Annotated in this window: 46 protein-coding genes (1 of these 46 running past the window's edge); 22 read left to right on the plus strand and 24 right to left on the minus strand. The window is 67.4% G+C overall.

Going from position 1 to position 57,671, the window contains the following annotated elements:
* Window positions 1–309 precede the first annotated feature (309 nt).
* Together ABIB26_RS12120 and ABIB26_RS12125 are read right to left on the minus strand one after the other, a co-directional pair.
* Complete coding sequence (locus ABIB26_RS12120; RefSeq protein WP_354243135.1) at window positions 310–639, minus strand: transposase; 330 nt, start codon at window positions 637–639, stop codon at window positions 310–312.
* 74 nt (window positions 640–713) lie between these two features.
* Window positions 714–1,097, minus strand: a complete 384-nt coding sequence (locus ABIB26_RS12125) for a VOC family protein (protein WP_354243138.1) — start codon at window positions 1,095–1,097, stop codon at window positions 714–716.
* Between the two features lie 154 nt (window positions 1,098–1,251).
* On the opposite strand from ABIB26_RS12125, the gene ABIB26_RS12130 reads away from it, so the two are divergent.
* Entirely contained in the window at window positions 1,252–1,770 is a 519-nt protein-coding gene (locus ABIB26_RS12130; protein WP_354243141.1) for a DinB family protein, read from the plus strand.
* A gap of 30 nt (window positions 1,771–1,800) precedes the next feature.
* On the opposite strand, the gene ABIB26_RS12135 is transcribed toward ABIB26_RS12130, so the two are convergent.
* The 4 genes from ABIB26_RS12135 to ABIB26_RS12150 are packed head-to-tail and all read right to left on the minus strand — an operon-like array spanning window position 1,801 to window position 9,121.
* The gene (locus ABIB26_RS12135) at window positions 1,801–2,814 is read right to left on the minus strand and encodes a GNAT family N-acetyltransferase (protein WP_354243144.1); all 1,014 of its coding nucleotides are present in this window, start codon (window positions 2,812–2,814) and stop codon (window positions 1,801–1,803) included.
* 49 nt (window positions 2,815–2,863) lie between these two features.
* Window positions 2,864–6,418 carry a thiol reductant ABC exporter subunit CydD gene (gene cydD / locus ABIB26_RS12140; protein ID WP_354243147.1) on the minus strand — a complete coding sequence of 1,185 codons (3,555 nt, stop codon included), beginning with the start codon at window positions 6,416–6,418 and terminating at the stop codon, window positions 2,864–2,866.
* Between the two features lie 6 nt (window positions 6,419–6,424).
* A complete protein-coding gene (gene cydB / locus ABIB26_RS12145) occupies window positions 6,425–7,474 on the minus strand; it encodes a cytochrome d ubiquinol oxidase subunit II (protein WP_354243150.1) in 1,050 nt (349 codons plus the stop codon).
* 36 nt (window positions 7,475–7,510) lie between these two features.
* Window positions 7,511–9,121: a cytochrome ubiquinol oxidase subunit I gene (locus ABIB26_RS12150; protein WP_354243153.1), complete on the minus strand. Its 1,611-nt coding sequence runs from the start codon at window positions 9,119–9,121 to the stop codon at window positions 7,511–7,513.
* Between the two features lie 291 nt (window positions 9,122–9,412).
* Between ABIB26_RS12150 and ABIB26_RS12155 the strand changes: the two genes are divergently transcribed.
* Together ABIB26_RS12155 and ABIB26_RS12160 are read left to right on the plus strand one after the other, a co-directional pair.
* Window positions 9,413–9,799: a BlaI/MecI/CopY family transcriptional regulator gene (locus tag ABIB26_RS12155; RefSeq protein WP_354243156.1), complete on the plus strand. Its 387-nt coding sequence runs from the start codon at window positions 9,413–9,415 to the stop codon at window positions 9,797–9,799.
* 6 nt (window positions 9,800–9,805) lie between these two features.
* Window positions 9,806–10,795, plus strand: coding sequence for a M56 family metallopeptidase (locus tag ABIB26_RS12160; RefSeq protein WP_354243159.1), 990 nt, complete (start codon window positions 9,806–9,808; stop codon window positions 10,793–10,795).
* A gap of 19 nt (window positions 10,796–10,814) precedes the next feature.
* Here ABIB26_RS12160 and ABIB26_RS12165 read toward each other — a convergent pair whose 3' ends face one another.
* The 3 genes from ABIB26_RS12165 to ABIB26_RS12175 form a co-directional block, all read right to left on the minus strand.
* Window positions 10,815–11,402 carry a M28 family peptidase gene (locus ABIB26_RS12165; RefSeq protein WP_354243160.1) on the minus strand — a complete coding sequence of 196 codons (588 nt, stop codon included), beginning with the start codon at window positions 11,400–11,402 and terminating at the stop codon, window positions 10,815–10,817.
* A complete protein-coding gene (locus ABIB26_RS12170) occupies window positions 11,399–12,193 on the minus strand; it encodes a PA domain-containing protein (RefSeq protein ID WP_354243163.1) in 795 nt (264 codons plus the stop codon). The genes ABIB26_RS12165 and ABIB26_RS12170 overlap by 4 nt, the downstream gene beginning before the upstream one ends.
* Window positions 12,194–12,359: 166 nt before the next feature.
* A complete protein-coding gene (locus ABIB26_RS12175) occupies window positions 12,360–14,468 on the minus strand; it encodes a DNA gyrase/topoisomerase IV subunit B (protein ID WP_354243165.1) in 2,109 nt (702 codons plus the stop codon).
* A gap of 227 nt (window positions 14,469–14,695) precedes the next feature.
* Here ABIB26_RS12175 and ABIB26_RS12180 point away from each other — a divergent pair, with 227 nt between their 5' ends.
* Complete coding sequence (locus tag ABIB26_RS12180; RefSeq protein ID WP_354243168.1) at window positions 14,696–14,917, plus strand: DUF7455 domain-containing protein; 222 nt, start codon at window positions 14,696–14,698, stop codon at window positions 14,915–14,917.
* A gap of 230 nt (window positions 14,918–15,147) precedes the next feature.
* Here the strand turns inward: ABIB26_RS12180 and ABIB26_RS12185 are convergent, their stop codons facing one another.
* The 4 genes from ABIB26_RS12185 to ABIB26_RS12200 all read right to left on the minus strand — a co-directional run bounded on the left by ABIB26_RS12185 (window position 15,148) and on the right by ABIB26_RS12200 (window position 20,497).
* Window positions 15,148–16,467: an RNA polymerase sigma factor gene (locus ABIB26_RS12185; protein WP_354243170.1), complete on the minus strand. Its 1,320-nt coding sequence runs from the start codon at window positions 16,465–16,467 to the stop codon at window positions 15,148–15,150.
* 279 nt (window positions 16,468–16,746) lie between these two features.
* A complete protein-coding gene (locus ABIB26_RS12190; RefSeq protein ID WP_354243172.1) occupies window positions 16,747–18,102 on the minus strand; it encodes a DUF4192 family protein in 1,356 nt (451 codons plus the stop codon).
* A 90-nt stretch (window positions 18,103–18,192) separates the two neighbouring features.
* Window positions 18,193–19,524 (minus strand): MFS transporter, encoded by a 1,332-nt coding sequence (locus tag ABIB26_RS12195; RefSeq protein ID WP_354243174.1) that lies wholly within the window; start codon window positions 19,522–19,524, stop codon window positions 18,193–18,195.
* 34 nt (window positions 19,525–19,558) lie between these two features.
* The gene (locus ABIB26_RS12200) at window positions 19,559–20,497 is read right to left on the minus strand and encodes a proteasome assembly chaperone family protein (RefSeq protein WP_354243175.1); all 939 of its coding nucleotides are present in this window, start codon (window positions 20,495–20,497) and stop codon (window positions 19,559–19,561) included.
* A 329-nt stretch (window positions 20,498–20,826) separates the two neighbouring features.
* Between ABIB26_RS12200 and ABIB26_RS12205 the strand changes: the two genes are divergently transcribed.
* From ABIB26_RS12205 to ABIB26_RS12225, 5 genes are all read left to right on the plus strand, one after another.
* Window positions 20,827–22,353: a leucyl aminopeptidase gene (locus tag ABIB26_RS12205; RefSeq protein WP_354243178.1), complete on the plus strand. Its 1,527-nt coding sequence runs from the start codon at window positions 20,827–20,829 to the stop codon at window positions 22,351–22,353.
* Window positions 22,354–22,632: 279 nt separating this feature from the next.
* Entirely contained in the window at window positions 22,633–24,018 is a 1,386-nt protein-coding gene (gene lpdA / locus ABIB26_RS12210) for a dihydrolipoyl dehydrogenase (protein WP_354243181.1), read from the plus strand.
* Window positions 24,019–24,145: 127 nt separating this feature from the next.
* Window positions 24,146–25,948, plus strand: coding sequence for a 2-oxoglutarate dehydrogenase, E2 component, dihydrolipoamide succinyltransferase (sucB, locus tag ABIB26_RS12215; RefSeq protein WP_354243183.1), 1,803 nt, complete (start codon window positions 24,146–24,148; stop codon window positions 25,946–25,948).
* A gap of 111 nt (window positions 25,949–26,059) precedes the next feature.
* Window positions 26,060–26,428 (plus strand): hypothetical protein, encoded by a 369-nt coding sequence (locus ABIB26_RS12220; protein WP_354243185.1) that lies wholly within the window; start codon window positions 26,060–26,062, stop codon window positions 26,426–26,428.
* 270 nt (window positions 26,429–26,698) lie between these two features.
* Complete coding sequence (locus tag ABIB26_RS12225; protein WP_354243188.1) at window positions 26,699–27,127, plus strand: OsmC family protein; 429 nt, start codon at window positions 26,699–26,701, stop codon at window positions 27,125–27,127.
* A 109-nt stretch (window positions 27,128–27,236) separates the two neighbouring features.
* Here the strand turns inward: ABIB26_RS12225 and ABIB26_RS12230 are convergent, their stop codons facing one another.
* The gene (locus ABIB26_RS12230) at window positions 27,237–30,803 is read right to left on the minus strand and encodes a S41 family peptidase (RefSeq protein WP_354243191.1); all 3,567 of its coding nucleotides are present in this window, start codon (window positions 30,801–30,803) and stop codon (window positions 27,237–27,239) included.
* A gap of 74 nt (window positions 30,804–30,877) precedes the next feature.
* Here ABIB26_RS12230 and ABIB26_RS12235 point away from each other — a divergent pair, with 74 nt between their 5' ends.
* Window positions 30,878–31,780 carry a TIGR01777 family oxidoreductase gene (locus ABIB26_RS12235; RefSeq protein WP_354243194.1) on the plus strand — a complete coding sequence of 301 codons (903 nt, stop codon included), beginning with the start codon at window positions 30,878–30,880 and terminating at the stop codon, window positions 31,778–31,780.
* A 657-nt stretch (window positions 31,781–32,437) separates the two neighbouring features.
* Here the strand turns inward: ABIB26_RS12235 and ABIB26_RS12240 are convergent.
* Window positions 32,438–34,213: a serine/threonine-protein kinase gene (locus tag ABIB26_RS12240; protein ID WP_354243198.1), complete on the minus strand. Its 1,776-nt coding sequence runs from the start codon at window positions 34,211–34,213 to the stop codon at window positions 32,438–32,440.
* Between the two features lie 98 nt (window positions 34,214–34,311).
* Between ABIB26_RS12240 and lipB the strand changes: the two genes are divergently transcribed.
* The 4 genes from lipB to ABIB26_RS12260 all read left to right on the plus strand — a co-directional run bounded on the left by lipB (window position 34,312) and on the right by ABIB26_RS12260 (window position 37,404).
* Entirely contained in the window at window positions 34,312–34,989 is a 678-nt protein-coding gene (gene lipB, locus ABIB26_RS12245) for a lipoyl(octanoyl) transferase LipB (RefSeq protein WP_354243311.1), read from the plus strand.
* Entirely contained in the window at window positions 34,986–35,993 is a 1,008-nt protein-coding gene (gene lipA, locus ABIB26_RS12250) for a lipoyl synthase (protein WP_354243200.1), read from the plus strand. The genes lipB and lipA overlap by 4 nt, the downstream gene beginning before the upstream one ends.
* Before the next feature lie 90 nt (window positions 35,994–36,083).
* Complete coding sequence (locus ABIB26_RS12255) at window positions 36,084–36,845, plus strand: DUF4191 domain-containing protein (RefSeq protein WP_354243203.1); 762 nt, start codon at window positions 36,084–36,086, stop codon at window positions 36,843–36,845.
* A 103-nt stretch (window positions 36,846–36,948) separates the two neighbouring features.
* The gene (locus ABIB26_RS12260; protein ID WP_354243206.1) at window positions 36,949–37,404 is read left to right on the plus strand and encodes a DUF3817 domain-containing protein; all 456 of its coding nucleotides are present in this window, start codon (window positions 36,949–36,951) and stop codon (window positions 37,402–37,404) included.
* Between the two features lie 182 nt (window positions 37,405–37,586).
* Here the strand turns inward: ABIB26_RS12260 and ABIB26_RS12265 are convergent, their stop codons facing one another.
* Window positions 37,587–38,024, minus strand: a complete 438-nt coding sequence (locus ABIB26_RS12265; RefSeq protein ID WP_354243208.1) for an RDD family protein — start codon at window positions 38,022–38,024, stop codon at window positions 37,587–37,589.
* 334 nt (window positions 38,025–38,358) lie between these two features.
* On the opposite strand from ABIB26_RS12265, the gene glnA reads away from it, so the two are divergent.
* On the plus strand, window positions 38,359–39,783 hold the full coding sequence (gene glnA / locus ABIB26_RS12270) for a type I glutamate--ammonia ligase (protein ID WP_354243211.1): 1,425 nt from the start codon (window positions 38,359–38,361) through the stop codon (window positions 39,781–39,783).
* 163 nt (window positions 39,784–39,946) lie between these two features.
* Here the strand turns inward: glnA and ABIB26_RS12275 are convergent, their stop codons facing one another.
* Window positions 39,947–40,780 carry an oxidoreductase dimerization domain-containing protein gene (locus tag ABIB26_RS12275; protein ID WP_354243314.1) on the minus strand — a complete coding sequence of 278 codons (834 nt, stop codon included), beginning with the start codon at window positions 40,778–40,780 and terminating at the stop codon, window positions 39,947–39,949.
* Here ABIB26_RS12275 and ABIB26_RS12280 point away from each other — a divergent pair.
* Window positions 40,670–41,188, plus strand: coding sequence for an acetylxylan esterase (locus ABIB26_RS12280; RefSeq protein ID WP_354243214.1), 519 nt, complete (start codon window positions 40,670–40,672; stop codon window positions 41,186–41,188). The two genes, ABIB26_RS12275 and ABIB26_RS12280, sit on opposite strands and share 111 nt — an antisense overlap.
* Here ABIB26_RS12280 and gdhA read toward each other — a convergent pair.
* The 3 genes from gdhA to ABIB26_RS12295 all read right to left on the minus strand — a co-directional run bounded on the left by gdhA (window position 41,181) and on the right by ABIB26_RS12295 (window position 45,196).
* Window positions 41,181–42,518: an NADP-specific glutamate dehydrogenase gene (gdhA, locus tag ABIB26_RS12285; protein ID WP_354243216.1), complete on the minus strand. Its 1,338-nt coding sequence runs from the start codon at window positions 42,516–42,518 to the stop codon at window positions 41,181–41,183. The two genes, ABIB26_RS12280 and gdhA, sit on opposite strands and share 8 nt — an antisense overlap.
* Window positions 42,519–42,672: 154 nt before the next feature.
* On the minus strand, window positions 42,673–43,662 hold the full coding sequence (locus ABIB26_RS12290; protein ID WP_354243219.1) for a polysaccharide deacetylase family protein: 990 nt from the start codon (window positions 43,660–43,662) through the stop codon (window positions 42,673–42,675).
* 16 nt (window positions 43,663–43,678) lie between these two features.
* Window positions 43,679–45,196, minus strand: a complete 1,518-nt coding sequence (locus tag ABIB26_RS12295) for a purine-cytosine permease family protein (RefSeq protein ID WP_354243221.1) — start codon at window positions 45,194–45,196, stop codon at window positions 43,679–43,681.
* A gap of 124 nt (window positions 45,197–45,320) precedes the next feature.
* Between ABIB26_RS12295 and ABIB26_RS12300 the strand changes: the two genes are divergently transcribed.
* A complete protein-coding gene (locus ABIB26_RS12300) occupies window positions 45,321–46,868 on the plus strand; it encodes a PucR family transcriptional regulator (protein ID WP_354243224.1) in 1,548 nt (515 codons plus the stop codon).
* Between the two features lie 3 nt (window positions 46,869–46,871).
* Here ABIB26_RS12300 and ABIB26_RS12305 read toward each other — a convergent pair whose 3' ends face one another.
* From ABIB26_RS12305 to ABIB26_RS12320, 4 genes are all read right to left on the minus strand, one after another.
* On the minus strand, window positions 46,872–47,696 hold the full coding sequence (locus tag ABIB26_RS12305; protein ID WP_354243227.1) for an IclR family transcriptional regulator: 825 nt from the start codon (window positions 47,694–47,696) through the stop codon (window positions 46,872–46,874).
* An 82-nt stretch (window positions 47,697–47,778) separates the two neighbouring features.
* Window positions 47,779–49,035, minus strand: a complete 1,257-nt coding sequence (locus ABIB26_RS12310) for an aminopeptidase P family protein (RefSeq protein ID WP_354243231.1) — start codon at window positions 49,033–49,035, stop codon at window positions 47,779–47,781.
* Window positions 49,036–49,092: 57 nt separating this feature from the next.
* Window positions 49,093–50,448, minus strand: coding sequence for an MFS transporter (locus ABIB26_RS12315; RefSeq protein WP_354243233.1), 1,356 nt, complete (start codon window positions 50,446–50,448; stop codon window positions 49,093–49,095).
* Between the two features lie 386 nt (window positions 50,449–50,834).
* Complete coding sequence (locus ABIB26_RS12320; RefSeq protein WP_354243235.1) at window positions 50,835–51,524, minus strand: GntR family transcriptional regulator; 690 nt, start codon at window positions 51,522–51,524, stop codon at window positions 50,835–50,837.
* 157 nt (window positions 51,525–51,681) lie between these two features.
* Here ABIB26_RS12320 and glyA point away from each other — a divergent pair, with 157 nt between their 5' ends.
* The 5 genes in view from glyA to ABIB26_RS12345 are tightly spaced (at most 14 nt apart) and all read left to right on the plus strand, a layout consistent with a single transcriptional unit that may run on beyond the window.
* On the plus strand, window positions 51,682–52,992 hold the full coding sequence (gene glyA / locus ABIB26_RS12325; RefSeq protein WP_354243317.1) for a serine hydroxymethyltransferase: 1,311 nt from the start codon (window positions 51,682–51,684) through the stop codon (window positions 52,990–52,992).
* On the plus strand, window positions 52,989–54,209 hold the full coding sequence (locus ABIB26_RS12330; protein WP_354243237.1) for a sarcosine oxidase subunit beta family protein: 1,221 nt from the start codon (window positions 52,989–52,991) through the stop codon (window positions 54,207–54,209). The genes glyA and ABIB26_RS12330 overlap by 4 nt, the downstream gene beginning before the upstream one ends.
* Before the next feature lie 14 nt (window positions 54,210–54,223).
* Window positions 54,224–54,550, plus strand: coding sequence for a sarcosine oxidase subunit delta (locus ABIB26_RS12335; RefSeq protein WP_354243239.1), 327 nt, complete (start codon window positions 54,224–54,226; stop codon window positions 54,548–54,550).
* A complete protein-coding gene (locus ABIB26_RS12340) occupies window positions 54,550–57,522 on the plus strand; it encodes a 2Fe-2S iron-sulfur cluster-binding protein (protein ID WP_354243241.1) in 2,973 nt (990 codons plus the stop codon). The genes ABIB26_RS12335 and ABIB26_RS12340 overlap by 1 nt, the downstream gene beginning before the upstream one ends.
* On the plus strand, window positions 57,515–57,671 hold the start of the coding sequence (locus ABIB26_RS12345) for a sarcosine oxidase subunit gamma (RefSeq protein ID WP_354243244.1). 479 nt of this gene lie beyond the right edge of the window; only the first 157 of its 636 coding nucleotides appear in the window; the start codon lies at window positions 57,515–57,517; its stop codon lies off the right edge, out of view. Before ABIB26_RS12340 ends, ABIB26_RS12345 begins: the two co-directional genes overlap by 8 nt.

A 57,671-nucleotide genomic window follows, 5' to 3' on the forward strand; every position in this document is an offset into this window, starting at 1 on the left:
GAACCCGTCCATCATCACCGAGCGGGACTTGTGCGCGTGCCTGGCCTCGGGATCCACCCCCACGTACGAGTAATCATAGGAGGTCGCGTGGACCGCCATGAGCGTGGCCCCGTGCTCCATGGCCTTGCCGAAACGGCGGATCACGGCAATCAACTGGGTGATGGTGTCCTGCCGGGCCACCGCATCGGCGAACACGGTCCAATCCACCGCCCGGCGGTGTTTACCGGTGAGGACCCCGGCCGCGGTGAAGACCTGGGCTACGGCTTCGGTGATGCGGTGCGGGTTGCTGCTGCCGCGCAGGCGGTTGCGCTAATGCACCAGCGCCGTGGGATGGAACGCGGTCTCGGTCAGCCCGTACCCGCGGGCGGCCTTCCACCGCAGGTCAAAGGTCAAGGCTTCGGCCGTGGCCCGGTCCGACAAACCCTCCAGGGCCTGCAGGACCAGGACGGTGCCGATGACGCCGGCCGGGATCGAGGGCCTGCCCCGCTTGGAGGGAAACAGGTCCTCCATCATCGAGTCCGGGAAAAGCTCCGAGCGGTGCCCGGCCAGAAGCGCGTAGGCACTGCCCGGGGCCAACAGCTCCCCGGCCAGTGCCTTCACATCCAAATACCCGCGCTGGGCCTCTTCAATTCCTTGCATGTATCCAGCATTAAGGACCACGGCCCGAAGTCCAGCAGGCACGCCTTAAACCACCCAAATTGTTCAGCGCAGTCCTAGGACATGTGGTTAAGGCTCAAAATGTTGCCCTCGGTGTCCAGGAACCACGCAGCCGAGCTCCCGTCCGGCTCGGTGAAAATGCCGTCTTCGGTTTTCAGGCCCGGGAAATCGTACTCCTCAAAGGTGATTCCCTTGGCCCGGAGCTCGGCCATGGCAGCGGGAAGGTCGTCCACCATCCAGCCGATCTGCGTATTCTTCGCAGTCCCGGCATTGGGCGTCTGGTAAAGGAGGAACCCGGTTCCGGAGCCGCATTTGTACTGCAAGTTGTCCTTGGCATCCGGGTTCTCGGGTTCGAGCCCGAGCTTGTCACGGTAGAAATCACGCGCACGGGCGATGTCCGCGGCCGGCAGCACAGCGCCGACTTGCTTATCCTTGAGCATGGCTATTCTCTTTCCAGGCCCGCCCCCCGGAAAGAATTTTACTCCTTTGGGAAGGGAACGTACCCGCCAAACCGTGCCCGGTTTTCCCGGGCGTTGCCGGCGGCGGATCAACGCCCTTCAGCGGGCCAGGCAGAAAGGCACATAGACTGCCGGGATGCCTATCATCCCCGATCACAAGGACTGGACCTGGGTGCTGCAGCGGCCCTGCCCGGAGTGCGGTTTCGACGCCGCCACGGCCACCCCCGCGGCGGCGCCGGGAATCGTGACCAGCATGCTGCCACGGTGGCGGGCCGCCCTGCGGCGTCCGGACGTCGCGGACCGCCCCGGTGAAGACACCTGGTCCGTGCTCGAGTACGCCTGCCATGTCCGCGATGTCTTCACCTTGTTCGACCACCGGCTGTCCCTCATGCTGGCCGGGGACGGCGCCCGCTTCGACGACTGGGACCAGGACCTCACGGCGGTGGAGAAGGACTACGCCAACGCCGATCCGGCCGGGGTCAGCGCCGAACTGACCGCCGGGGGCGAGCAGATCGCCGCGTCCTTCGCCGGGGTACCGGAGGAGCACTGGGGCCGCAAAGGCACCCGCAGCAACGGTTCGGAATTCACCGTGCTGACCTTGGCGCAATACTTCCTGCACGACGTCGTCCATCACCTCCACGATGTGGATGGGTAGCGCGTGGATGGGTAGCGCATGGACGGGTAGCTACAGTTCCTTGTCCCAGGCCATGCTGCTGTTGACGGCGACGTAGCCCATCTTCGCATAGAGCGCCAGGGCTCCGGTGGGGTTCTCCGAGTCGACGTCGAGCGAGGCCTTGTCCAGGCCGGCAGCGGCGAAACGGCGCATCGCATCGGCGAGCAGCGCCTGCGCAATCCCCCGGCCGCGGAACTCCCGGCGCACGCCGAGCAAGTCGGTGTAGCCCTCGCTGAAGCCGCGGGTCGCTGCGCCCCCGGCGTCGTGGCTGGCGAGCTGGTAGCCGGCCACTGTGCCGCTGGACCGCTCCAGGACCACAGCGCTCAGGTCCGGCCGGGCCTGCGGATCATTCACCACGAAGCCCCAGGCTTCCTCGTCGCGCGGCTCGCTGCCCCAGTGGTCCCGGAAGGCGTCATTATGGGCCAGCCGGACCGCCTCGTGCAGTTCCGGGCCGAAAGCCACCAGCTCCAGCCCCGCCTCCAACTCGGCCTCGGGGAGCCCGATGGCTAACGGCCGGTGCATCTGGTTGTAGTAGCGGACTGTCCGGTAGCCCGCGCCCTTAAAGAGCGCCGCCTGGTGCCTGTGCTGCTGCTCCATGTGGAGTCGCAGCCTGGGAACGGGGCCCGACTCCGGCTGCCCGGACGCGGCATCCCCGGCAAACCGTTCGCGGGTCCGCTGTTCCATCCAGCCCAGCAGCCCGGTACCGATCCCGGTGCCCTGCCACCCGGGATCGACGCAGCCGAAGCCGAGCGCTTTGTCACCGTCCCGGTTCTTGGTGATCCGGCCGTAGGCCCGGGACACGCCGCGCCCGTCGCGGCCAAGGATGGTGTTCGCGGCGCCGGGGTTGGTCTTCGATTCGAGGATCTGCGCCAGGTCGGCGCGCCGCTCGAACCAGGCAGGCTGTTCGACGGCGGCGGTCCGGGCGATCAGGGCTGCCCAGCCGTCCAGGTCCGCAGTCCCTGCGGACCGCCACGTAAGCCTGGGGTCGAGGCAGCCGCCCGCGTCGGTGCCCCCATGTCCAATCATGCATGTCCAATCATGCTTGTCCAATCATGGGGACAGGCTAGCCTCCGGCTCAGCGCCGCGCCAGCACCGCGCCGGCCGTCGCTGCAGCCGTGCCGGGGGCGGTGGCAGCCGCGTTGTCCAGGTCCAGGCGGCTGTCGCCGGCGTCGATATCCTCCGGGTTGTGCGTCACGAGGACCACGGTGCGGTCCTTGAGGCCTTTCCGGAGCTCGGCCAGCAGGGCCCGGCCGGACTCCGCGTCCAGGTGGGCCGTGGGCTCATCGAGCAGGATCACGTCCGCGCCGGTCAGCAGCGTGCGCGCGACAGCCAGGCGCTGCCGCTCGCCGCCGCTGAGGTAGGCGCCGCCCGGACCGATCCTGGTGTCCAGGCCGCTGCCCAGACCACCGTCCAGCCCGCTGCCGAGCCGGGCAACCAGGGGCCCGAGGCCCACCGCGGCGAGAGCCTCCTGCAAGTGCTGCTCCAGCTGCCCGTCCAGCCGGGTGTCCGGAAGTCCGAGCATGAGATTGCCGCGGATCGTGGAGTCGAACAGGTGCGCTTCCTGCGGGCACCAGGCGGCACGGCCGCTGACGAAGATCTGGCCGCTCCGCGGCGGTAGGAAGCCCAGGAGCACGGCCAGCAGGGTGGATTTTCCCGAGCCGGAGGCCCCGGTCACTGCGAGCCAGCGTCCGGGTTCCGCGGTGGCACTGAGCCCGGTGAAGACGGCACCTCCGCCGGGCCAGGCAGCGGAGAGCCCCTGGAGTTCCACCCCCGGCGTGGCGTCAGGCCGCGCCGGGACCGGCACGAGCCCGCCGGCCCCTTCGGCAGCGCCGCCGGGCCGGTCCAGGACTCCAGCCCCGCTGATCCGCCGCAGCACGGTGCGCAGCGCCGGGTACTGGCGGACCGCCGTCGTGATGGCACCGTACGGCTCCACGAGCGCGAGCTGCAACAGCACGACGACGGCGACCGTCGCGGGCTCCACCGCGCCGCTGAGGGCTAGCGGCGCGGCCAGCACGGCGCTGGCCAGGGCGGCGGCCCCGCAGGCCAACACCGTCAGCCCCTGGCCGAGGCCTTCGGCCCAGGCGGACCGCTGGGAGGCTGCGGTCGCGGAGCGGTCCGCCGCTGTGATTGCGGCGAGCACCGGGGCGGAGACGCCGTTGGCGTGGAGTTCGGCGCGGGCGTCGAGTGCGGCAGCGACCCTGCGCAGCACGCCGGACCGGAGCCGCTGTTCGGTGCGGGCGGACATCCGGTCCGCCGCCAGTGCAAGGGCCGGGGCGGCCACGAGGCTGAGCACCGCCGCGGCAATCATGGCCGGGAGGGCCGCCGGCAGCAGCAGGCCGATCCCGGTGACGGCGGCGGCCGCGACGGCAACGGCGGTCACCGGCGGCAGGACCACCCGCGGCAGCAGCTCCCGGACCGTGTCGATGTCGTCCACCACAGCGCCCAGGACGCTTCCGCCCTGCAGGAGCCGGCGCAGGGACAGGGCACGGCGGCTCAGTGATTCCCAGAGCCGGCCGCGGAGCCGGGTCAGGGCGGCGAACACGGCGTCGTGCAGCAGGAGGCGTTCGAGGTAGCGCAGGGCGGCCCGGCCGACGCCGAAGAAGCGCACGCCCACGATCGCGGTGAGCAGGTAGAGGATGGGCGGCTGCTCGCTGGCACGGATGATCAGCCAGCCGGACAGCCCGGCGAGGGCGACGGCGAAGAGTGCGGCCAGCGTGCCGACGGCTCCGGCCGCGGCGAATTTTGCTGCCACGGGGGCAAGGAGGCGGCGCAGCTGGACTGCTGTAGAGGCCGTTGAGCCGGTGCCGGTGGCGACCTTGTCCTGTGGCTCCCCTGGTTCCCCGGACGCGGTTTTCGCCCAGCCCACGTCGTGGGCGGCGGCCCCCCCGGCAGTCAGGGCCGCCGTCAGGGCCTCCGGCAGTGGTTCCAACCCGGGCGCCGCGGCCGGTGCGGCGTGGGTCGCCGTCCCGGTGCCGGGCGCCACGGCCACGAGCTCATCCGCCAGCTCGCGGGTCTGCCGGTCGTGCGCCACGAGCAGCACGGTGACTTTCCCGCGCAGCGCGGCGATGGCATGGCTGACCATGGTGGCTGATTCGCGGTCCAGGTGGGCGGTGGGTTCGTCAAGGAGCAGCACGGTGGCTCCGGCCTCGATCCGGGCCAGGCCGCGGGCCAGCGCCACGCGGCGCAGCTCCCCCGGGCTGAGCTCGGCGGGGTGCTTCGCGGCGAGGTGCCCCGCGGCGCAGGCTGCCAGGCAGCGGCGGGCCGCGGCGTCCTTCGCGTCCCTTCCCAAGGTCGGGGCGCCGTCGGTCTCCCCTGCGGGCTGGTCCCCGGGCCGGTACAGGTACAGCCGGATCTCGTCGAGTACCGTAGGGGCCACCATCACGGGATGCTGCGGGACCCAGGCGACGTCCGCTGTCGTGAATCCCTCGAGGCATCCGGTGACGCTGGTTTGGTGATCAGTCCCGCCGCCTGCCCCGACTGTGCCGGCCAGCACCCCGAGCACGGTGCTCTTTCCGGACCCGCTGGGCCCGTCGAGGGCCGTGATCCTGCCGGGGGCCGCCGTGAAGCTGAGCGGTCCGACGGCGGCGTCCGGCCTGCCGCTGTAGTGGACCGTCAGTCCGCGGACGGTGACGGCGGGAGGCAGGGCTGTTTCGCCAGCCGCGGCGGGCTGGCCCGAGGCGGGGCTCAGGGGTGTGGCTTCGGGCGCGTCGAGCACGGCGTTGGTTTCGGCGAGCGCGGCGCGGCCGTCGTCGCTCGCGTGGTGGGCCGTGCCCAGCTCCCGGAGCGGGAGGTAGCAGTCCGGGGCGAGGATCAGGGCCAGCAGCCCCGCTTCGAGGCCCATGTCCCCGTTCACCAGCCGGACGCCGATGAAGACGGCGACCACGGCGACGGAGATCGTCGCGATCAGTTCCAGGGCGAGGGCCGAGAGGAACGCGGTGCGCAGGGTCCCCATGGTGCGGGAGCGGTATTCCTCGGAGATGTCCTCCAGCGCCTTCCGCTGGGCGGTGGCACGGCCCAGCCCCACCAGCACGGGGAGGCCCTTGGCGAGCTCCAGCATGTGGCCGGACAGGCGGGCGAGTGCCGACTGGGCCTCACGGACCCGGTCCTCGGTATAGCGCCCGATCAGGACCATGAACAGCGGTACGAGAGGTACCGTCAGCACAATCACCACGGCGCTGATCCAGTCCGCGAACAGGATCCGGGCCCCGAGCAGCAACGGGACTGCGGCGCAGTTCACAAGGGCCGGCAGGAACTGGGTGTAGTAGCTGTCCAGGGCGTCCAGTCCGCGCGTGGCCAGGATGGCGAGGCCGCCGTCGGAGGGTCCCGCGGTCCGGGTGCCGTTGCGCAGTGCGCGCTCGAGCAGCTGCGAGCGCAGCTCCTCCTTGACGCCCAGCGCGGCCCGGCGCGACGCGACGGCCTGGGCCCAGACGGTCAGGGATCGCAGGACAACCCCGGCGAGTCCCCAGACCAGCTGCTCGGCCCAGGCCGGATTGTGTGCCATCAGCCCCGCGAGCATGGACGCGATCGCCTGCGCCATCAGGACGTGGGACAGCGCTTTCAGGGCCGCGAGGAGGCCCAGCAGGTAGAGGGCGGAGCGGTTGGCGGGGCCGGACGGGAACTGCGGTCTCATCGGATGTTAGTCCTTGGGTGCCAGCGCTTTGGCGGCGATTGCGGGAAGGAAGCTGTGGGCCTCCGGGATGTGGGCGTCGCTCACGCGGCGCCGGAACACCCAGTACGTCCACGCCTGGTACGCGATGACCAGCGGCAGCCCGATACAGGCGACGATGCTCATCAGCCCCAGGGTGTAGTCCGAGGAGGAGGCGTTGGAGATGGTCAGGTTGAAGTCCGGGTTCAGGGTGGACGGCAGCACGACAGGGAAGGCGGCGCCGAAGATCGAGGCGCTGCCGAGCAGCAGGAAGGCGCCGAGGGACATGAAAGCGCGGCCCTCTGCACCCGTGCGGGCGAAGTTCCAGGCCAGGACGGCGGCCACGACGGCGGCGACGACGTCCACCACGGTCCAGGCCTCGCCGCTGAGCAGCTGCAGGCTCACGGCCCACCCGGCGATTGGCAGCAGCAGCACCGGCAGGAGCCGGACGAACCACCGGCGTGCGCGGTGCCGGACATCGCCGTCGGTCTTCAGGGCCAGGAAGGCGAGGCCGTGCAGCAGCGAGAATCCGACGACGGCGAGGCCGCCGAGAACGGCATAGGCGCTGAACCAGGCGAACGGGCCGCCCTCCCGGTCGCCGTTGGCGTTCAACGGCAGTCCCGTGGTGGTCAGGGCCAGCGCAGCGCCGATCCCGAACGCGGCGACGAACGAGCCGGCCGAAATGGCCCAGTCCCAGCGGGCACGCCACTGCGGCGTGTCCACCTTGCCGCGGTATTCGAAGGCCACGGCGCGGAAGATGAGGGCCACGAGGACCAGCAGCAGCGGCAGGTAGAGCGCGGAGAACAGGGAGGCGTACCAGAGCGGGAAGGCCGCGAACGTGGCCCCGCCGGCGGTCAGGAGCCACACCTCGTTGCCGTCCCAGACCGGGCCAATCGTGTTGAGCAGCACGCGGCGTTCGGTGTTGTTCCGGGCGAACAGCTTCATCAGCATGCCGACGCCGAGGTCAAAGCCCTCCAGAAAGAGGTAGCCCGTCCACAGCACCGCGATGGCGATGAACCAGATGGTGGGAAGCAGTTCCATGCTGAGAATCCTCTGCGTTTCGTTGGTGGCGGGGGCTTAGTAGGCGAACGCCAGGACGTCGTCTTCCGGTTTGCCGGGACCGCTCGGGCCTTCACCGGGGGGCTTGGGCGTTCCATCTTCATTCTCGTCAACGGGGACGTGCACGAGCTCCGGCATGGCCGAGACGACGCCACCCCGGATGTACTTGACCAGCAGTTTGACCTCGACCACCAGCAGCACTGCATACACGCCGGTCAGCACCACGAGGGAGGTCAGCAGTTCCCCGGCAGAGACGCCCGGGGAGACGGCCGCGGCGGTGAACATGAAGACCTGGTCGATCCCGCTGGGATCCGGGTTCGGGGCGACGACGAACGGCTGCCGTCCCATTTCGGTGAAGATCCAGCCGGCGGCGTTGGCCCCGAACGGTGCAAGGATCCCGAACACGGCCAGCCGCATAAGCCCGCGGGAGGCCGGGACCGTTCCCTTGCGGGTCAGCCAGAGAGCCGCCAGCGCGGCCGCCGCCGCCAGTCCGCCGAACCCGATCATCATCCGGAAGCCCCAGTAGGTGACCTCCATGACCGGGACGTACTGGATCTCCTGCCCGGACCGTTCCCCGTAGATGGGGTTGTCCGGCAGGTGGGTGCCGTAGTCGGCCTTGTACTGGTCCAGCAGGCTGTTGACGCCCCGGACCTCGGTGGTGAAATCGCCCTTGGCGAGGAAGGACAAGATCCCGGGTACCTCGATGACGGCGACAACGTCATCGCAGTTCTTGGAACCGACGTTGCCGATGCTCAGGACGGAAAATCCGGTGCCGTCGTGGCAGGCGGCCTCGGCGGCTGCCATTTTCATGGGCTGCTGTTCGAACATGAGCTTGCCTTGCAGATCGCCGGTGATGGCCGTGCCGGCGAAGGAAATCATGGCGACGACGGCGCCGATCCGCAGCGAGCGGATCCAGACGGCGTGGTCGACGCGGTCCCGGCCGGGGATGGCGGCCTCGCCGGGGATGACCTTCCCGTCGGCGCCGACAGTGTCGATCCCGTCGTGGCGGCGGCGCCACAGGTGGTACCAGGCGATGCCGAGCAGGAAGGACCCGGCGACGGCGAGGGCACCGAAGAGTGTGTGCGGGACGGCGACGAGGGCGGTGTTGTTGGTGAAGACCGCCCAGGCGTCGGTCATCACAGGACGGCCGTTGATCATCTCAACACCTACCGGGTGCTGCATCCAGCTGTTCGCCACGATGATGAAGTAGGCGGAGAAGACCGAACCGATCACCGCGATCCAGAGGCAGGCCAGGTGGACGGCGGGCTTGAGCTGCTTCCAGCCGAAGATCCAGAGACCCAGGAAGGTCGACTCCACGAAGAACGCCAGCAGCGCTTCCATCGCCAGCGGCGCCCCGAAGACGTCGCCGACGAAGCGGCTGTACTCGCTCCAGGCCATGCCGAACTGGAACTCCTGCACGATTCCGGTGGCGACGCCCATGATGAAGTTGATCAGGAAGAGCTTGCCCCAGAACTTGGTCATCCGGAGGTATTCCGGTTTGCCGGTGCGGTGCCACATTGTCTGGATCACGGCGACGACGAGGCCAAGGCCGATCGTGAGCGGCACCATCATGAAGTGGTAGACGGTGGTGATTCCGAATTGCCAGCGTGCGATTTCCAAGGCGTCCAAGGCAGTCCCTAACTTTTGGCCGGGCAACTTCTACGTGACGTAGAAATGTTTCTTCTACAGAGTGTAGAACACATCGGCACCTCCCTGCATCCCCAGACTCCCACGGCGGGCCACGGCCCGCAACGGAGCGGCCGGCTGCTCACGTCAGCGCCCGCGACTCGCCGAAGCGGATAGTTCTACTTCATGTAGAAAGAAAGTGCAAAACGCGGTAACTTTAATGCTGAAGCGTAAACACGCCGCCCGGCAGGCCAGCGAGCCACACCCGGGCGGCCGGCACGAAGGATGTACTGAATGGCAAGTCTCGGTGAACTGGAACGTGCAGTGATGGATCTGCTCTGGGCAGGCCAGGAGGCGGCAACGGCCAACACGCTGCGGGATCTGCTTGCGCGGAGCACCCGCGCGGCGGGCGGTACCGCGGGACACGTGGGCAAGGATCTGGCCGTCACCACGGTGCTGACCGTGCTGTCCCGCCTCGAGCGCAAGGGCCTGGTTGAGCGCGAACGCGGCACCCGGCCGCACCGCTACCAGGCCGTATCAAGCAGGGCTGACCACACCGCCGAGCTCATGCATGAGGTTCTGGGGTCCGCACCGGACCGCGAGGCCGTGCTGGCGCGCTTCATTGGTTCCGTCACCGATACTGAAGCGGAAACGCTGCGCAAACTGCTGGGCCTCAGCTAGGGCCCGATGTTCTGGACCTCATGGTTTCTGGCGGTCCTCGCGGTAGTCCTGGCATGGCCGGTACCCATCCTGCTCTCCCGCGCCCGGTGGCCGGCCCGGTCCCCTTTCACCGCCATGCTGCTCTGGCAGGCGATCGCCCTTGCCGGTGGCCTGTCGATGATCGGCGCCATGCTCGTCTACGGGCTGGAGCCCGCCGGGGACAACCTGCTGGCCGGGCTCAAGTCGCTGACCGGCATGGTCTTGTACAACGCACCCACCACGGTGCTGGGTTTCTGGCACATCTTTGCGCTCTCCGCGGCGGCCCTGCTGACGGCGCACCTCGTGTTCACCCTGCTGCTGACGTACTACAAGATCCAGCGGCAGCGGCAGCGGCACCGGGAACTGCTGGCCCTGCTCGCCTCGCCGTCCGCTGACGGCCCGAAGACCCTGGTGCTCAGCCTCGACTCCCCCGTGGCCTACTGCCTGCCGGGTGGCGCACGCTCCGTCACGGTGCTCTCCGACGGGCTCATGGCGGCGCTGGAACCCGCCGAGCTCCGGGCGGTCCTGATCCATGAGAACGCCCATCTCAGCCAGCGCCACCATCTCCTGCTCTGGGCCTTCGCCGCCTGGCGCCAGGCCCTGCCGTGGCTGCCCACCACCCGGCTGGCGCAGGACGCGGTCAACTCGCTCATCGAGATGCTCGCCGACGACGTCGCGCTGAAGACGGAAAGCAAGGCGACGCTGATCAAAGCGATCGCAATCGTGGCCAGCGGCTCCCCCGGCGCGCCGGGGGCCCGGATGGCATTGGGTGCGGCGGAGCTGCCCGACGTCGATCCCGGCCAGCCCGGCGCCACCGGCGGGGCCGGTTCGGCGAGCACCACGGCCTCCCGGGTCAGCCGCCTGCTCTCCCCGCAGCCTCCGCTGCCGGAACCGCTGCGGCTTGCCGTACAGGTGGCGTGCCTGCTGCTGCTCGCGGTGCCGACCGCCCTGCTGATCGTGCCGGGCCTCCTCGGCTGAACGGACGCGGGCGCGGGCGCTACTTCAGCCTGCTGTGCCCCTTGAATTCCAGGTCCGCGAAGCCCTTGCCCGCGGCCGTGCCGTTGATCGCCGATTTGGTCTTGGCGAACGTGAGCGTCGCATGCGCGACTGCGTCGGCCATCTGCTCGAGCACCGTGGTGTTGACGTTGCCGATGCTGTCGCAGGCCGCGTGGTAGCAGGCGTCCTGCGGGGCGCCCGCCGTCCCGCCGAAGACCGCCGCTTCCTCCGGGGTCTTCAGGGCCTCCGCGCCGGTGAACAGGCCGCCGGCCGGAATACCGTTCGCGATGAAGCCGGAGTAGTCCGACCGCCCGTCGAAGGCCGTGGCCGCGGCGGGCAGGTTTTGGGACGCGAAGTAGTCCAGGAAAACCTTCTCAACGAAGCCGGATCCGTCGGGGCCTGCTGCGCCGTAGGACGAGCCGTCGCCGTCGTAGACGTACCGGACATAGTTCGGCGAGCCGACCATATCGAAGTTGAGGTTGAGGGCCTGGTCCTTGAGCTCGCGGGCCGAGAGCTGGGACACGTAGTAGTCCGAGCCGATCAGCCCGTCCTCCTCGCCGCCCCAGAAGGCGAACCGCACCTTGTTCACCAGTTTTTCGCGAGTTTCCTGAGCTGGATCGCCGTTTCCAGGATCGTGCCCAGCCCCGTGCCGTTGTCGTTGATTCCGGGGCCCTCGCCGACGGAGTCCAGGTGCGCGCCGACCACTACCTTCCGGTCGGAACGCCCTCCGGTATCGGCCAGGATGTTGAAGGACTTGATCCGGGTCACCGTCGCATCAACGGCCAGACGCAGTGTCGCGGCGCCGAGCCCGGCAAGTTCGGCGCCGTTGTCAAACGTGGTGCTGACGACCGGGACCTTGGCCTGGGGCGCCTCCAGGGTTCCGCCGAACAGGCCCACACGGTCATCCCCCGGAACCACATCGCCCTGGTTGTAAACGACGACGCCGGCCGCCCCCGCAGCGACGGCGTTGTCCACCTTGTCACGGAAACCGCAGGTGCCACGCTGGATGAGGGCGATGTGGCCGGTCGGGAAGCCCTTAGAGTCTGCTTTTTCGCACGCGCTCGTCGAGCCGCGGCCGCCGGCGAGGTTGATGTCGACCGCGCTTACCTGGGCGGTCACATCACCGGCGCCCGAGTAGTACATGTCCAGGAATCCGTCCGCGGCACCGTAACCGTAAGTCCTTGGGCTCGGGGAGACGCGCTGCGCGGACGCCGCCACGAAGTGGTACCGCTCGTACGTGAACCGCTGGCGGACCGGTTTGTAGCCGGCGGCCTTGAGTTCGTCCTCGATGTAGCGGGCCGATTTCTCGTATCCCCGGGTTCCGGCCGCCAGCCCCACAACGGCCGCGACGGCCGCGGCGCGGATGTTCCGGTGCCTCATGGGAACTCCTGGATCTTCCGGAATCCGGGTCCGGGCGTCCGTGTCCGGATCGGTGACAAAACACTACCCGAAGTGGAAACGCAGGGTAAAGGGCGGAGGTCTTGGCGGCGCAGCGGTGGCGCAGCGGTATAGGAGGATCCCCTGAGCCGCCCGGGCACTCCCGGCCTCAGGCGTCGATCCGCTCCCGGTCCAGGCCTGCAGCGCCGGCAATGATGAAGTCCTTGCGGGGTGCGACGTCGGAGCCCATCAGCAGGTCGAAAGTTTCCTCGGCCTGTTTCGCATTTTCGATCCCGACCTTGCGCAGCGTACGGTGCCGCGGGTCCATCGTGGTCTCGGCCAGCTGCTCCGCATCCATCTCACCCAGGCCCTTGTACCGCTGGATCGGCTCCTTGTACCGCTTGCCCTCCTGGGCTAGGCGGGCCAGCAGCACGTGCAGCTCCGCCTCCGAGTACGTGTAGATCATCTCGTTGGCCTTCTGTCCGGCGTTGATGACCTCCACCCGGTGCAGCGGCGGGACAGCGGCGAAGACCCGGCCGTTATCGATCATCGGGCGCATGTAGCGAAAGAACAGCGTGAGCAGGAGGGTCCGGATGTGGGCGCCGTCGACGTCGGCGTCCGTCATGAGGATGACCTTGCCGTAGCGGGCGGCGCCGATGTCGAAGCTCCGGCCGGAGCCGGCACCCACCACCTGGATCAGCGCGGCACATTCGGCGTTGGAGAGCATGTCCCCCACCGAGGCCTTCTGCACGTTGAGGATCTTGCCGCGGATCGGCAGCAGCGCCTGGAAATCGGAGGAACGCGCCAGCTTTGCGGTGCCCAGGGCCGAGTCGCCTTCCACGATGAACAGTTCCGAGCGGGCGACGTCGTCCGTGCGGCAGTCCGCGAGTTTGGTGGGCATGGACGAGGTTTCCAACGCGTTCTTGCGGCGCTGGGTTTCCTTGTGAACGCGGGCCGAGATGCGTGACTTCATCTCGCTGACGATCTTCTCGAGCAGCAGCGCGGAATGGGCCTTGTCATTGCGGTTGGCCGAGTTCAGCTTGGCGGTGATCTCCTGCTCCACGACCTTGGTCACGATGGCCCTGACGGCGGAAGTGCCCAGAATCTCCTTCGTCTGGCCTTCGAACTGCGGTTCAGCCAGGCGGACGGTCAGGACCGCGGTGAGCCCGGCGAAGATATCGTCTTTTTCGATCTTGTCGTTGCCGGCCTTCAGCTTGCGGGCGTTGCTTTCCACGGCCTTGCGGAAGGTCTTGAGCAGGGCCTGCTCGAAGCCGGCCTGGTGCGTGCCGCCCTTCGGCGTGGAGATGATGTTGACGAAGCTGCGCACGGTGCTGTCGTAGCCGATGCCCCAGCGCAGGGCGACGTCGACTTCGCAGTCCCGCTCGACCTCCGCCAGCTGGCTGTGGCCCTTCTCGTCGATGACCGGGACGGTTTCCTTGAATTTCCCGGCCCCGTGGAGGCGCCAGATGTCCGTCACGGCCGGGTCCGCGGCGAGGAACTCGACGAACTCGGAAAGGCCGCCGTCGTGGTGGAAGACTTCCTCGTGCGGGCCGGACTCCCCCGGCGTCCCGGCGGCCCTGCGTTCGTCCCGGACCGTCAGCTTCAGGCCGGGGACCAGGAAGGAGGTCTGGCGGGCGCGGGCGGCGAGCTCGTCGTAGGAGAACTTGGCGTCCGGGGTGAAGATCTGGCGGTCCGCCCAGTAGCGGATCCGGGTGCCGGTGACGCCGCGTTTGGCCTTGCCGACAATGTCGAGAACCGAGCCGTCGACGAACGGTCCGAAGACGGCCGCCGGGTCCGGTTTGGTTCCCGGGTCCTTGAAGCGGCCCGGCTCGCCCCGGCGGAAGGACATCTTGTAGGTCTTGCCGCCGCGGTCCACTTCCACGTCCAGCCGGGAGGACAGCGCGTTGACGACGGACGCGCCGACACCGTGCAGGCCGCCGGAAGCGGTGTAGGAGCCGCCGCCGAACTTGCCGCCGGCATGCAGCTTGGTGAAGACGACCTCGACACCGGAGAGCCCCGTTTTCGGTTCGATGTCCACCGGGACGCCGCGGCCGTCGTCGTGGATCTCCACCGAGTTGTCGGCGTGCAGGATGATCTTGATGTCGTGGCCGAAGCCGGCGAGGGCCTCATCGACGGAGTTGTCGATGATCTCCCAGAGACAGTGCATGAGCCCGCGGGAGTCGGTGGAGCCGATGTACATGCCCGGGCGCTTGCGGACGGCCTCGAGGCCTTCCAGCACGGAGAGATGCCGGGCGGTGTAATCAGAACTGGGTGCCACGGGGCGGAAACTCCTTCAGGGACGGAACGGTCGAAGCATGCTTGACGCTCTTCCAAGGGTAGTCGGAGTGCGGCCGTCCCCCGGGTTGCCACTCCCGCATCCGGCCCGGCGCCGGCGGACCCGTTACCGAGACGTGATACGCGTACAGCGAAAGTGGACCATCCTTGCGATGGATTGGCTGCGAATGCTGGTTATATAGGTATACCGAACTACCAAGGAGGCCGAACATGACAACAGCAGTTGCGGACCGCACACTGACCACCGTTGACCGGTGCGATCGTTGCGGAGCACAGGCATATGTCCGGGTTGTTCTCGGCGCCTCCGGCGGTGAGCTTCTCTTCTGCGGCCACCACGCACGCGCCGTAGAACCGACGCTCAGGCCGCTCAGCTCTGACTGGCACGACGAGACCGGACGCCTGAACGAGAAAGCGCCGCTTCCCGTCGACTAGTCCCTTTGCTCTTAGCAACGCGGCCCCTCCGTTCCGGAGGGGCCGCGTCTTTTTAACGAGCGGTTCGCTGCCCTGCCGTTCGCTGCCCCGCCGTTCTCTGCCCTGCGGTGCCCGAACGCGCAGCTCTCGTACGCGCAGCGTGATTAACTAGCAACGCGGGGTCACATTGCGCCCATTCCTCCGGGGAGGATCGGCGCGAAGTGACCCCGCGTTGTGCTGTGGCCCGGGCTTTAGTCCAGGTAGTCCCGCAGGACCTGGGACCGTGACGGGTGCCGCAGCTTGGACATCGTCTTCGATTCGATCTGGCGGATCCGCTCGCGCGTGACCCCGTAGACCTTGCCGATTTCGTCTAACGTCTTCGGCTGTCCATCGGTCAGCCCGAAGCGCATTGCCACCACGCCGGCCTCGCGCTCGGAGAGCGTGTCCAGCACGGAGTGCAGCTGCTCCTGCAGCAGAGTGAAGCTCACGGCATCGGCCGGGACCACGGCCTCGGAGTCCTCGATGAGGTCACCGAACTCGGAGTCACCGTCCTCGCCCAGCGGGGTGTGCAGGGAGATGGGCTCGCGGCCGTACTTCTGGACCTCAACGACCTTTTCCGGAGTCATGTCCAGCTCGAGGGCCAGCTCCTCCGGGGTGGGTTCGCGGCCGAGGTCCTGCAGCATCTGGCGCTGCACACGGGCCAGCTTGTTGATGACTTCCACCATGTGCACGGGGATGCGGATGGTGCGGGCCTGGTCGGCCATGGCGCGGGTGATCGCCTGGCGGATCCACCAGGTGGCGTACGTGGAGAACTTGAAGCCCTTGGTGTAGTCGAACTTCTCGACCGCACGGATCAGGCCCAGGTTGCCTTCCTGGATCAGGTCCAGGAACAACATGCCGCGGCCGGTGTACCGCTTGGCCAGCGACACCACCAGACGGAGGTTGGCCTCCAGCAGGTGGTTCTTGGCGCGCTTGCCGTCGTGGATGACGAATTCGAGTTCACGCTTGAGCTTCGGATCCATGGACCCGTCGTCGGCGTTGATCTTTTCTTCGGCAAAGAGGCCTGCCTCGATGCGCAGGGCCAGGTCCACTTCCTGCTCGGCATTCAGCAGGGCGACCTTGCCGATCTGCTTCAGGTAGTCCTTGACGGGGTCGGCGGTGGCGCCTGCCGACATGACCTGCTGCACGGGGGCATCGTCATCGTCGGCATCGGAGTAGACAAAACCGGAGCCGGTGGGGGCTGCGGCAGTCTTGGCAGGGATCTCTTCGCCGTCTTCGCCGATCTCGACGCCGGCCACCTCGTCGAGGTCGACCTCGTCTTCATCGTCGTCGCGGGCGGCTTTACCGGCGGCCTGCGCCGCGGCTTTAGCGCCGGGCTTGGGCCCGCGCTTTTTGGGTTCAGGCTTGGCGACTGCCGATGCGGTGTCGTCACCTTCGGCCGAGGTTGCGTCTTTGACAGCCTTGTTGGCTGCACGCGTGGCGGCGCGCTTGGCGTTCGTCGCCGCCTGCTTATCCTCGGGAGACAATACGGCCTGGTCGGCGGGTTCCTTCTTCGCGGAAGACGGGGTCACAGAAAACCTTTCTAGCGGCGGTCTGTGGAATCACCATACGGGCAACACCACTATGACCCTGTCAAGTCCGTGTTTCACATCAGGAGCCGCCACGGCCAGCAGAGCCACTAAGTAGAACTGCTGAGGCGGCCGTAATGTTCCCTGTTTCCAAGGTTCGCTACGAGCTCTTGATACACGGACCCAACCGGGTCGCGGCAACCATTGTCTCACGATTTTCAGAATCGGTGCCGTCCCGGGGCCGGGTCCGCAACATGGTGGCGCACCACATTCCGTTCACCGTCACGCGGCGCCGGGTTCAAACTTCTGCCACGCGGCGTCCCTCCTTCCTGCCCATCCACATAAGGTGCCACGGCTCACAAGCTCAGCCAGCAGTTCGGCGAGCCGGTAGCCCGGGTGCTCCGCCGCTGCCCGGCTGAACAACGCGTCGGCAAAGGACCCCTTGCCGCGGCACCATTCAATCCAGCCGCGTCCGGTCAGAGCGGCAGCCCCGGCCTCCCCGCCGGCCTCGCCCAACTGCAGGAGGATCCGCTCCAGGCTGGCCATCCGTGGCCAGTCCGGCACCGGCGGCGCCAGGCCGAGCAGCACCTCCCCGTAGCCCGGGGCGGCAGACGCCCCGGTACCGGTCCGGCTGCCGGCCCCGGTTCCGGCGCTTTCCACCCGCGCCGGAAGGAGCGGAGGCAAGCCCTCCAGCGGCGGCAGCGGAACCGGGAGCGGCCGAGCCAGCACGGCGGCGACGGGCTGCGTCCCGGGCAGTGCCTGCGTGGCCGCCGGGGTGCCGGGCAACGCGGCGGGCGGGGCCGAAGTGTCGAACGTTGGGCTGTCGAAGGATGGGCTGTCGAAGATGCCGAAGTCTGCGGCGCCCTGCTCTGCGGCCTCCGGCCCGGCAGCCGCCATCACCAGCACGGCATCGCGCCAGGCCGGGACGCAGAGCGCGGCCCGCAGGTACCCGGCGAGCCCCACGGGAAGCCGGGGACCGGCCGGCGACCGAAGCACCAGGGCCCAGACATCCATCACTTGGCCGAACTGCACCCGGTCCCGGGCGTGTCCGGCGAACAGCTGTGCCCAGTGCCGCTCGGACTCGAGCACCGCCGGGTCCTCGGGCAGCGGGGAGGGCAACCGTGCGGCGGCGCCGGGGCCGGGTCCGACGGTGCTGCCGCGGAAGACCATCTCCGCATTTAGCCGGCTGTTCCTGATCTCATCGATCGGCCGGCCGGTAGTGGGGCAGCAGGCAGGGTCGGTGCAATACACGTTGCGCCAGTGCTCGGCGCCGATGAGCCAGGCGTCCCGGACGGGCATGCCGCCTTCAGCCAGAGCGTGCTCCAACTCTTCGAGCAGTTCGGCCCAGGCGGCGCCGTCCCGGCCCGTTACAGACCCGTCACTACCGGTGAAGAAAGCCAGCAGGACGCCGTCCGCCTCGTCGTCGGCCTCCAGGTAGCCGGCCACGGTGCGGGCGAAGCCGGCGAAACTGCCGGGGCTGCCGTCGCCGGGGAGGTCGACCCGGAGGGTGGCTCCGAGCCGCTTGCCCTGCATCGTCATGGCGACGAGGCTGTGCGACGGCCAGTAGCCCAGGGAATGCGGGATGAACCCGAGGATGTCTTCGGGGCCGGTGATTTTCAGGTGATCGGGAGCGGTCATAACGCCAGCTTCGTCGCCGCGCCTCCCGCCGTCAGCCAGGGATCTGTCCTATGTGGAGAACCGGACTCCGTGGAGAACCGGACTCCCGGATCAGGGACGGCGGCGGCGTTCCGCGCTGAGCCTGCGTTGCCGGGAGAGGGCTACGCGCAGCGGGGGCACGACGATGCCCTGGGCTGCCATCTGCCGGCGGACCTTGCGCCGGGTGATCAGGATGGCGAGGGTTCCCCCGGCCAGCAGGAGGAACTGGACACTCAGGGCGATCCTGAACGGGTCAAGACCGTAGAGCTCCCCCTGCGAGAAGCCGGTGGTGTTCAGCACGTCGAGGACGAGGCCGATCACGAAGATGGCCACGAGCGCGGCGATGAAGCCGCCGACATTGACGATCCCGGTGGCCGTTCCGATCCGGTGGGCCGGGTTGAAGGTCCGGGCGAAGTCGAAGCCGATCATGGAGCCGGGACCGCCGATGGCCAGCACCACCACCAGTCCGGCCAGCAGCCACAGCGGGGACCGGCCGGGGAAGAGCAGGACCGCCGCCCAGGCCGCAGCGGTGCCGGCCGAGATCAGCAGCACCATGGTGGACCGGCGCAGCGGGTGCCGGGCGACGAAGCTGCCCATCAGCGGCCCCGCTGCGATCGCGGCCGCCACGTACAGGGTCATGAGGGCCGAGACCGTGCCCGGGGCCAGGCCCTGGGCGGAGATCAGGAAGGGATAGCCCCAGGTCATGGCGAACACGGTGCCGCTGAACTGGACCGTGAAGTGGCTCCACAGCCCGAGCCTGGTTCCGGGCTGCCGCCAGGCGTGGGACAGCGAGACTCCGGTGGCGCGCAGCCCCTGGGACGGTCCGGGCGCCGGATGTCCCGGCGGCTGGTCCTGCAGCAGGACCAGCACCAGCACGACGGCGAGGGCGGACATGGCGGCCAGGGTGAGGAAGGCGGGGGTCCAGCCGGCCGAGTGCAGGATGATGGCGAACGGCACCACGCTGATGAGCTGGCCCAGCTGCCCAGACATGCCTGTCAGCTGCGTGAGGAGCGGCACGCGCGCGGGGGCGAACCAGAGCGGGATCAGCCGAATGACGGCAATGAAGGTCATGGCGTCCCCCGCACCCACGAGCACGCGGCCCAGGACGCCGCCGGGAATGCTGTCCGCGAAGGCCAGTTCGAGTTGTCCGAGCCCCATCAGCAGCGCACCTGCGGCGATCATGACACGGGAGCCGAAGCGGTCCACCAGCACGCCCACCGGGATCTGAAGGCCGGCGTAGACGAGGAGCTGGAGCACGGTGAAGAAGGAAATTTCGGCGGCGCTGGCATGGAAGCGCTCGGTGGCCTCCAGCCCAACCACGCCGAAGGACGTCCGTTGGCTGACCGCCACCAGATAGGCGAAGATCCCGACGATCCAGATTAGCCAGGCGCGGGGTGAGGTCACTACCCCATTATGCCCCGCACCGAACAAATACTATTTATATGCCGGGTTCTTTACGGGCCAGGTAGGCTTCAACGGCCGCACCCAGGGCGTCGGCGTTCGGAAGCTGATCGTTCTCGTCGGCCAGCAGCGACCGCCGCACGGTCCCTTCGGCCTTCTCGTCGTAGCGCATTTCCAGCCGGGAGACCACCTGCTGGACCTCCTCCGAGGCATCGATCTGCTCGGCGATCTGGCGGCCTACTTCGCGGCCTGCCTCGCGCAGGCGGTCGCTGGGAAGCATGAGCGAGGTGGCTGCACCGAGGTACTCCAGCCCGGCCACGGCGGCCGTCGGGTATTCGGCTTCCGCGAGGTAGTGCGGTACGTGGATCACGTAGCCGGCCACATTGCGGCCTGCCGCGACGAGCCGCATCTCAAGGACATGCCCCACCGCAGCGGGAACCTCGACCGTCGGCTTCCACACCGAGATTCCCTCGATAAGGTCCGGGCGGTTGCCGTGAACGGTCACGCCCACGGGCCGCGTGTGCGGGACCGGCATAGGGATGGAGTGGATCCAGGTGGCCAGGTTGACGTCCAGCTCCTCCACGATTCCGACGACGGCGCGGGCAAACCGCTCCCATTGCAGGTCCGGCTCGAACCCGGCCAGGAGGAGGAAAGGGCTTCCGAGCCCGTCAAAGAGCCGGTACAGCGCCAGGCTCGGCGCCTGGTAGTCCTGGAGATGGTCTTCGACGAAGCTCACCTGCGGACGCCTGGTCCGGTAATCGATCAGCTGGTCGGCGTCGAACTCGGCGATCATCTCCGCGTCGAGGGTGTCCAGCATTTCAGCGGTGATCTGCCTGACGACGTGGCCGGCGTCGGCGAAGCCCGTGAAACCCATGACAAGGTTCAGTCCGCGCAGCTCCGGGCTGTGGAACAGCGCGTCGTCACGCAGATAGAGCGTTTCGGGGTCCAGCAAAGAGCCGGAAATCCGTTCAATCACGGCATGTTCCTTTCGCAGTAGCGGCGGCGGGAGGGACGGGACGCGGCCCTGCGCGGCGGATTTTCCGGAGGCAACGGCCGGGCGGGGCGGTGGCGCCGATACCTCTTTCAACGCCCCGGAGTCCGGGCTAATTCCTGCCCCCGGTGTGCTCCAGCTCTCATCCAATTGAATTCCCGCAGGGCGGAGAGACTACGATCGGAACTGGCCTTATGGACGGCCTTGAAGACACTTAGGTTGCGTCTCAAGCCGGCTGTGGCTCCGGTTCCCAGGGCAGGGCGCCGAACATGCAGTTCCTGCCGAAAAATCACAGAGAATTGAGGACTGTCCTCGTGGTCAAGAATACCGAAGTCAAACTTAGTGCAATTGCTGGGGGTCTGTTGAAGTCCCCCAGCGACGCCCTCGTCATCGGCGTGGGACAGGGGCCGGACGGTCCCGTCCTGCTGGGCAACCCGCTGTCGGCCAAGGCCGCCGGGGCGCTGGCGGAATCACTGAGCGTTCTTGGCGTCACCGGGGCAGCCGACCAGGCCCACCGGCTTCCGGGCCTGCCGGAATCCGGAGCGGCGGTGCTGGTGCTCGCCGGCGTCGGCAAGCTTGCCGCGAACCAGCCGCTCACCGAGGAGGCACTGCGCCGTGCAGCCGGCTCCGCCGTCCGCCAGCTCGCCGGCGTCGCCACCGTCACCCTGGCCCTCCCGACGGCGTCCCTGGCCGACGTCGCGGCCGTCGCCGAGGGCGCCGCGATGGGCGCCTACTCGTTCACCGAGCACCGCTCCTCCAGGGACGGCCTGAAGGACCCGGTGAAGAACGTCGTGATCGTCACCGGGCTCGCCGCGGACAAGGGGCTGCAGCCGGTACTGAACCGCGCGGCCCTGATCGGCAAGGCCGTGAACGCCACCCGCTCGCTGGTCAACCAGCCGCCGAGCCACCTCTTCCCGGAGTCCTTTGCGGACGCCGCCAAGGAACTCTCCAAGGGCCTGCCCGTCAAGGTCACGGTCTGGGACGAGAAGCGCCTGGAAAAGGAAGGCTTCGGCGGCATCCTCGGCGTCGGCAAGGGCTCCACCCGCCAGCCGCGCCTGGTCAAGGTCGAATACGCCCCGGCCAAGGCCACGGCCAAGATCGCGCTCGTGGGCAAGGGCATCACCTTCGACACCGGCGGCATCTCGCTCAAACCGCACCTGGGCATGGGCGACATGAAGTCGGACATGGCGGGCGCCGCCGTCGTCCTCAACACCGTGCTGGCCCTCGCCGGCCTGGGCCTGCCCGTCAAGGCAACCGCCTGGCTGTGCATCGCGGAGAACATGCCCTCCGGTGCCGCCCAACGCCCGGCCGATGTCCTCACCATCTTCGGCGGCAAGACCGTGGAGGTCCTCAACACCGACGCCGAAGGCCGCCTCGTCATGGCCGACGGCATCGTCGCGGCGAGCCAGGAATACCCGGACGCCATCATCGACGTCGCCACGCTGACCGGTGCGCAGCTGATCGCCCTGGGCGACCGCACCGCCGGCGTCATGGGCGCCGACTCCGTCACCGGCCCGATCAAGGCCGCCGCGGACCGCGCCGGGGAGCTGGTCTGGCCGATGCCGCTGCCGGAGGAGCTCCGTGCCAGCCTCGACTCGCAGGTCGCGGACATCGCCAACATCGGCGAACGCCACGGCGGAATGATGACGGCGGCGGTGTTCCTGCGGGAATTCGTCGGCAACGGCAAGGACGGGGAGCAGATCCCCTGGGCGCACATCGACATCGCCGGACCGTCCTTCAACACCGGCAGCCCCTACGGCTACAACCACAAGCAGGGCACCGGCTCCACCGTGCGGACCCTGGTGGCATATGCCGAGGACATCCTGGCTAGCACCGTCTGAGTGTCCGCGGCGCATTGTGGCGGGGGCATGACTCCCCCGCCACAATGCCGCGTGACACTGGACACAAGCGCTCCACAAACGCCACGGCAAGGTGGAGCATGGATAAGTGGTTCGCTAAGGTGAACCACGATAGACCCAGTCAAGTAGTGACACTCAAGTAGTCACAACCACATAGTCACAAATGAAAGGGAACGGGCCTGCTGGCATAATCGCGGCAGGAAGTTCCAAGACCAGATGATGCGTACTCTCGTGTCATCGTTCACGCGAGGGAGCGTTTTAGTGGCCGATCAGGCAACTGCGCAAGAATTCGACATCCTGGTACTCGGCGGCGGTAGCGGCGGCTACGCAACTGCCCTGCGTGCTGTTCAGCTCGGCCTCACCGTCGGCCTGATCGAAAAGGGCAAGCTCGGCGGTACCTGCCTGCACAACGGCTGTATCCCCACCAAGGCCCTGCTGCACTCCGCAGAGCTCGCCGACCACGCCCGGGACTCATCCAAGTACGGCGTCAACGTCACCCTCGACAGCATCGACATCACCGCTGTCAACGCCTACAAGGATGGCATTATTGCCGGCAAGTTCAAGGGCCTGCAGGGTCTCATCAAGGGCAAAAAGGGCATCACCGTCATCGAAGGTGTTGGCAAGCTCCAGGGCACCGACACCGTCGTCGTGAACGGCACCGCGTACAAGGGCAAGAACATTGTCCTCGCGACCGGGTCTTACTCCCGCACGCTGCCGGGTCTGGAAATCGGCGGCAAGGTCATCACCTCCGACGAAGCCCTCACCATGGATTACATCCCCAAGAGCGCGATCGTCCTCGGCGGCGGCGTGATCGGCGTTGAGTTCGCTTCCGTCTGGAAGTCCTTCGGCGTCGACGTGACCATCGTCGAGGGCCTGCCGTCGCTGGTCCCGAACGAGGACGCGGCGATCGTCAAGGCCTTCGAGCGCGCGTTCAAGAAGCGCGGCATCAAGTTCTCCACCGGCGTCTTCTTCCAGGGCGTCGAGCAGAACGACGACGGCGTCAAGGTCACACTGGTGGACGGCAAGACCTACGAAGCCGACCTGATGCTCGTGGCCGTCGGCCGCGGCCCCGTCACGGCCAACCTCGGCTACGAAGACGCCGGTATCACCATCGACCGCGGCTTCGTCATCACCAACGAGCGCCTGCACACCGGCGTCGGCAACATCTTCGCCATCGGCGACATCGTCCCCGGCGTGCAGCTGGCGCACCGCGGCTACCAGCAGGGCATCTTCGTCGCCGAAGAGATCGCCGGCATGAAGCCCGTCATCGTCGAAGACGTCAACATCCCCAAGGTCACCTACTCCGAGCCCGAAATCGCCACGGTGGGCTACACGGAAAAGGCCGCCAAGGAGAAGTTCGGCGAGGACCAGATCCAGACCCAGGAATACAACCTGGCCGGCAACGGCAAGAGCTCCATCCTGGGCACCACCGGCCTGGTCAAGCTGGTCCGCCAGAAGGACGGCCCCGTGGTGGGCGTGCACATGATCGGCGCCCGCATGGGCGAGCAGATCGGTGAAGCCCAGCTGATCGTGAACTGGGAAGCCTACCCGGAAGACGTGGCCGCACTGGTCCACGCCCACCCGACCCAGAACGAGTCCCTGGGCGAGGCGCACCTGGCATTGGCCGGCAAGCCCCTCCACGGCTAGGCATTACCGCCCGCAGCACCGCAAGAACTCAGGGTTTAGTGCACCCGGCGCGAATTGCCGGGTGCACTAAGCTCGACCAAGGCAGCAACCATCCGCACTAAAGATCAATAAGGAGAACGGGGACGATATGTCTGAATCCGTTAACTTGCCCGCCCTCGGTGAGAGCGTCACCGAAGGAACCGTCACCCGCTGGCTCAAGCAGGTAGGTGACCGGGTAGAGGTGGACGAGCCGCTGCTCGAAGTTTCCACCGACAAAGTAGACACCGAGATCCCCTCTCCGATCGCCGGCGTGATCGAGGAAATCCTCGTCGCCGAAGACGAGACCGCTGAAGTCGGCGCACCGCTGGTACGCATCGGCGACGGTTCCGGTTCCGCCGGTGCAGCCGCCCCGGCCGCTGAAGCCCCCGCAGAAGCAGCCGCAGAAGCACCGGCCCCGGAAGCACCCGCCCCTGAAGCAGCCGCCGAATCTCCGTCGGCTGCCGAAGCTCCGGCCCCCGCCGCTGAGGCGCCGGCTGCCGAAGCGCCCGCTGCCGCACCGGCCGGCGAAAGCCACGAAGTGACGCTCCCGGCCCTCGGCGAAAGCGTCACCGAAGGCACCGTCACCCGCTGGCTGAAGAGCATCGGCGACACCGTCGAGGTGGACGAGCCGCTGCTCGAGGTTTCCACCGACAAGGTCGACACCGAGATCCCGTCCCCGGTCGCCGGCACGCTGCAGGAAATCCGCGTCAACGAGGACGAAACGGCCGAGGTGGGCTCCGTCCTGGCCGTCATCGGCTCCGGCGCTGCCGCGCCCGCCGCAGCCCCTGCTCCCGCAGCGCCCAAGGCCGAAGCGCCCGCCGCCCCGGCACCCGCGGCGGCCCCGGCAGCTCCAGCACCCGTGGAAGCCCCGAAGCAGGAGGCACCGGCCGCACCGGCCGAAGCCCCCCAGCAGGAGGCACCCAGGCAGGAAGCAGCCCCGGCTGCCGCAACCCCGGCCGCTTCTTCCGCAGACGCCGGCTACGTCACTCCCCTGGTCCGCAAGCTTGCCAACCAGCAGGGCGTGGACGTCTCCTCCTTGACCGGAACCGGCGTCGGCGGCCGCATCCGCAAGCAGGATGTGCTGGCAGCCGCGGAGGCCAAGGCCGCTCCGGCCCCGGCAGCAGCCGCACCGGCAGCGTCCGGCGCTCCGGCCGCGCGGGCCGCAGCACCGTCCGCCGACCAGTCCTCGCTGCGCGGCACCGTGCAGAAGGCGCCGCGGATCCGCCAGGTCATCGCCCGCCGCATGCGCGAATCCCTGGACATCTCCACCCAGCTCACCCAGGTGCACGAGGTGGACATGACCAAGGTCGCCAAGCTGCGTGCCAAGGCCAAGAACTCCTTCCAGGCCCAGAACGGCTCCAAGCTGACCTTCCTGCCCTTCATCGCCAAGGCTGTCGCCGAGGCCCTGAAGCAGCACCCGAAGGTCAACGCCTCCTACGACGAGGACAAGCAGGAAATCACCTACCACAACGCCGAGCACCTGGCGATCGCGGTGGATACGAACAAGGGCCTGCTGGTTCCCGTCATCTCCGACGCCGGCAACCTGAACCTGGCCGGCCTGGCCGGCAAGATCGCCGACGTCGCGGACCGCACCCGCAACGGCAAGATCGGCCCGGACGAGCTTTCCGGCGGAACGTTCAGCATCACCAACATCGGTTCCGTTGGCGCCCTGTTCGACACCCCGATCATCAACCAGCCGCAGGTCGCAATCCTCGGCACCGGCGCGATCGTCAAGCGCGCCGTCGTGGTTGCCGACGAGAACGGCGATGATTCACTGGCGATCCGCTCGATGATGTACCTCTCCCTGACGTACGATCACCGCCTGGTTGACGGCGCCGATGCGGGACGTTTCCTGCAGACGCTGAAGGCCCGCCTTGAAGAAGGCGCCTTCGAAGCCGACCTCGGACTGTAGGAGCTGCAGCACACGGAATACCTGACCGCACAGCCGGTCAGCGGAGGGCATCTTCCCGCAAGGGAGGGTGCCCTCCGCTGTTTACGGACACTTTGTCGTTAGGCTGGGCCCATGACCATTCTTTTCTACATCCTGCTCTTCCTGCACATAGTCGGTGCCTCCATGGTCGTCGGTGTCTGGATCGCCAATATGAAGACCCCCACCGTCCACCCCCGGCAGCGTGACGGCGCCTTCGTGCAGCTGATCACAGGCATCGCCATGATGGGAATCCTGCCGGTTCTGCACAACCAGAATCCCGCCGAGTTCGACCCCAACTACTTCAAGCTCGGCATCAAGTTCGCCGTCGGCCTTGCAGTGGCCGTCCTGGCCGTCATCGGCGCCCGGAAGGTCAAGAAGGGCGAAGCCGTCTCCAAGGGCCTCGCCCACGGCGTCGGTGGACTCGCGCTGCTGAACGTGGCCATCGCCACCCTCTGGCAGTAGCTTTTCTCCTGCACCGCTTACGACGGCGACGCACCCCTCGCAGGGTGCGTCGCCGTCGTCGTTGTGCCGGTGTTTCCTGCGGTCAGTCGCCGGCGATCCGCGCCTCGGGCGCTCGCTGTCCGGGACCGTGCATTCCATGGCGACCTGGTGCAGGGTCACAATCCTCTGACAGCGGACACCCGTGCGCCGGCGGCGCTGAATCCCTAGGATTGGACACGGCACGGTCCGGCGCTTCGCCGGATCGCGGATTCACCACGATGAGGAGTGGACATGGCAGCAACACGCACCGCACACACTGTATGGAACGGCGACCTGATGACGGGCGCCGGCAACACAACCCTGGACAGCTCCGGGCTGGGCAACTTCGATGTCACCTGGAAGGCGCGCGCCGAGGCCTCCGAGGGCAAGACGAGCCCCGAAGAGCTCATCGCCGCCGCACACTCGGCCTGCTTCTCGATGGCCTTCAGCCTCGCCGTCGCGCAGGCCGGCCACACGCCGGAAGAAATCAACACCAAGGCCGACGTCACCTTCGTTCCCGGTACCGGCATCACCGACAGCCACCTCACCCTGAGCGCGCGCATTCCGGGGATCTCCAAGGAGGAGTTCCAGCGCCTCGCGGAGGAAGCCAGGACCGGGTGCCCCGTTTCGGCCGCCCTGACCGGCATCAAGATCACCCTGGACGCCTCCCTGGCCTCCTAGTACCTCACGCGCCGTACGTCACGCGCCAAAGCAGAAGGTCCCCGTTCCCCTTCCAGGGAGCGGGGACCTTCGCCGTTCGGGGGCATTCGCCGCTTTGGGCCGCGGCGGACTACTTGCCGGGCTGCCGGGCCGGCAGCGGGGCGGGCCGCACCTTCCGGTAGCCTTCGCGGAGCGGCGGACGGTCGGTCGGCAGTTCCTGGATCATTTCCTTCAGCGCGCCGATCCCGTATTCCAGCTGCGGGTCGGTCCCGGCGGCGTACGCGTGCGGCGGGAAGGTCACCTCGATGTCCGGTGTGACGCCGAAGTTCTCCACGCCCCAGCCGACGCCACCGGCGAACCAGGTCGCGTAGCGCGGCTGCGTGACCCCGGTGCCGTCCGCCAGGGCGAAGCGGTTGTCGATCCCGACGACGCCGCCCCAGGTCCGGGTGCCGATGACCGGACCGATCCCCCGCAGCTTGGAGACCTGGGTGATGATGTCGCCGTCGGATCCGGCAAACTCATCGGTGAGGATGATGACGGGGCCGCGCGGGGCGTGGTGCGGGTAGGTCCTGGGCTTCTCGCCGCGGGGCATGCTCCAGCCGGTGACCTTGCGGCCGATGAGTTCCGCCACCAGCTGGGAGGTGTGGCCGCCGCGGTTGCGGCGGACGTCCACGATCAGCCCGTCGAGGGCCGTCTCGGTGTCCAGGTCCCGGTGCAGCTGGGCCCAGCCGTTGGCCATCATGTCCGGGATGTGAAGGTAGCCGAAGGTGCCCTGCGAGGCTTCGCGGACCGTCCGGCGGTTGCCGGCCACCCATTCCTGGTAGCGCAGCCGTTCCTCGTCCTTGACCGGAACCACCGCCACACGGCGCTGCTTCCCGGCCTGGTCACCGTGTCCGGGACCGTTGCGCAGGGTGAGTTCCACGGCACGGCCGGCGGCGCCGACCAGTTGCACCGCGGGCGTCCTGGCTTCCGTAAGTTCCACGCCGTCGATGGCCAGCAGCACGTCGCCGGGCTTGGCGTCCGCGCCCGGACGGGTCAGCGGGGACGTGGCCAGCGGGTCGGAGGATTCCCCGGCCAGGATCCGGGTGATTTCCCAGCCCTCACCGGTGAAGGCGAGGTCCGCGCCGAGCCGGCCCTGGCCGTTGCTGCCGTTCTCGGTGACGGCGGCGGGGCGGACATAGGCGTGGGAGGTGCCAAGCTCGCCGTGGAGTTCCCAGAGCAGGTCCACAAGGTCATCGTGCGAGCCGAGCCGGTCCACGATCGGCCGGTAGCGGGCGTGCACGGAGTCCCAGTCCTGGCCGGCCATGTCCTCGGTCCAGAAGAAGTCCCGCTGGAGGCGCCAGGTCTCGTCAAAGGCCTGGCCCCAGACGCGCAGCGGTTCCAGCTGCACGCGGATGCGGTTCAGGTCCACCTTGACCAGCTGTCCGGACTCCTCATCCGCCTTCGCTCCGGCCGGGGTGACGCGGATCTGCTTGTCCTGCAGGAAGACCACCTTTTCCCCGTCGCCGGAGAGGCGGTAGCTGTCCAGCGCCTCGACGATCGTGGTGGTGCGGCGCTTGGCCAGATCGAAGCGGACCAGGCTCGGCGCGGCGGTCTTGTCTTCCAGGCTGGCCCGGCCCTCGCCGGTCACACCGGACAATTCGCTGTCCAGCCAGAGCAGGGCCCCGGCCGTGGCCGTGAGCGCCGAGTAATTCCCCTGCGGCACGGGGACGGAGATGACACGGTGGGCCAGGCCTTCGGCGTCGACCCGGACGGCCGGTACCTGGTCCTGCCCGGAGCCCTCGGCGGCGTTGGATTCCACCCCGCCGGTGACGTCGTCCTGCAGGTCCACGGTGGGGCCGAACGGCGACGGGGTGTCGGCGGCGAGGGCCACCAGGTAGGGCTTGATGGGGCTGGGGAAGGACAGATCGAAGGAGTGGCCGTCGTAGACCGGGTCGAAGCTGCGGTTGGAGAGGAAGGCGAGGTACTTGCCGTCCGGCGTGAACGCCGGCGATTCGTCGCGGAAGCGGCCGTCGGTGACGTCGATGATGACGCGCTTCCCGTCCCCTGCCTTCCCTTCGGCGGCGGCGTCGACGGCGGCGGCCTTGGTGATCCGGAGCCGGCTGCGGGAGCCGAAGGAGGTGACCGGCTCGGACCAGCCCAGCCACGCCGAGTCCGGCGACCAGCTGAAACCGTCGATGCTGCCTTCGCCGATGCTGCTCACGAGCGACAGGGCACCGGTGCGGGTGTCGGCCAGGTAGATGTCACCGAAGGCGGTGCCGACGGCCAGCCAGTTGCCGTCCGGGCTGGCCTCGATGGCGCTGGCACGGCTCGGCTTGGGGAAGTCGAGCCTGGTGGGCTGGCGGGAGTCCTGTCCCTGCTGCACCGGGGTGGCGTTCGTGCCTGCCGCAGGGCCGGCGGTGTCTGCAGCGTCGTGACCGGCAGCGTTCCCAGCCGGTGAGGCCACGGCCGGCGGGACCACGGGGACGACGGCTTCCGGCCGGGTCAGTGCCGCGGCCGAGACCGGCTGCGGCAGCGGCGTGCCGGCGTCGGAGTCCTCCTGCGGCGTGGCGGCCTTGGTGGCGGGCGTCGCTGCAGTCTGGCTGCCGGGCTGGTATCCGCCGGCCGGCGGACCGGCGATGGCCTTCAGGTACAGGGCCTCGACGCCGTCGTGGTCTGCCACATACGCGATCCGGCCGTTACCGAAGGGGCGCGGCAGCCGGGCCCGTACGCCCGGCGTGGCTTCCAGAATGCGTGACGGGCCGTCCTGGTGCCGCAGCCAGTGGAGGGTGCCGTGGGCTTCGACGGCGCTGGATCCCCCGGTGCGGTCCGGAACCACATCGCCGAGGTGCCGGGAGGGCAACAGCTGCGTGGCGCGGCGTCCCTGCGAAGCGGAGCCGAGCGAAATCTCGAGTTTGATGGCATCCGAGCCGAGGTCCGGCAGGAGCCAGAGTTCGCCGGCCGATTCGAAGACGACACGCTTGCCGTCGGTGGCGGCGTGCCGGACGTAGAAGTCTTCATGGTCTGTGTGGCGGCGGAGACCGGTGCCGTCCGGCAGCACGGAGTACAGGTTGCCGTAACCCTCATGGTCGGACAGGAACGCGATCCGCCCGTCGACCCACATGGGGTCCGTGAGGTTGCCGTCCAGCTCGGGCGCGAGCCGCTCGAACTCGCCGTTCCCGTCCCGGTCAATCCACAGTTTGCCGGCGGCGCCGCCGCGGTACCGTTTCCACCACGCCGGCTCACGCGAGAGAACGCTGGCGAGAACCACCGGGCGTTCATCCCCCACGACCGGGCCGAAGGCCACGGACTCGACCGGGCCGAACGGAAGCTCCTCTGCCCAGCCGCCGGCAACGGGCAGGCTGTAGGCGTGGGTGTGGCGGCCGTCGGACTGGCGGAACGCGCTGGTGACGACGACGTCCCCGGCGGGGGTGAAGCCCTTGACCCGGGTGGAGCTGTGGCCGAAATAGCTCAGCTGGCGGTAGCCGCCGCCGTCGACGTCCGCCGTGACAACTTCCGGGGCCGTCCCCTGCACCACGGTCCACACGAGGCGCTTGCCATCCGGGCTGAAGCGGGGGTTGCGGGCGGGCAGCTGCAGCGAGGAGACCCGCCAGGCGCGGCCTCCTCCGAGGGGCGCGATCCAGACGTCATCCTCGGCCACGAAGGTGACCAGATCGCCGTGCAGATGCGGGAAACGGAAGTAACTCGAAGAGGTCATCGTTCGATCATAGTCAAGACCGGCTCCTCTCCCGGGGAGGTGTCCCGGCCGTGCCGGGCATGGTGAGATGGATCATGCGAATCATAGTTGCCGGAGCCTCCGGACTGATCGGAACCGCCCTTTCCAGCGCCCTGCGCAACGCCGGGCACGACGTCGGCACCCTGGTCCGGCGTCCGCCCGCCTCTCCGGCCGAATTCCAATGGGACCCGGCGGCGGGCCGCATCGATGACTCCGCCCTCCGGGGAGCGGACGCGGTGGTCAACCTTTCCGGGGCCGGAATCGGCGACCGGCCCTGGACCCGGTCCCGCATCAACGAACTCCGCAGCTCGCGGCTGGGCGCGACGCGGACCCTGACGACGGCGATGGCCCGGCAGGAGACCCCATCCCTGGTGTTCCTGAGCCAGTCGGCCTCCGGTTACTACGGCGATGCCGGTCCGGCGGTGCTTCGGGAGGGTGCGCCCGCCGGGAGCGGCGTCCTGGCCCGGATCTGCGTGGACTGGGAGGCCGCGGCGCACGAGGCTCCCGCGGGGGTCCGTGTGGTCACGCCGCGCACCGGGGTCGTCCTGAGCCGCTCCGGCGGCGCCCTCGGCCGGCTGATGCCGCTGCTGCGTCTCGGCCTGGGCGGCCCGCTGGGCAACGGCCGGCAGTACTGGCCCTGGGTCACCCTGCCGGATGTGGCCGGAGCCTTCAGCTTCCTGCTCACGGCGCCGTTGTCCGGTCCGGTGAACCTCTGCGCCCCCGAAAGCGCCGACGTGAACTCCCTGATAGCCCAGCTCGCCGGAGCGCTCCACCGGCCGGCCATGCTCCGGGTCCCGGCGCCGGTGCTGCGGCTGGTGATGGGCAAACTCGCCGACGAACTGCTGCTCTCGAGCCAGAAAATGGAACCGGCAGCGCTCAGCGAAGCCGGTTTTGAGTGGCAGCACCCTTCCCTTCACCAGGCAGCCGCGTGGGTGGCGGGACGCGAACCGGGGGCCTGAACCGGCGGCCTCGGCGTGCGCCTGGGCTGCCAACTTCGGGCGCTGACCTGCACCGCCAACTTCGGGCGCTGGTGGTCATTTTCGTTAGATCGTCGGGGGTTGAGGCCCAGTCTTCGCGCCCGGGAGGACATGCCCATTTTTCGCGCCCGGGACCGCGCATATCCGGAATATGTCCATCGGCGGACCCCGGCGCGGGGCATGAACTGACCCGGGGGCACGTGCAGCGGCTCCGCTGGGCGCGTCGGGCCACTTCCCCGGGAGGACATGCCCAGTCTTCGTCCCGGGACCGCGCATAACCGGACTATATCCATCGGCGGACCCCGGCGCGGGGCATGTCCTGATCCGGGGGCACGTGCAGCGGCTCCGCTGGGCGCGTCGGGCCACTTCCCCGGGAGGACATGCCCATTTTTCGCGCCCGGGACCGCGCATATCCGGAATATGTCCATCGGCGGACCCCGGCGCGGGGCATGTCCTGACCCGGGGGCACGTGCAGCGGCTCCGCTGGGCGCGTCGGGCCACTTCCCCGGGAGGACATGCCCAGTCTTCGTCCCGGGGACCGGGCATAACCGGACTATATCCATCGGCGGGCCCCGGCGCGGAGCATGTCCTGTCCGGTGGTCATATTCGCTGAGGCCGTCGGGTCAGGCTGCATACCCACTAGCCTGGGGCGGGACTTCCCGGAAGGATCTCCTGGATCCGCCAGCGGCCGTCGACCGGAACCAGTACCAGCCGGAGCCGCTGCTGGTCCCCTGCAGCAGCCTCGGCGACCAGGACGCCAGCGGCGTCCCGCTCCTGATAGGGGGTCGAAGCCACACTGACGGCCACGACAGCCCGCGACGGGCTGCTGTCCGGCGCAGTTTCCACCCCTGTCAGAAGGGTGGAAAAGCCGGTCAGCACATGACCGGATTCCGAGAGCCGGGCACCGATCCTGCCGTCAGCCGCGGCAGCGGAGGACGCCGGGACGTTGACCTCGTCCAGCAGGCGCACGTCCCCGGAGTTGAACGCCACCGAACGCAGCCGGGCCAGGCCACGGACCGCTTCTTCCGGGTCCGCCGAACGGAGCAAGGCCTGCACATCCTGGGGGACGGTGGCCGGCGTGGCTGCCTCCGGGGGTGGAGGCTGCGGCGTCGAACCCGCGGCACTCCTTTCGGAGGCCGCCGGACCCGGTTTGTCTGTGGAAGCCGCGGGGAACAGCGAAGGCAGCCGGGTTCCGGCCAGCAGCCCGGCAGCCGAGAGGACCAGGACCAATGCCAGCCCCGCCGTGGCCGCGCGAAGGCCGCGGCGGCCGCCACCACGGCTTGCGTAGCCCCTGGTCCCGGAACGATTGGTCCCCCAACGGCTCCGGTTGGCAGTGTGTCTGGCGCCCGCCAGGCGCGGCCCGGCCTCCAGACGCTGCTCTGCGGCGCGGCCAGGGCGGCCCGCGCGGCCGGCGCGGCCGGCGCGGCCCGCGCGACCGGGTCGCCCGGGGCCGCGGGCGCCGATGCGAAACCAAGTGCGCAGCCGTTCAGTCTTGAGCCTTCGCGGGCTGCGGGGCAGGGCACGGCGGGTCAGCAATTGCGGCATCACCGTCGGATGGACCGTGCCGGACAGGTCCACGGGCTCCGCCCCGGCACTGCGGTAGACCGCCGCGGCCAGCTCCGCGGCAGCCGGCCGGAGCCGCCGGTCCTCCTGGAGACCTGCTTCCAGGGCGGCGGCCAGGGCGGCCGGAACCCCCGGCACCAGCAGGGGCAACGGCGGACGTTGCTCCCCCGGCTCCGGGGCGTGTCCGGTCAGGCAGTACCAGCCCAGGGCCGCGAGGGAGTAGATGTCACGCTCGGGCTGCAGCCCGGCCCGCACGGCGTCCACCGGGGCCGGATCCCGGAACCCCTCGGTGCCGGCCTCCGCCACTGCATTGGCATCGGCCACCATCCGGGCGACGCCCAGATCAGCCAGCAGCGGTTTGCCGTGGGCGGTGAACAGCACATTGCCGGGGGCCACGTCGCCGTGGGTGAACCCATGGCCATGAAGGTACGCCAGCGCCTGTGCGATCGGAGTCAGAACGGTCACCGTCTCGCCGGGGCCCAGCCGTCCCCGGCCCGCCACGAGCGCGGTCAGCGAACCGCCGGGAGCGTAGTCCAGCGCCAGCCCGAGCCCGCAGCCTCCGCCGCCGTCCTCTTCTGGGGGCCAGTGCAGGCGCACCACGGTGTGCGCCCGGACCAGGTGATCGTGGTCCAGGGCGGAGAGGATGCGGACTTCGCGCCGCATCTCCTCTTCCGCTTCCTTTGACTCCAGCGAGGTGCCGCCGGCGGCGAAGCACTTCAGGGCAAAGTCGCGGCCCGTCGATTGTTCGGTGACGAGCCAGACGGTAGCGCTGCCGCCGCGGCCCAGGCGGCGGCCGACGTCGTAGCCGGGAACCACCGGGGCCGCACTGCCGGCCTGTGCGAAATCATCCATACCCAAGAAATAGCCGATCCCCCGAAATCCCGCAGAAGTTATCCACAGGAGTGAGAGCTTGAACACACAATCGGGTACGACGGCGGGCGAGGTCTAAGCTGGATGCCATGACTCTTGAGTTCTCCCGGCTGGGTCTCGCCCCGGATTTCGTCGAATACACCCGCGGCTGGGATCTCCAGCGCGAACTCCACGAGAAGGTGGTCGCCGGCACCGCGCCCAGCACCGTATTGCTGCTCGAACATTCCGCCGTCTACACGGCCGGTAAACGCACCGAGGACCACGAACGCCCCTTTGACGGAACTCCGGTGGTTCCCGTGGACCGCGGCGGCAAACTCACCTGGCACGGTCCCGGGCAGCTCATTGGCTACCCCATCATCAAGCTCAGGAACAGGGCCGGCATCCGCGACTACGTGGAGCGGCTGGAAGCCGTGATCATCAACGTGCTCGCCGACTACGGCATCGCCGCCGTACGCATCAAGGGCCGTGCGGGCGTCTGGATCGAGCAGGATGAGAAGGGCCCGGACCGCAAGATCGCGGCCATCGGCATCCGCGTCCACGAAGGCGTCACCATGCACGGCTTTGCCATTAACTGCAACAACGATCTTGCGCCGTATGGCCAGATCATTGCCTGCGGAATCACCGACGCCGGCGTCACCACGATCGCCCAGGAGACCGGGCGGGACGTCACCCCGGCCGACCTCGTTTCGCGGATCATCGAAGAACTGCGCAACAATGAAGAAGCCCTAGTTGCGACCCACGAAGGAGCTCTACTGTGACACTGGCACCAGAAGGCCGGAAAATGCTGCGTATCGAGCAGCGAAATGCGGCCACACCGGTGGAACGTAAGCCCGAGTGGATCAAGGCCAAAGTCCAGATGGGCCCCGAGTACGTGCAGCTCAAAAACCTGGTCAAAAAAGAAGGGCTCCACACCGTGTGTGAGGAGGCCGGCTGCCCAAATATCTTCGAATGCTGGGAAGACAAGGAAGCGACCTTCCTGATTGGCGGCTCCGAATGCACCCGCCGCTGCGACTTCTGCCAGATCGACACCGGCAAGCCCTCCCCGGTTGACGTTTTCGAGCCGACCAAGGTGGCCCGTTCCGTCCAGGCCATGCAGCTGCGCTACGCCACCGTCACCGGGGTGGCCCGCGACGACCTCGCCGACGAGGGCGTCTGGCTCTACGCCGAAACGGTCCGCAAGATCCACGAACTCAACCCGGGCACCGGCGTCGAACTCCTCATTCCGGACTTCTCCGGGAAGCCGGAACACATCCAGGCCATCTGCGACTCCAAGCCCGAGGTGTTCGCGCACAACGTCGAAACAGTGCCGAGGATTTTCAAGCGCATCCGCCCCGCGTTCCGGTACGACCGGTCGCTGGACGTCCTCACTCAGGGCCGGAACCTGGGCATGGTGACGAAGTCGAACCTGATCCTGGGCATGGGCGAGACCCGGGAAGAGATTTCCGAGGCCCTCCGGGACCTGCACGACGCCGGCTGCGACCTCATCACCATCACGCAGTACCTGCGCCCGAGCGAACGGCACCTGCCGGTGGACCGCTGGGTCAAGCCGCAGGAGTTCGTTGACCTGCAGCAGGAAGCGGACGAGATCGGTTTCCTCGGCGTCATGAGCGGGCCGCTGGTGCGTTCCTCCTACCGGGCCGGCAGGCTCTGGGCCACCGCGATGCGCAAGAAGGGCTGGGAAATCCCGGCCGAGCTCGCGCACATCGAAAGCTCCGGAACTACCCGCCAGGAAGCGAGCTCACTGCTCGCGGCACACTCCTGACTCCGGTTGTAAACAACTGTGGCCAAGGGCCGGCACCGGACATTTCCGGCGTCCGGCCCTTTGCCATAAATCACGTAGAATTAAGGCACTATGGCGAATTCCTCTGATTCCAGCACCTCCACTCCGGCTGCCGATGCTCCGAAGCGTGGCCTTTTCTCCCGTAAGCCGAAGGAAGCCAAGGTCAAGAAGCCCAGCCGGCTGAAGCAGATCGGCGAGGTCTTCCAGATGACCCGCCGCCATGATCCGATGGTGCCGTGGCTCATGCTGCTCGCCTTCCTTGGTGTGGTGGCCGTCAGCTTCGTTGTCGGCTACGTGCTGGAAAACTGGATCACCGGTCTGATTATCGGCATTCCGCTGGGCATCCTCGCGGCCACCCTGATTCTTTCCCGCCGGGCGGAGCGCGCCGCGTTCGCCCAGATTGAAAACCAGCCGGGCGCCTCGGGCGCTGCACTGGGAACCCTCAAGCGCGGCTGGATCACCGAAGAACAACCCGTCGCAGTGAACCCCCGCACCCAGGACGCCGTCTTCCGCGCCATTGGACGGCCCGGCGTCGTGCTGGTCAGCGAAGGCCCCAGCACCCGGGTCAGGCCGCTGGTCGACGCCGAACGCAAGCGCCTCGCCCGCATTCTCCCCAACGTCACCATCCACGTGATCGAAAGCGGCCGCGGCGAAGGCCAGGTGCCCATCAGCCAGGTCGCCAAGCAGATGAACAAGCTGAAGAACGAACTGACGAAGATCGAGGTCAGCGCCGTGTCCAAGCGCATTTCATCGCTCGGAAGCCGCCTGCCGATCCCCAAGGGCATTGACCCCTACAAGGCCCGCCCGGACCGCAAAGCCTCCCGCGGACGCTAAGCGTCCCGCAGCGCCCGGCCACCAGAACTTCGGGAGTCGCCCCGGTTACCGCCTCTCAGGCCGGCAGCCGGGGCGATTTCTTATTCCCCAAGGCTCACTCCCCTTGCTCATCCCCGACGCGCTCATCCCGACGCTAATCAACGACGCTATCAACGTCCAGCAGGACAGAATCCGGAGACTCCCCATGAAACTGCCATCCAAGCCGGCCTTGATCCGCATCTTCCGGGTACTCGCCATTGCCGAGGGCTTCAGCTGGGCCGCCCTGCTGATCGGCATGTTCCTCAAATGGATCACCCGGACCACGGAGCTCGGCGTGGAGATTGCCGGCCCCATCCACGGCGCGTTCTTCATCGCGTACGGCACCACCGCCCTGGGCCTCTGGGGCCTGCAGCGGTGGCCGTTCCGGGTGGCGCTGTTCGCAGGGCTCTCCGCGGTTTTCCCGTTCGCCACCGTCTGGTTTGAACGCTGGGCCGGGCGGCACGGTTTCCTGGGCGCCAAGTCCGGCCCGGACGTTTCGACGCCGGCACGGGTGGCAGCCGGCGAGACGGCCGGGGTCTAGCTCCGTCCGGGCCCGCTCGCGGGTTGCGATGCCGGTCCGAGGGTCCGTCCGCCATCACGTCGCCCCGACCATTTGACACAAATGGCCGCTACACGGGTGGCTTAGCGGCCATCTGTGGCGAACGGCCGGGGGGTCGGCGCATCCTGGCGGCCCGCGGCGGGCGGGCCATCCGCCGTCGGGAGCTACAACCGGACCAGCACAGTGTTCATGGCCTTGTCATGCAGGCCGCGCTGGTCGGGATCGAAGATGACAGCGGGGATGACGAGGCACAATAGCAGGGTGCGGACCAGGGCCGGGAGCGGGCCGGCGGGACCGCCGCCCAGCCGGGTCAGATGGATCCCCATGATGCGGTGGCCGATGCTGTAGCCGAGCGTGCCGATCAGCAGCGCCTGCTCGACGGCGAAGACAGCCAGGGTTGCCCAGGGGTTTCCGGTGAACGCGAAATTGCTGATCAGCAGCGCAATCCCCCAGTCGACGCAGATGGCCAGGATCCGGCGGCCGGCGCGTGCGATCGAGCCCGGTCCGGATTCCGGCAGGCCCAGCCGCTCCCCCGGGTACTTCGAAATGCCGGAGATGTCCGGCCCGCTGAGCCATGAGCCTATGTCTTTGCGATCAACCACCCTCCCAGCCTATCGGGAAAGCCAGCGCTGTCGGGAAAGCCAGCGCCATCGGCATAGCCCGGCCGCCTCCGGCCGTTCACACTGTGGACCTCGCCTGGCCACAGTGTGGGACCGGATAGGCCACACTGTGGACACCGACTACCGTTTACCTGTCAGGGCATTCTGTAACCTGCCCGAAACAAAGCGGACACCATGGGGAAATCCCGTGTCCTTAGGGTGGTAACAGTTGCTGGCGGCATAGGAGCGGGGCAAACCTTTGTGTTTACCCCGCTGTCGGACTGCGCTGGACCACATGGCCTGACGGCCAGATCTTTCACATGCATAAGGAGCATAGATGTTCAAGACTGCGGACGAAGTCCTCAAGTTCATCAAAGACGAAGAGGTGAAATTCGTCGATATCCGCTTCACGGACCTTCCCGGCGTTCAGCAGCACTTCAACGTGCCCGCCAAGAGCGTTGACGCGGACTTCTTCGTCAACGGCCAGCTTTTCGACGGATCGTCCATCCGCGGCTTCCAGGGCATCGCCGAGTCGGACATGCAGCTCATCCCGGACGTCACGACGGCGTTCCTCGACACGTTCCGCCTGGAGAAGACCCTCGCGTTGAACTTCTCGATCGTGAACCCGCGCACCGGCGATCCGTACCACCGTGATCCCCGGGGTGTGGCCGAGAAGGCTGAGGCCTACCTGGCTTCCACCGGCATCGCCGACACCGCTTTCTTTGCGCCGGAGGCAGAGTTTTTCGTCTTCGACAACGTCCAGTACGAATCCTCCCCGCAGGGCAGCTTCTACAAGATCGATTCCGAGGAAGCCCACTGGAACACGGGCCGCGCGGAAGAGGGCGGAAACCTCGGCTACAAGACGCCGATCAAGGGCGGCTACTTCCCGGTCTCCCCGACCGACAAGCAGGCTGACCTCCGCGATGCCATGTGTATCGCCCTCGATGAGGCAGGCCTTGAGGTCGAGCGCAGCCACCACGAGGTCGGGTCCGCCGGCCAGGCCGAGATCAACTACAAGTTCACCACCCTGACCCACGCGGCTGATGACCTGCAGAAGTTCAAGTACGTCATCAAGAACACCGCCGAAGCCTGGGGCAAGTCGGTCACCTTCATGCCGAAGCCGGTCTTCGGCGACAACGGCTCGGGCATGCACTGCCACCAGTCGCTGTGGACCGGTGGCGAGCCGCTGTTCTACGACGAAAAGGGCTACGCCGGGCTTTCCGACATGGCCCGCTGGTACATCGGCGGCCTGCTGAAGCACTCCTCGGCTGTCCTCGCCTTCACCAACCCGACGGTGAACTCCTACCGCCGCCTGGTCAAGGGCTTCGAAGCGCCGGTCAACATGGTCTACTCGCAGGGCAACCGCTCCGCCGGTATCCGTATCCCGATCACGGGTTCCAACCCGAAGGCCAAGCGCATCGAGTTCCGCGCCCCGGACCCCTCCTCGAACCCGTACCTGGCCTTCGCTGCCCAGCTGATGGCCGGCATCGACGGCATCCGCAACCGCATTGAACCGCCCGCTCCAATCGACAAGGACCTTTACGAGCTCCCCGCCGAGGAAGCCAAGGACATCCCCAAGGCTCCCGGCACGCTCGAGGAGGCCCTGGATGCCCTGGTGGAGGACAACGAGTTCCTGCAGGCCGGCGGCGTCTTCACACAGGACCTGATCGACACCTGGATCGAGTACAAGTACGAGAACGAGATCCGTCCGCTCTCGCTGCGCCCGAACCCGTACGAGTTCGAGCTGTACTACGGCGTCTAGCACTACGGCGTCTAGCTAGATCGCAGGGCTGACCCGGGTTCAGTCCGCAGAGAGTCCGCACGAGCTGCCAGCACTTCCGCAACGGCAGCTCGTGCGGACTCTTCTTTGTCTGGCCACATATGTCCGTAGACATCAAGCGTCGTCTTCGTTGAGGTGGGCCCGCTCATTCTTCGAGATAGGCCGGTGTGAACAGCAGGGTCAGCCCTTCGGCGATGGTGGGGTGGGTAACGATGGCGTCCCGGACTGTCGTGTATTCCAGTCCGGCCAGCATCGCCATCTGGACCACGGCGATCGCTTCGCTGGCTTCTGCCCCCAGCAGGGCAGCACCCAGGATTCTGTTGGTCTCGCGGTCGATGACCGCCTTCCAGGTGCCTTCCAGATGACCGATCGTCCGGGCCCGCGGGATGGCGGTTACCGGCATTTTCGCGATGCGTATGTTGTGGCCGGCGTCACGGGCCTGCTGCTCGCTGAGGCCCACGCGGCCGAGCTCCGGGGTGGTGAAGACGGAATAGGGAATGAGCCGACCTTTGGTGCTTCGTGGCTTTCCGCCGCCATTGCCGGCAGTCAGGTTGGTCTTCAGTACGCGGTAGTCATCATCGTAGGACGCGTGGGTGAACTGGGGGGTGCCTGCGGCGTCCCCGGCCGCCCACACGCCTTCAGCGCCCGTGTGGAGGTATTCGTCAACTTTGATGAAACCATGGTCCGTGAGTTCCACGCCGGCTGCTTCCAGGTTCACACCATCGGTCACCGGCCGGCGGCCCACGGCCACCAGAATGTCATCGGCAGTTACGGTGTCGCCGGAAGCGACCGTGACGGTGACTGTTCCGTCGCCGGACCGCGCGATTTTTTCGGCCTGGACTCTAACCGAAGCGTGATGCCGGCATCCATGCTGGCGGGCCTGAGCCAGGGAGGCGGCTTGGCCATCGCGGCCGCCGGACTGGCGGCCGGGCGCCTGGACGGCATTCTGTGCACCATGGCCGACGTGCCGTTCCTGCAGGACTTTCCCCGCGCGATCGACATCGCCCCGCGCGGCCCGTACCCGGAGATTGCCAGCTTCCTGGCGCGCCATCGGGACCGCTACGAGCCCGCGCTTGCGGTCCTGAACTACTTCGACGGCGTCCATCTGGGCCGGCGCGCCACCGGGCCCGCGCTGTTCTCGGTGGCGCAGATGGACGATGCCTGCCCGCCGTCAACGGTCTTTGCCGCGTTCAACGCCTATGGCGCGGTGCGGCAGCAGCCCCGCAGGCTGTTCCTGCCAAGGCCATCGAGGTCTACCGCTTTAACAACCACGAGGGCGGGCAGGAACACCACTGGGTCAGCCAGCTCCGATCCGTGGCTGCTTTACTCGCCGGCAAGGATTACTGTCCGGCTAGGGCAACGGTTGGTCCGGAAGCCAGCTAGATAAGTCCTTGGGCGAGCATCGCGTCGGCTACCTTGACGAAGCCGCCGATGTTGGCGCCGAGAACGTAGTTGCCCGGGTCGCCGTACTCTTCGGCGGTGGCCGCGCAGCGGTCGTGAATGCCGACCATGATCTCCGTGAGCCGTTCCTCGGTGTGGGCGAAGGTCCAGGAATCGCGGCTGGCGTTCTGCTGCATCTCCAGCGCTGAGGTCGCCACGCCGCCGGCATTGGCGGCCTTTCCCGGGCCGAACAGCACGCCGGAGTCCTGGAAGACGGAGACCGCGTCACGGGTGGAGGGCATGTTGGCGCCCTCCCCCACGGCAACGAGTCCGTTGCGCACCAGCCGGGCGGCAGCGTCGCCGTCGAGCTCGTTCTGCGTGGCACACGGCAGCGCCACGGTGGCATCGACGTCCCAGACCGAGCCGCCCGCAACGTAGGAGACGGCGGAGCGTCGGGCCTCATAGTCCTTGAGGCGTCCGCGTTCCACCTCCTTGATCTGGCGGAGGAGGCCGACGTCGATTCCGGCCTCGTCCACAATGTAGCCGGAGGAATCGGAGCAGGCCACTACGCTGGCGCCGAGTGACTGGGCCTTGGCGATCGCGTTGATGGCCACGTTGCCGGAGCCGGAGACCACCACCCGCTGGCCGTCGAAGGACTGCCCTCGGGTCTTGAGCATTTCCCCGGTGAAGATCACCGTGCCGTAGCCGGTCGCTTCAGGCCGCACCAGCGAACCGCCCCAGGAAATGCCCTTGCCGGTCAGGACACCGGATTCGTAGCGGTTGGTGATGCGTTTGTACTGCCCGAAGAGGTAGCCGATTTCGCGTCCGCCGACGCCGATGTCGCCGGCGGGGACGTCGGTGTACTCGCCGATGTGGCGGTAAAGCTCGGTCATGAAGGACTGGCAGAAGCGCATGACCTCGGCGTCGGAGCGTCCGCGGGGATCGAAGTCGGAGCCGCCCTTGCCGCCGCCGATCGGCATGCCGGTCAAGGCATTCTTGAAGATCTGCTCGAAGCCCAGGAACTTCACGATGCCCAGGTAGACGGAAGGGTGGAACCGCAGGCCACCCTTGTAGGGTCCCAGCGCCGAGTTGAACTCGACCCGGAATCCGCGGTTGATCTGGAAACGGCCGGCGTCGTCGACCCACGGCACCCGGAAGATGATCTGCCGCTCAGGTTCGCAGAGCCGCTCGAGGATGGCGCCCTCCAGGAACTCGGGGTGGCGGTCGTGGACAGGTCCGAGGCTTTCGAAGACCTCGGTCACCGCCTGGTGGAACTCACCTTCACCCGGATTCCGGGCCAGCACCGTGTCCCGGATAGCTTCCAGCCGTGCGTCCATTGAAACTCCCTAACCTTGGCGCCCGTCATCGGGCGCAACAAACAAGCCTTTCCATCGTTGCACCGGGCCGGAGGGAATTTCCAATGGAGCACTGACGGGCGCTCCGTATGACGCGGGCTCCCACTTGCGAGAGTCGCAAGGGGACCACGGGCGGCTATCGGACCGTATTCCGCTCGAGATCTCCGATTCGGCCGGGGGCAGGCCGGTCCTGTTGACGTTTTGTGGCCGGCGTGAACTGTGCGCCGGTGTCGGGGAATTCGGGTACGGCAATGCGGGCGTGGCTGTGGATTTCCTGGACGGATTCACGGGTGTGTTCGGCGATCTCTGCCATGGTGGTGACCCACATGCCGTCCATGGATTTGACCTGGTCTATCAGCTGTTCCAAGGCCACCGCCTTGGACGGCCGACCGGAGATGAACGGGTGGTTGGTCAGGACGAAGCAGCTCCCCGCGGCGTGGTGCGCTTCGGCCTCCAGCGTCCACATCTCGAGGACTTTGGCTGGGCTTTCGATGACTCCGCTGCCGGTCACGCCCGGGTAGAAGGCGTACTGTTCCCAGTCGTCCAGTGCCCAGTCGACGGGGATCTCCACCAGGTCGCGGGGGTCTCCCTCGGCAACGCTGAAGCGATAGGGGGCATCGCCGTCGAGCAGGCTTGAGTCATAGACGAAACCGCGGTCTGCGAGCAGCGTTGCGGAGTGCCAGTTGAGCTCCCACCATGGTGCGCGGTAGCCGGTGGGCCGGATGCCTGCGGCCTTGGCCAGGGCATCGAGGCCCCGGTCGAGATACCGCGCCTCCGTCGCTGCGTCGATGCCCTGCATGGGTTCGTGCAGGTATCCGTGGTGGGCGATCTCGTGGCCGCCGTCCGCTATCCGGCGGACAACATCCGGGTAGCATTCCGCGGTGAAACCCGGGATGAAGAACGTCGCCCTGATGTCCTGGCGCCGGAGGATCTGCAGGAGCCGGGGAACGGCCACCTTGGGCCCGTACGACTGGTGCGTCATGAGCGACATGCGCCTGGTGCTTTGCGGGTTATGGGCGATGGTGCAGGACTCGGCATCCACGTCGAAGGTGAAGGACGCTGCCGCGCGGTGGCCTTCGGGCCAGACGATGGGATGGGCGGTGTCAGGGAAGGCGGGAAAGTTCATCGTATTGGTCTCCTGGCTAGAAGCCGGCTGGGGCGGTTGTGGTGGCGGAGAGGTCGGTGGTCCCGGCGGGGGCTGATTCGTGGGCGGTTTCGGTGTCGCGGCTCAGGTGCAGGTGGCGGCGGTGGAACCGCGGCCCCATGATGGCATAGGCCGCGGCGCTGGACAGTCCCCCGGCGAGCCAGGACAGATCCCATCCGCCCAGGGCGACGGCGATGGGTCCCTGCATCGCGGGCACCAGCCCGTACATGAACAGCCAGGTGGCGAAAATGCCGATCAGCAGGGAGGCGATGCCTGCCGGGTTCACGGCCGGCAGGCGCTTGGTGCCTACCGCGTCGAACAGCCGGGACGGGTCGCCGGGCCAGCGCTTCTCGATCCAGAAGTAGTGCACCAGCATGACCCCGCCCCAGGCGGCCACCCAGGCGACCAGGCCGATCAGCCACGCGTCCAGTACCGAGGCGAAATCCTCCTGGAAGATGAAGAAGACCACGGCTGCGAGGGAGAAGACGCCGACGAAGAGGTTCAGTTTGCGCCTGGTGATGGAGATGTCCAGTGCCTGGGTGGCCACGGAGAAGGTGTAGATGTTCAGGATGTTGGTGGCGATGGGGCCGTGCAGCACCATCAGCAGCACAGGGAGGGCCAGCGCGCCAAAGTTTTGGACGATGAGTTTGCCGGGGTCGATTTCGCCGGTGTTGGTGGCCAGGCTGGCCCCCAGGATGCCCAGCCAGACGACGGGGAGGAACTGGCCCAGGACCGATGCGAGGTAGACCTTGCGCTTGGGGACTTCGGTGCTGACGAAGCGGGAGTAGTCGGCGGCATAGGTGAACCAGGTGATGCCCCAGCCGATGCCGATGGCCGTCATGACTGCGCTCATCGCGGCGATGCGGTCCGAGCCTTCCAGGATATTGCCGGCCGGGCCGGCGTAGGACCAGTTGATCTTCATGCCGAACCAGGCGACGGCGGACATCACTGCGAGGATGATGATAGTCGGCGGGACCGTCCACTTTTCGAACGCGGCGATCGCCTTGTAGCCGAACCAGGCAATGGCCACCTGCGCGGCCATGATGACGGTGGCGACACCGATCTTCCACGCATAGTTGTGGGCCTCCGGGTCAACCCATCCCAGGGTTCCGAACAGCGCCATGACCAGATCCAGGATGATCCAGGTGTTGACCGCGCACCAGCCGATCACCAGAAGGGCCTGGATGCCGGCCGGCAGGTAGTTTCCGCGCCGGCCAAAGGCCGCGCGGGCCAGCACCATGCCGGTCGCTCCGGTCTTTTGGCCCAGCAGGACAAAGAGCCCGAAGAGCAGCATGCCGATGAGGTTACCCAGCACCAGCACGGTGACCGTGTCCGCAAATCCCAGGCCGAGTTGGATGCCGAGGGCGCCGAGCACCCAGTTGATCGGGGCGAGGTTGGCGCCGGCCCAGATCCAGAACTGGCCTGAGACTTTGCGGGTCCGCTGTGATTCGGGGATGGGCTGGAGCCAGGCTTCGTGGTCTTCGCCGGCCGCCGGCGCGGGGCTGGCAGAAACCATTAGTGGTTTTTCAGGCATTGGTGCCTCCGTGAGTGAGTGGGGTACGTCAAGATTATGTGGCGCAGGCCACATCCGGCTATATAGAATGTGTCTAGTTAATGCTTGTTCTATGCGACGGAGTGTCATGCCGATACGTCTTCAAGATGTCCTCAACCACCCGACGCTGGCGGCCGCTGATCCCGTAGTCCGGGCAGGGGCCGATGCCGCCGCCACGGCCCAGCTTCGGTGGATCCATTCCAGTGAAGTTTTGGACATCGCTCCCCTACTGGACGGCGGGGAGCTTCTGCTGACGGGAGGGGAAGCCCTCGCTCTCGCGTCCGAGGAGCGCCGGATCAATTACGTCCGCCAACTGGCAGAGCGGGGCGTGGCAGCCTTGGCCATCGAAACCGGCGTCGCCCTTCCTTTGCTCCCGTCCTCGATGGTGTCGGCTGCCGAAGCAGCCGGCCTTCCGCTGATCGAGCTTCGGAGGGTGGTGCCGTTTGTCGGTGTGATGCAGGCCATCAACTCGATGCTGGTCAGCGAGTCGGTTGCCCATTTGCGGCGGGCGGACGAGGCCAGCCATGCGATGGCCGTTGAGCTGGCGCACGGCGGCAGCCTGGACCGGATTCTTGCCGTGCTGGCCGGTATCACCCATGCCGACGTGACCCTGGCTTCCATCACGGGCGTGACCCTGGCCAGTGCGACGTCGGCGCACGCCGAGGCCGCAGACGCGGCCGGCAGCTTCACCCCCTCGCCGCAAGAACAAGCCCGTTTGATCCACATCGACGTGCCGGTGCGCGGAATCCTTGCGGCACAGCTGTTGCTCCGGGTTCCGGCGGACGAGGATGAGAACCTTGCGCGGACGGCCGGGAAACGCTCCGTGGACATCCTGGCCCTGGCAATGCTGCAGCGGATGTCGCCGGGGCTGCGGGAGGTTGCAGGAGCTGCGTTGATCCGCGCGGTCGATTCAGGCAGCCAGCCTTGGCGGCTTCAGCAGTTGGCGTCCGCGGCCGGAATTCCGGCCTCCGCCCCGCTCGTGGCTGTGGTGGTCCGGTCGGATATCTCACAACAGCTGCGGACGTCGGTGGAGCAGCTTCTGGCCCGGGCAGCACAGTCCCACGCCACCTACGTTGACAACGCCGAGCTTCTCGCAGTAGCCGGCCTGGCCGGCGATGCTCCGGAGGAAGGCCGGCAGAGACTCCTGACGGACTTACTGAAGCTTCCGGCCACAGCAAGCACGCTCGCCGCCGTGGGGCCCTTGGTGGCCGGAATTTCGGACGCCCCGTGGTCGCTGTCCGAGGCCAAGCTCACCCTGGAATTGGCGGCCTCCCAGGAGCAATCCCATCCGGTAAGCGGCGGTGCGCACCCTGCCGTGGTCGACGCCGAGGCATTCGCAGTGGAACGTCTCGCCACCCAATCGCTGGACTCCGACGAACGACGCCACTTCGTGCGCCAGCAACTGGGCGCGCTCCTGGACCACGATGCACAACGCAATTCGCGGCTGCTCGACACGCTGGCAACGTGGTTGGATTGCGGATGCAACACCGCCCACGCAGCCAGAGACCTCCACGTGGAACGGCAGTCCATGCACCAACGGCTGCGGCGGATCTTCGAGTTGTGCGGCGGTGACCCCCGGAACACCGGCCGGCTGGCGGCATTGCATTTGGCCACTCGGCTGGCCAGACTCGACTGAGCCCTAGCTTTGGCCTTGCTCTGAGCTCCTGGGCGGACGTCCGCCGAGACGAGTGGTGATCTGGTGCGCAGCAGCGGCGCACGCCTCGCCCAGACTCTGCAGCCGCTCGCGGGAAACTCGAAACCGGGGGGCCGGGATGAGGACGGCGGCCACGATATCGCCGCGGTGGTCATGGACGGGCGCGGCCACGCCGACTTCGTCGATGGATGATTCACCGTAGTTGATAGCCCACCCGCGGCCGGTCACATCCTTGAGCTTGATCTGGTAGCCGTCAAGGCCGGCATCATCCAGCCCCGGGTAGGTGATGGCCCCGCTGCGCAGCAGGGCACGGACACGTTCGGCGGGCTCGGCGGAGAGGAAGACCTGCACGGACGCGCTCATGGCGTCCTTGTACCGGGCTCCCAGCGGGGTGGTGTGTTTGATCTGCTGGTGGCTGGCGATCTGTTCCACGCACATTGACTCGACGCCGTTCCACACCATCAGTGCGCTCGTTTCGCCGGTCTGTTCGGTGAGTTCCCGCAGGACCGGGTAGGCCACGCGCCGTTCCTCGAGTTCCGCAAGCAACGGGCCGGCCACCGCGATCAGCCCCAGGCCCAGGCGGAAACGGCGCGTTTCCAGGTCCCGTTCCACGAGGTGTTCCTGTTCGAAGGTGGAAAGGATCCGGGAAACGGTACTTTTGTGCAGGCCGACACGGTTGGCGATCTCGGTGACTCCGAGCAGCGGTTCATCGGCGGTGAACGTCCGCAGAACGGCGATGGCGTTGACGATGACGGAGGTGCCCTTGGTGTCGCCGTTTCCGTTGGTCTCGGGAGATTCTGCTGGGGTCATGGTGTTTACCATCATTCCGCATGGGGGCCGAAAAGCGGCGCCACGTTGGACGTGGCGCCGCTTTTTGGCGGGCCAGGGGCGGTCAGGCGCCCACGATGTTGTATTCCGGGCCGAAGGGGAACTTCGTGATGTTCTCGGCTCCGTCGTCACCGACCACCAGGATGTCGTGCTCACGGTAGCCGCCGGCGCCCGGCTGGCCGTCCAGGACGGTGATCATCGGTTCCATGGAGACAACCATGCCCGGTTCCAGCACGGTGTCGATGTCCTCGCGGAGCTCGAGTCCGGCTTCCCGGCCGTAGTAGTGGCTGAGGACGCCGAAGGAGTGTCCGTAGCCGAAGGTCCGGTTGGCCAGCAGTCCGTGGCCCACGTAGATCTCGTTCAGCTCGGCGGCGATGTCCTTGCAGACGGCTCCCGGCTTGATGAGTTCGAGGCCGCGCTTGTGGACTTCAACGTTGATGTTCCACAGCTCCAGGGAGCGGGCGTCGGGTTCACCATAGAACAGGGTGCGTTCCAGGGCGGTGTAGTAGCCGGAGGTCATGGGGAAGCAGTTCAGGGACAGGATGTCGTGTTCCTGGATTTTCCGGGTGGTGGCCCAGTTGTGGGCGCCGTCGGTGTTGATGCCGGACTGGAACCAGACCCAGGTGTCGCGGATTTCCGAGTCCGGGAAGGTCCGGGCGATTTCGTGGACCATGGCTTCGGTACCGATCAGGGCGACCTCGTATTCGGTGATCCCGGCGGTGATGGCGTTGCGGATGGCTTCGCCGCCCAGGTCGCCGATGCGGGCTCCGTGCTTGATGACCTCGATCTCTTCGGCCGATTTGATCATCCGCTGGCGCATGGCCGCCTGCGCCACGTCCACCAGGGTGGCCGATTCAAAGGCGGCCTGGATCTTGTTGCGGTTATCCAGCGGGATCGAATCATCTTCGACGCCGAGCCGGCGGGGGTTGATGCCGCGGGTGCGGAGCGCCTCCTGGATGGCGAAGATGTAGTTGTCCCGGCGCCAGTCCGTGTAGACCACGTTGTCGCCGTAGCTGCGGCGCCACGGCATGCCGGCGTCGATGTTGGCCGTGACGGTCACGGTGTCGTCCTTGGTGACCACCATGGCGTAGGAGCGGCCGAAGTAGGTGAACAGGAAGTCGGAGTAGTACTTGATGGAGTGGTAGCTCGTCAGGACGACGGCGTCCAGGTTCTTCTCCGCCATGATGCGGCGCAGACCGGACAGCCGGCGCTCAAACTCGGCATCGGAGAACGTGAGGCTGACCTTCTCGCCGTTGTTCAGGACCTTGAGGCGGTCCAGCTTCGTGACGTCATTGACTGCTTCGATTTCGGTGCTGGTCATGGTGGTGGTGCCTTTCTTCGGTGATTTCTTGATCGGGAAATTTTGGAGCTCGCCGGACTATTCGTGGCGCAGCGGTTCTTTGCAGGTTTCGCGGGAGAGGGCGACGGCAACCAGGGAGATGACAGCGGCGCCCACCAAGTACCAGGCCGGAGCCAGATCGTTGGCAGTGGCCGCTATCAGCAGGGTGGCCATGAAAGGAGCCGTGCCGCCGAAGAGCGCGTTGGAGAGGTTGAAGCTGACCGCGAAGCCGCTGTAGCGGACGCGGGTGGGGAACATTTCCGCCAGGAAGCTCGGCAGTGTGCCGTCATTGAGGGTGAGCATGGCGCCCAGCAGGATCTGGACGAGGACGATCACCAGGAAGTTCCCGGTGCCCAGCAGCGCGAAGGCGGGCACCGTCAGCACGATGAAGGTGATGGATGCTGCGATGAGCACCTTCTTCCGGCCGTAGCGGTCTGAGAGCATTCCGGTGAGGAAGATGAACCCGATGTACGTCACCAGCGCGATGGTGGTTGCCAGGAACGATTCGGTTTTTCCGAGGCCCAGTTCCGAGGACAGGTACGTGGGCATGTAGCTGAGGATCACGTAGAAGCCGACGGCGTTGAGCAGCACTGCTCCGACCGCCCTCAGCAGTAGCCGCCAGTGGTTGCGGAACAGGCTGAAGACGGGCGCGTTAATGGCCTCGTCCTCCGCCGCGAGCTCGCGGAACACCGGGGTGTCTTCGAGCTTTGTTCGGATGTAGCGTCCGATTAGTCCCATCGGGGCGGCCAGCAGGAACGGCAGGCGCCAACCCCAGCTTTGCATTGCCTCGGAACTGAGCAGGACTGTCAGCAGGCCCGCAATCAGGGAGCCGAGGAGCAGGCCAGCGGCGGTGCTGGCGGGAACCACCGCGGCGTACAGGCCGCGCTTGTTGGCCGGGGCGTACTCCACCAGGAAGGCCGACGCTCCGGCGTATTCACCGGAGGCGGAGAAGCCCTGCGCGACCCTGACGACCAGAAGCAGGATCGGAGCCCAGATGCCGATCGTGTTGTATCCGGGGATCAGTGCGATGCAGAAGGTCGCCCCGGACATGATCAGGATTGACAGGGAGAGTGCGGTCCGCCGGCCGACCTTGTCGCCGATATGGCCCCAGACGAAACCGCCGAGCGGCCGCACCAGGAACGATATTGCGAACAGGGCGAAAGTCAGCAGAAGCCCGGTCTGGGAGCTGGATTCGGGGAAGAAGACCACGGCGATGGTTGCGGCCAGATAGCCGTAAACGGCGTAGTCGAACCATTCGACGAAGTTGCCGATGAAACTGGCAGCGATGACTCTGCGGCGGGTGTCCTTGCTGATGCCGTCGCCGTTGACGGGTGCGGGCTGGCCGCCGAGCGGCGATGACGCCGATGCAGCCGTGGAAGTTGTTTCGTTACTCATATGTCCACCAATGAATTTTGGGGTTGCAATGAACGCAACGCTGTTGCACCAGACTAGGAGTGATGCGGACCATAGTCAATGGTTTTTTGGTGGGGGCAGTAAATATCTGCGCGGTGGAAGCTGTGAGGACGGTTAAGACTGGCCGCTAGTCAGGCAAGATGATCCCGTACCGCCGAAGTCATTCGGGTTGCGATAGACACAACACCGTTGCAGAACAGGGCAGTTGTCCTGACGGATCCGGAGGAATTGACAGCCGAACAGGAGAGGCCAGTGCGCTGGCGGCACGGAACGGGGTTGAGGCCATCGTCGTGGAGCAGACTCCCAGTCCACGCCAGGTGAAACACACAGCTGGGATCGTTCCTGCTCGGCCATCAGACAAGCACGCGCTAAAGCACGCTGCGGACGGCCTGCTCAAAACTGCTGACGTGCGCCAGAGCCAGCTGACCGGCGCGGTCCGCATCCCCGTCGGCAATTGCTTCCAGTAACTCCACATGTTCGGTGATGTGCCCCGTCACGGAGGGCACCTTGTCCAGGACGAGGCACCAGATCCGGGTGGCCAGGTTGTCGTAGCGGATCAAGGTGTCTTCCAGGTGGGGATTGCCCGCGGCGCGGTAGATCAGGCGATGCACGGTGAGGTCGTAGCGCATGAGCTCGCGCATGATGTCATCGCGCTTGTCCGCGGGCTTGGCATCGATGGCGCCGATGGTGCGGGCCACGTTGCGGAGTTCCGCGCGCATGTCTGGGCTGGCGTTGGTTGCGGCACGGCGGGCCGCCAGTGGTTCCAATAGCTCACGGACATCCGAGACGTCGGCAAGTTCGGTGATGTCCACGGTCGTGGCGAACGTTCCCCTGCGGGGATAGGAGACCACCAGGTGGTCGCTTTCCAGCCGCTTCAACGCCTCCCGCACGGGAGTGCGGCCAATGCCGAGTTCGGCGGCCAGCTGGCCGTCATTGATGGCCTCGCCCGGCCGGATCTCAAGCATTATGAGCCTGTCCCTCAGATGCCGGTAAGCCCGCTCGGCCAGCGACAAGTCCGGATTTCCCGCGACGGGCTGATTCTCCAGCGTCAAGGTCATCGGGGCTCCTTATTTCTGGCCCGGTAGGGCATTCGACTGGGACAAACGCCGCTATTGACGTGCTGTGATGTTCAACATACTATTGCACCACAGCTAATATATCAGTTATAGATCAGTTGTTGATCAGCCCGCGGGCAGACTTTTCAAAGGAGAGATGATGCTGGAAGCACTCACAGGTTCCCTCGCCGAGGTGGACGCCGACGTTGCCGCCGCCATAAACGCTGAATTGGAACGCCAGCAGTCCACCCTGGAGATGATCGCGTCCGAGAATTTCGCACCTGCCGCGGTCATGGAGGCGCAGGGCTCGGTCCTCACGAACAAGTACGCGGAGGGCTACCCGGGCAAGCGGTACTACGGCGGCTGCGAACACGTGGACGTGATTGAACAGCTGGCCATCGACCGGGTCAAGGCACTGTTCGGCGCGGAAGCCGCGAACGTGCAGCCCCATTCGGGCGCCCAGGCCAACGCCGCGGCGATGTTCGCGCTGCTGGATCCGGGCGACACCATCATGGGCCTGGATCTGGCCCACGGCGGCCACCTGACCCACGGCATGAAGATCAACTTCTCCGGCAAGCTGTACAACGTGGTCCCGTACCATGTGCGCGAATCCGACATGACCGTGGACATGGCCGAGGTGGAGGCTCTGGCGCTGGAACACCGGCCCAGGCTGATCGTGGCCGGTTGGTCCGCCTACACGCGCCAGCTCGACTTTGCGGAGTTCCGCCGGATCGCGGACCTCGTGGGCGCCTACCTCATGGTGGATATGGCCCACTTTGCAGGCCTGGTGGCCGCGGGACTGCACCCGAACCCGGTGCCGTACGCCGACGTCGTCACCACCACCACGCACAAGACCCTGGGCGGCCCGCGCGGAGGCGTCATCCTCAGCCGCGAGTCCCTGGCACGCAAGATCAACTCCGCCGTTTTCCCCGGCCAGCAGGGCGGACCGCTGGAACACGTCATCGCCGCAAAGGCCGTGTCGTTCAAGATCGCCGCAACCGCTGAGTTCAAGGACCGGCAGGAACGCACCCTGGAAGGGGCCAAGATCCTGGCCGAGCGCCTGCTTGCACCGGACGTCGCCGAATACGGGATCTCCGTGGTGGGCGGCGGCACCGACGTCCACCTGGTCCTGGTGGACCTGCGCAACTCCGAACTGGACGGGCAGCAGGGCGAGGACCGCCTGCACCGGATCGGCATCACCGTGAACCGCAACGCCGTCCCCTTTGACCCCCGCCCGCCGATGGTCTCCTCCGGACTCCGCATCGGCACCCCGGCATTGGCAACCCGCGGCTTCGGCGCGGCCGAATTCACCGAGGTTGCCGACATTATCGCCGAGGCCATCAAGGGCGACCTCAGCGAAGAGTCCGCCGTGCTGCTCCGCGACCGGGTCACGGTCCTGGCCGAGAAATTCCCGCTTTACCCGAATCTTTCCGGCAACGCCGGAACCACCCCGAACGGAGCAGGACAATGAGCACGGACCAGCTTCCGGAGCACCCGGACTTCCTCTGGCGCAATCCCGAGCCCAAGTCCTCCTATGACGCCGTGATTGTGGGCGGCGGCGGCCACGGACTGGCCACGGCCTACTACCTGGCCAAGAACCACGGGATGACCAACATCGCCATCCTGGAAAAAGGCTGGCTCGCGGGCGGGAACATGGCCCGGAACACCACCATCATCCGCTCCAACTACCTCTGGGACGAGAGCGCTGCGATCTACGAGCACGCCCTCAAGCTCTGGGAGATCCTGCCGGAAGAACTCGAGTACGACTTCCTGTTCAGCCAGCGCGGGGTGATGAACCTGGCCCATACCCTGGGTGACGTCCGCGAGAGCGTCCGCCGGGTCGGGGCCAACAAGCTCAACGGCGTGGACGCGGAGTGGCTGGACCCGCAGCAGGTCAAGGAACTCTGCCCCATCCTGAACATCAGCGACAACATCCGCTACCCGGTGATGGGCGCCACGTACCAGCCCCGTGCCGGCATCGCCAAGCACGACCACGTCGCCTGGGCGTTCGCCCGCAAATGCGATGAACTCGGCGTGGACATCATCCAGAACTGCGAGGTCACCGGCTTCCTGAAGGACGGGAACCGCGTCGTGGGCGTGAAGACCAACCGCGGCACCATCCACACCGAAAAGGTCGGCCTCTGCGCGGCCGGACACAGCTCGGTGCTCGCGGAGATGGCCGGCTTCCGGCTGCCCATCCAGTCCCACCCCCTCCAGGCCCTGGTGTCCGAACTCCACGAACCCGTCCACCCCACCGTGGTCATGTCCAACCACGTCCACGTCTACGTCTCCCAGGCGCACAAGGGCGAACTAGTCATGGGCGCCGGCGTGGATTCCTACAACGGCTACGGCCAGCGCGGATCCTTCCATGTGATCGAGCACCAGATGGCGGCCGCCGTCGAACTCTTCCCGATCTTTGCCCGTGCCCATGTGCTCCGGACCTGGGGCGGGATTGTGGACACCACCCTCGATGCCTCCCCCATCGTCGGCACCACCCCGGTGGAGAACATGTTCGTCAACTGCGGCTGGGGAACCGGCGGATTCAAGGGAACCCCGGCGGCCGGCCTGACGTTCGCGCACACCATCGCCACCGGTACCCCGCACAAACTCAACAAGCCCTTTGCACTCGAGCGCTTCGAAACGGGCGCCCTGATCGATGAACACGGCGCCGCCGCCGTGGCCCACTAGAAAGAGGTAAGGACATGCTCCTGATCCCCTGCCCCAACTGCGGCCCCCGGGACGAAACCGAATTCCACTACGGCGGCCAGGCCCACATTGCCTACCCGGAAAACCCGGCAGAGCTCACCGACCGCGAATGGGCCGAGTACCTCTTCTACCGCGACAACACCAAGGGCGCCTTCGCCGAACGCTGGCTGCACAGCACCGGATGCCGGCAATGGTTCAACATGCTCCGCGACACCGTCACCTATGACATCCAGGCCGTGTACCCGATGGGCCAGCTCCGCCCCGCCACGGGAACCACAGCCCCCACAGTCAGCAGCCCCGTTTCCCCGGAAGGAGCAATCTAATGACCGCTCAGCCGCAGCCCGCGCGCCTCGCCGCCGGCGGACGCATTGACCGCACCATCTCCTGGCGCTTCACCGTGGACGGCGAGGAATTCACCGGACACCCCGGCGACACGCTCGCCTCCGCCCTGCTCGCCAACGGCCGGATCAACGCGGGCAACTCGCTCTACGAGGACCGGCCGCGCGGCATCATGTCCGCCGGGGTGGAGGAAGCCAACGCACTGGTCAGGATCGAAGCACGGTTCCCTGGCCACGTGGCCGAGTCCATGCTCCCCGCCACCACCGTCACCCTCGTGGACGGTCTGAAGGCGGACCTGCTCAACGGCCTGGGCCGCCTGGACCCTGAGGATGACCGGGCCGAATACGACAAGAAGTACGTGCACACCGACGTCCTGGTGATCGGCGGTGGCCCCTCCGGCCTGGCCGCCGCCCGCGAAGCGGTCCGCACCGGTGCCCGCGTGATCCTGATGGACGACCAGCCAGAACTGGGCGGCACGCTGCTGTCCGGGTCCGCCGACCCGGCCCTCGTGGAGACGATCGAGGGCAGGCCGGCCCTGGAATGGGTGGCTGACGTGGAGGCCGAACTCGTGTCCGGTGCCGAATGCACCGTCCTGAACCGCACGACGGCGTTCGGCGCCTACGATGCCAACTACGTCATCGCGGTCCAGAACCGCACGGATCACCTGTCCAGCCCGGCCGCCCCCGGCGTTTCCCGGCAGCGGATCTGGCACATCCGCGCCGCACAGGTGGTGCTGGCCCCCGGCGCGCACGAACGGCCGCTCGTCTTCGAAAACAACGACCGCCCCGGCATCATGCTCGCCTCAGCCGTCCGCAGCTACCTCAACCGCTACGCCGTCGCCGCCGGGCAGCGCGTGGTCATCAGCACCACCAACGACAGCGCCTACGCCCTCGCCGCGGACCTGCGCGCCGCCGGCGTCAAGGTCCAGGCTGTGGTGGACGCTCGTCCCGCGCTGACCGAGGTGGCGGCTGCCGCCGTCGAAGCCGGCACGCGGGTGCTGATCGGCAGCGCCGTGGCCGCCACCGCCGCCGGAACAAACACAGCCGACGGACGCCTTGACGGCGTCACCGTCCGCAGCATCAACGACGACGGCGAACTCACCTCCGGCGTCGAGGAGATCGCCTGCGATCTCCTGGCAGTCTCCGGCGGCTGGAGCCCGCTGGTCCACCTCCACTCGCAGCGGCAGGGCAAACTCCGCTGGGACGAGGACCTGGCGGCCTTTGTGCCAAGCACCGTGGTACCGAACCAGCAGACCATCGGCTCCGGCCGGGGCAGCTTCGAACTTCGGGACTGCCTCGCCGAGGGCATCTCCGCCGGAGCGGCGGCCGCCATCGCGGCGGGCTTCGAATCCGCCGTCGAGCCTTCCCGGTTCGGCGAGCCGAAGGCCTCAGCCCCGACCCGGCAGCTCTGGCTGGTCCCCGGGCAGGCCGGCACGCCGGACGACTGGCACCACCACTTTGTGGACTTCCAGCGCGACCAGTCGGTGGCCGACGTCCTGCGCTCCACCGGCGCCGGCATGCGCTCGGTGGAGCACATCAAGCGCTACACCTCCATCAGCACCGCCAACGACCAGGGCAAGACCTCCGGCGTGAACGCGATCGGCGTCATCGCCGCCGCCCTCCGGCAGGCCGGCGAAGCACCTCCCGCCGATGGCACACACAGTATCGGCGACATCGGCACCACCACCTACCGGGCGCCGTTCACCCCGGTGGCGTTCGCGGCCCTCGCCGGACGCCAGCGCGGCGAACTGTTCGACCCCGCCCGCGTCACGTCCATCAACCCGTGGCACGTCGCGCAGGGGGCGCGGTTCGAGGATGTGGGGCAGTGGAAGCGGCCCTGGTACTACCCGCAGGCCGGGGAGGACATGGACACGGCCGTGCTCCGGGAGTGCGCCGCCGTCCGCGAATCCGTGGGCTTCATGGACGCCACCACCCTCGGCAAGATCGAAATCCGGGGCAAGGACGCGGGCGAGTTCCTGAACCGGATCTACACCAACGCGTTCAAGAAGCTGGCACCGGGCTCGGCCCGCTACGGCGTGATGTGCATGGCGGACGGCATGATTTTCGACGACGGCGTGACGCTGCGCCTCGCTGAGGACCGGTACTTCATGACCACCACCACCGGCGGCGCCGCGAAGGTGCTGGACTGGCTGGAGGAATGGCTGCAGACCGAATGGCCGGAGCTGGATGTGCACTGCACCTCCGTGACCGAGCAGTGGACCACCATTGCCGTCGTCGGGCCTAAATCCCGGGCGGTGCTCGCCAAACTGGCACCGGAGCTGGCAGCGGACGGCGGGCTGGAAGCAGAAAACTTCCCGTTCATGACCTTCCGCGAAACCACCCTCGCCTCCGGCGTCCAGGCCCGGGTCTGCCGGATCTCGTTCTCCGGCGAACTGGCCTACGAAATCAACGTACCCTCCTGGTACGGACTGAACACCTGGGAAGCAGTAGCCGCCGCAGGCGCCGAATTCCACATCACCCCCTACGGCACCGAAACCATGCACGTGCTCCGGGCCGAGAAGGGCTACCCGATCGTCGGCCAGGACACCGACGGCACGGTCACCCCGCAGGACGCCGGGATGGAATGGGTGGTGTCGAAGGCCAAGGACTTCATCGGCAAGCGCTCCTACGCCCGGGCCGACGCCCAGCGCGGGGACCGCAAGCACCTGGTCAGCGTGCTGCCCGTGGACGGGACGCTGCGGCTGCCCGAAGGCACCCAACTCGTAGAGAAGGGGATCCCCACGAACCCCGCCTACGGCCCGGTTCCCATGCAGGGCTTCGTGACCTCGAGCTACCACAGCGCCGCGCTGGGCAGGTCCTTCGCGCTGGCACTGATCAAGAATGGCCGCAACCGCATCGGCGAGACCCTGGTGGCCGCCGCCGGCGACCAACTGGTGGACGTTGTCGTCGCAGAAACCGTACTTTTTGACCCCGAAGGGACCCGCAAAGATGGCTAACACAGCAGCACTCGACGGCATTAACGGACTGCGGGACATCCGCCGCAGCCCCGCCTCCCACCTGGCCGCGGCCCTGGAGGCTGGCTCCGTCCCGGGGAAGGTTGTCCTGCAGGAGGGCCCGTTCCAGACCATGGCGGGCGTCCGCGTGG

Origin of the sequence: Arthrobacter sp. UYEF20, assembly GCF_040546335.1 — a bacterium.
In the GTDB taxonomy this organism is placed as follows: domain Bacteria; phylum Actinomycetota; class Actinomycetes; order Actinomycetales; family Micrococcaceae; genus Arthrobacter.

Coding starts and splice junctions, on each gene's coding strand:
- ABIB26_RS12120 (WP_354243135.1), bottom strand. CDS start 639: ATGCAAGGAATTGAAGAGGCCCAGCGCGGGTATTTGGATGTGAAGGCA.
- ABIB26_RS12125 (WP_354243138.1), bottom strand. CDS start 1,097: ATGCTCAAGGATAAGCAAGTCGGCGCTGTGCTGCCGGCCGCGGACATC.
- ABIB26_RS12130 (WP_354243141.1), top strand. CDS start 1,252: ATGCCTATCATCCCCGATCACAAGGACTGGACCTGGGTGCTGCAGCGG.
- ABIB26_RS12135 (WP_354243144.1), bottom strand. CDS start 2,814: ATGATTGGACATGGGGGCACCGACGCGGGCGGCTGCCTCGACCCCAGG.
- cydD (WP_354243147.1), bottom strand. CDS start 6,418: ATGAGACCGCAGTTCCCGTCCGGCCCCGCCAACCGCTCCGCCCTCTAC.
- cydB (WP_354243150.1), bottom strand. CDS start 7,474: ATGGAACTGCTTCCCACCATCTGGTTCATCGCCATCGCGGTGCTGTGG.
- ABIB26_RS12155 (WP_354243156.1), top strand. CDS start 9,413: ATGGCAAGTCTCGGTGAACTGGAACGTGCAGTGATGGATCTGCTCTGG.
- ABIB26_RS12160 (WP_354243159.1), top strand. CDS start 9,806: ATGTTCTGGACCTCATGGTTTCTGGCGGTCCTCGCGGTAGTCCTGGCA.
- ABIB26_RS12170 (WP_354243163.1), bottom strand. CDS start 12,193: ATGAGGCACCGGAACATCCGCGCCGCGGCCGTCGCGGCCGTTGTGGGG.
- ABIB26_RS12180 (WP_354243168.1), top strand. CDS start 14,696: ATGACAACAGCAGTTGCGGACCGCACACTGACCACCGTTGACCGGTGC.
- ABIB26_RS12190 (WP_354243172.1), bottom strand. CDS start 18,102: ATGACCGCTCCCGATCACCTGAAAATCACCGGCCCCGAAGACATCCTC.
- sucB (WP_354243183.1), top strand. CDS start 24,146: ATGTCTGAATCCGTTAACTTGCCCGCCCTCGGTGAGAGCGTCACCGAA.
- ABIB26_RS12220 (WP_354243185.1), top strand. CDS start 26,060: ATGACCATTCTTTTCTACATCCTGCTCTTCCTGCACATAGTCGGTGCC.
- ABIB26_RS12225 (WP_354243188.1), top strand. CDS start 26,699: ATGGCAGCAACACGCACCGCACACACTGTATGGAACGGCGACCTGATG.
- ABIB26_RS12230 (WP_354243191.1), bottom strand. CDS start 30,803: ATGACCTCTTCGAGTTACTTCCGTTTCCCGCATCTGCACGGCGATCTG.
- ABIB26_RS12235 (WP_354243194.1), top strand. CDS start 30,878: ATGCGAATCATAGTTGCCGGAGCCTCCGGACTGATCGGAACCGCCCTT.
- ABIB26_RS12240 (WP_354243198.1), bottom strand. CDS start 34,213: ATGGATGATTTCGCACAGGCCGGCAGTGCGGCCCCGGTGGTTCCCGGC.
- ABIB26_RS12255 (WP_354243203.1), top strand. CDS start 36,084: ATGGCGAATTCCTCTGATTCCAGCACCTCCACTCCGGCTGCCGATGCT.
- glnA (WP_354243211.1), top strand. CDS start 38,359: ATGTTCAAGACTGCGGACGAAGTCCTCAAGTTCATCAAAGACGAAGAG.
- ABIB26_RS12280 (WP_354243214.1), top strand. CDS start 40,670: ATGCTGGCGGGCCTGAGCCAGGGAGGCGGCTTGGCCATCGCGGCCGCC.
- gdhA (WP_354243216.1), bottom strand. CDS start 42,518: ATGGACGCACGGCTGGAAGCTATCCGGGACACGGTGCTGGCCCGGAAT.
- ABIB26_RS12290 (WP_354243219.1), bottom strand. CDS start 43,662: ATGAACTTTCCCGCCTTCCCTGACACCGCCCATCCCATCGTCTGGCCC.
- ABIB26_RS12295 (WP_354243221.1), bottom strand. CDS start 45,196: ATGGTTTCTGCCAGCCCCGCGCCGGCGGCCGGCGAAGACCACGAAGCC.
- ABIB26_RS12300 (WP_354243224.1), top strand. CDS start 45,321: ATGCCGATACGTCTTCAAGATGTCCTCAACCACCCGACGCTGGCGGCC.
- ABIB26_RS12305 (WP_354243227.1), bottom strand. CDS start 47,696: ATGACCCCAGCAGAATCTCCCGAGACCAACGGAAACGGCGACACCAAG.
- ABIB26_RS12310 (WP_354243231.1), bottom strand. CDS start 49,035: ATGACCAGCACCGAAATCGAAGCAGTCAATGACGTCACGAAGCTGGAC.
- ABIB26_RS12315 (WP_354243233.1), bottom strand. CDS start 50,448: ATGAGTAACGAAACAACTTCCACGGCTGCATCGGCGTCATCGCCGCTC.
- ABIB26_RS12320 (WP_354243235.1), bottom strand. CDS start 51,524: ATGACCTTGACGCTGGAGAATCAGCCCGTCGCGGGAAATCCGGACTTG.
- glyA (WP_354243317.1), top strand. CDS start 51,682: ATGCTGGAAGCACTCACAGGTTCCCTCGCCGAGGTGGACGCCGACGTT.
- ABIB26_RS12330 (WP_354243237.1), top strand. CDS start 52,989: ATGAGCACGGACCAGCTTCCGGAGCACCCGGACTTCCTCTGGCGCAAT.
- ABIB26_RS12335 (WP_354243239.1), top strand. CDS start 54,224: ATGCTCCTGATCCCCTGCCCCAACTGCGGCCCCCGGGACGAAACCGAA.
- ABIB26_RS12340 (WP_354243241.1), top strand. CDS start 54,550: ATGACCGCTCAGCCGCAGCCCGCGCGCCTCGCCGCCGGCGGACGCATT.